Raw genomic sequence first — 56,177 nt, 5'->3', positions numbered from 1 at the left:
GCCGACACCTCGATGGTCTCGCCCACCACGGCCTTCGCCGGCCACCGGCCGCCCCCCACCACCGGGGCCACGTCCAGGATCGGGATCCGCCCGAGCCTCGGAATACCGGTGAGCGTGGAGGTTCCGGACTCGACCTGCATATGGCATCCCCTACCCGTTCGAGACTTCCGAAACGTCCATGCCCGGGAAGCGGCGCCACCTGTCATCGAGTCGCCGATAACTTTGCGCGACCGTCCGGGCGACGCTCCGCCACGGCACGCGACGAGCGTCCGGGATCGCTGGGCCGCCGTTGGGCGGATCTTGACCGCGGACCGCCCCGGGGATGCGAACCCGGCGGCGCGGCGGATCGTTGAACCGGCGTGCCCGATCACGTGCCGATGGAGCTGGTGCGCCCGCTGGTGCTGTGGGCGCTGATCGCGGGGGCGGTGGCCCTGCTGTGGCACCCCGTCGCGCGGCGGACGGGGTGGCCGCCGCTGCCCGCGCGGGCGCTGCTGGCCTGGACGGGCCTCGTGCTGGCGATCACGCTGCCGGCGACCGTCGCGCCGGGCGCGGGCGGGCGGCTGGAGCACTGCGTCGCGACCCCGGTGTCCGACATCGCGTGGTCGCTGCGCATCTTCGGATCGCGCGGCCTGGAGGACGTCATGAATGTTGCCTTATGGGTACCTTTGGGTTTCCTGGGGGTGCTGGTGTCCCGCCGTCCGGTGGCGGCGCCGGCGATGTTCTCGGCGGGGTTCGTTCTGGTCGAATTCCTGCAAACTCTTGATCCGGGTCGCGAGTGCGATCCCGGTGACATGGCGTACAACTCGATCGGCGTGGCCGCGGGAGCCCTTGCGGCGTCGGGGTTCCTGCGCGTCCGCGCGCTCGCCGCCGACCGATCCGCGAAGTGACGAAACCCCTCCCGGCTGTCGCGTCATCGCATCGCATTGCATAGCGTGACGTTGCGTGAAGGCAATCCGACGATTCACGGTCCGCACCGTCCTTCCAGAGCCGCTCCGGCAGCTCGAGGAGCTCGTCCTCAATCTGCGCTGGTCGTGGCACCACGAGACGCTGGACCTGTTCCGCGCCGTGGACCCTGCGCTGTGGGAGGCCGTCCACCACGACCCGGTCCGGCTGCTCGGCGAGGTCGCGCCCGAACGGCTGGCGCAGCTCGCCGAGGACCGGCGCTTCCTGCGCCGGCTCCAGGACACGGCCGAGGACCTGCACGAGTACCTGACCGCACCGCGCTGGTACCAGTCGCTGGCCGGCGCGCCCTCGTCCATCGCCTACTTCTCGCCCGAGTACGGCATCACCGCTGCGCTGCCGCAGTACTCCGGCGGCCTCGGCATCCTGGCCGGCGACCACCTCAAGACCGCCAGCGACCTCGGCGTGCCGATCATCGCGGTCGGGCTGCTGTACCGGCACGGGTACTTCTCCCAGTCGCTGTCGCCGGACGGCTGGCAGCTGGAGCGCTACCCGCCGATCGACCCGAACGGGCTGCCGCTGACCCTGCTGCGCGAGGCCGACGGGACCCCGGTCCGCGTCGCGATCGGCCTGCCCCGGGGCGGGGCGGGGCGCGGCAACGGCGCCGGCGGCGCCGAACCCGGGGCCGGTGGCCACGAACTGCACGCGCAGGTGTGGCTGGCCAAGGTCGGCCGCGTCCCGCAGCTGCTGCTGGACTCCGACGTCGAGGACAACGACCCCGCCGCCCGCGACGTCACCGACCGGCTCTACGGCGGCGGCGGCGACCACCGGCTGCTGCAGGAGATGCTGCTCGGCATCGGCGGCGTCCGCGCCATCCGCGCGTACTGCCGCATCACCGGCCACCCCGCGCCCGAGGTGTTCCACACCAACGAGGGGCACGCCGGGTTCCTCGGCCTGGAACGCATCCGCGAGCTCGTGTCCGAGCACGCGCTGACGTTCGACGAGGCCCTGGAGGCGACCCGCGCGGGCACGGTGTTCACCACGCACACCCCGGTGCCCGCCGGGATCGACCGGTTCCCGCGCGAGCTGGTCGCCCGGTACTTCGGCGGCGCCAACGAGGACCCGCACGTCCCCGTCGAACGCGTCCTCGCGCTCGGCGCCGAGGACTACCCCGGCGGCGACCGCACCGTGTTCAACATGGCCGTCATGGGGATGCGGCTGGCGCAGCGCGTCAACGGCGTCAGCCAGCTGCACGGCGAGGTCAGCCGCGAGATGTTCGGCGGCCTGTGGGGCGGCTTCGACACCGCCGAGGTCCCGATCGGGTCCATCACCAACGGCGTCCACGCCGGCACATGGGTGGCGCGGGAGGTCCTCGACCTCGCCGCCCGCGAGATCCCGGCGCTGATGGCGTCCGGGCGCGGCTGGGAGGAGGTCCGCGACGTCCCGGAGAGCGAGATCTGGCGGATCCGCGGCCTGCTCCGCGAACGGCTCGTGCTCGACGCGCGGCGCCGGCTCCGCGAGTCGTGGAGGCAGCGCGGCGCCAGCGAGGCCGAGACGTCCTGGATCGACGACGCCCTCGACCCGAACGTGCTGACCATCGGGTTCGCGCGGCGCGTCCCGTCCTACAAGCGGCTCACGCTGATGATGAGCGACCCGGACCGGCTGCGCCGCATCCTGCTGGACCCGGACCGGCCGGTGCAGATCGTCATCGCGGGGAAGGCGCACCCCGCCGACGAGGGCGGCAAGCGGCTCATCCAGGAGATCGTCCGGTTCTCCGGCGAGGAGGACGTCCGGCACCGCATCGTGTTCCTGCCCGACTACGACATGGCGCTCGGGCGGCTCATGGTGCAGGGCTGCGACGTGTGGATGAACAACCCGCTGCGCCCGCTGGAGGCGTGCGGCACGTCCGGGATGAAGGCGGCCCTGAACGGCGGGCTGAACCTGTCCATCCGGGACGGCTGGTGGGACGAGTGGTACGACGGGCAGAACGGCTGGGCGATCCCGTCCGCCGACGGCCTCGCGAGCCCCGACCGGCGCGACGAGCTGGAGGCCGGCGCGCTGTACGAGCTGATCGAGGACCACGTCTCGGTCACCTTCTACGACCGCGACTCGGCCGGGCTGCCGCGCCGCTGGCTGGAGATGGTCAAGCACACCATCGCCACCCTCGGCCCGAAGGTGCTGGCCGGCCGGATGCTCCGCGACTACGTCCTGGACCTGTACACCCCGGCGGCCGAGTCCGAGCGGGAGATGGTCGCCGACAAGTACGCCGGTGCGCGCGCGCTGGCCGGCTGGAAGCAGCGGGTCGCCAAGGCGTGGCCGGGCGTCACCGTCGAGCACGTCGAGTCCAACGGCGGGGAGAGCCCGCAGGTCGGGGCGCTGCTGACGGTGAAGGCCGTCGTCGCGCTCGGCGGCCTCGACCCCGACGACGTCGCCGTCGAGGTCGCCTACGGCCGGGTGGACGACTCCGACGCGCTGACCGACCCGTCCTACCTGGAGCTGGGCGGCGCCGAACCGGCGGGCGACGGGCGGCTGCGCTACACCGGCGAGGTCCCGCTCGGCCGCAGCGGCGCGTTCGGGTACGGCGTCCGGGTCGTCCCGAGCCACCCGATGCTGTCCACGCGGGCGGAGATGGGGCTCGTCGCGCTGCCGCCGGCGCCGCACGGCATGACGAACGGCGACCTGCGCTAGCCGGCCGCCTCGTCCTCCTCGTCCGCCTCGTCCTCGTCGTCGGGCGGCGGGTCCGGCATCCGCCACCCGGCGACGAGCACGGGCAGCAGCATGTGCGTCTCGAACAGCGCGACGACGCCGACCACGACGGCCGCCATCGGGACGCGGTCGGTGTCGGCGGCCAGCACCCCGACCACGACGGCGACGAGCACCGCGAGCATGACCCGGTGCGCGACGGTGAAGGCGCGCAGCCGGTCGGCGACCTGCCGCTCGTCCAGCCGGCTCTCCGCCAGCGACGTCGTCCCGCGCGTCGCGATGTTCAGCGCGGCGACCACCGGGATCGTGGTCGCCACCGACACGGCCAGCAGGCCGATCGTCGTCCACATGGCGGTGTCGCTGGGCGCGAGGTTCCACGACACGACCGTCCCGGCCCAGATCATGGCGAGGCCCGCGAGCCCGGCGGCGGCGAGCGCCCGCCGCCGGCGCCGCGTCGCGTGCCAGGACGTCAGCAGGTCGGACTGCAGCACCTCCTCCCGGCGGCGCGTCCACCGTTCCCACATTCCGGGCTTCCCTCCCTCGGGCGTCATCACGTGCTCCCCAGCCGCGGGAACGGCGTCAGCGAGAACACGACCTCGACCGGCACCTCGAAGAACGCGGCGATCCGCAGCGCGAGGTGCAGGCTCGGGCTGTACTCGCCGCGCTCCAGGTAGCCGATCGTCTGGTAGTGGACGCCCAGCGCCGTCGCCAGCTCCCGGCGCGACACGCCGCGCTCGGCGCGCAGCACCGCGATCCGGTTGTGGACGTGCTCCTTGTCCGCCTTGCCGTCCGCCACCGGCCCAGTCTCCCGCACCCGGAGGTCAGAACGCGCCCTGGGCGGCCCGGCGCTCGCGGCGGGCGGCCAGCCGCGCCCCCGACTCCCGGCGCGCCGCCCGCAGCAGCAGCCACGGCGCGACCAGCAGGCCCGCGGCGGCCCACGCGCCGAGCATCCCCGCGGTCTCCAGCGGGCGCCAGCTCCCGCCGATCTCCCCGGCGAGCATCGCGTCCGGCAGGAACGCCGACCGCAGCCCGAGCCCCTCCCAGTACAGCGGGAACGCCTGCGCGACCCACCGCACCGGCTCCGGCAGCGACGTCACCGGGAACAGCACCCCGGAGATGACCATCAGGCCCATCACCGGCAGGGACAGGACGCTCGCGGCGTTGCGCGGCCCCGGCAGCAGCGTGCCGAGCGCGGCGCCGAACGGCACGACCGCGAGGGTGCCGAGCGCCACCACCCACAGCAGCGTCAGCCACCGCCCCGGGTCGGACGGCAGGTCTAGGCCCGCCAGCGCCATGCCCGCGACCAGCATCAGCACCACGTACATGACGATCTGCAGCAGCACCGAGACGGCCCGCCCGACGACGTAGGCGGCGACGCCGCCCGGGACCGTCCGCAGCCGCAGCAGCGTGCCCTCCTCCCGGTCCGCCGCGATCATCATGGCGAGGTTCATCAGCCCGGTCGAGAACACGCAGAACGCGACGAACCCCGCCGCGAGCAGCAGGCCCTCCGACACGTGCGTGCCCTGCGCGTCGTGGCCGCCCTGCCAGCGCACCATCAGCACGAAGACGCCGACGGTCCCGACGACGCCGGTCAGCAGCTCGCGCCGGTTCCTCAGCGAGTGGACGTGCTCGGCCCAGCCGCGCCGGACCCCCATCCGGATCGTCCTGGTGTTCACGCCGCCGTCCTCTCCGCGCCCGCGCCCGCTCCGGTCGCGGCGGTCTCGGCGCCGCCGACCAGGTTCAGGTAGCTCTGCTCCAGCGTCGGCCGCCGGATCTCCAGCCCCGGCACCGGACCGCCGAACCGCTTGTGCAGCTCGTACGCCAGCCGCGACGGGTCCGGCGTCCGCTCGGCGCGGGGCGCGCCGTCCTCCAGCCACCGCACCTCCGACGCCGCCTGCACGACCGACGCCAGCGCGGACGGCGTGCCGCTCACCGTGACCTCGCCCCGCACCAGGATCGCGATGCGGTCCGCGAGCCGCTCGGCCTCCGCCAGGTCGTGCGTGGTCAGCAGGATCGTCATGCCGTCCTCGCGGGCGAGGCGCCCGACCAGCTCGTGGAAGTCGCTGCGCGCCCGCGGGTCGAACCCGGCGGTCGGCTCGTCCAGGAACAGCACCTCCGGCCGGCCGACGATGCCGAGCGCGACGTCCAGGCGGCGGCGCTGCCCGCCCGACAGACGCGCCGCGGGCAGCACGGCCTGCTCCGCCAGCCCCATGGCCTCCAGCAGCTCGTCGGGGTCGCGTGGCCGGTCGTAGAACGCCGCGATGTGCGCCAGCAGCTGCCGGACGCCCCAGCGCGGATGGTCCTGCCAGTCCTGCAGGACGATCCCGAGCCGCGCCCGCCACGCCGCGCCGGCCGTGCCGGGGTCGGCGCCGAGCACCCGCACCTCCCCGGACGAGCGGCGCCTGAACCCCTCCAGGATCTCGATCGTGGTGGTCTTGCCCGCGCCGTTCGGGCCGAGCAGCGCCGCCACCTCGCCCGCCCCGACCTCCAGGTCGACGCCGCGCAGCACCTCGGTGCGGCCGTAGCGCATCCGCAGGTCGCGCGTCCGGATCACCGGACCGGTCATGCCCACCTCCTCCGTACGGGAACTTCGATCGTTCGATGTAATCCTGCATCTTTTGATAGTAGAAGTACTACATCTCGTTGCAAGGTCGCAAGACACCGCACCTGGCAGGATGGGGCCGTGCGCGCACCAGCCCTCGCCCGGTACCGCGCCGCGTCCGCGCTCCGGTGGCCGCGCGGCCGCCGCGCCGACGCGCTGCTGGGCGCCGCCTGCTTCGCCGTCCTCGCCGTGATCGCGCTGATCGCGAACTACGGGCTCCATCGCGGCGCCCTGCCGCTCTACGGGTGGGCGCTGCTGGCGGTCGCCTGCGGCGCGCTGGCCTTCCGCCGCAGCCGCCCCCGCACCGTGGCGGCCGTCACCTTCGTCGCCTGCGCCCTCTACTACCCGCTCACCGCGCCCGACGGCCCGATCATCATGACCTTCGTCATCGCGCTCTACACCGCGGCGGCCGAAGGGCACCTCGCCTCGGCGTCCGCGCTCGCCGCCGTCGCGATGGGCGCCACCCTCTACGGCAACGACGCCGACCAGGTCAACCACCTCGCCGACGCCGCGAGCTTCCTGCTCGCCGGCTGGTTCGTCGCCGTCATCGCCATCGGCGGCTTCGCCCGCAACCGGCGCGCCTACCTGCGCGAGGCCGAACGCCGCCTCGCCGCCGCCGAACGCTCCCGCGAGGCGGAGGCCAGCCGCCGCGCCGTCGAGGAGCGGCTCCGCATCGCCCGCGAGCTGCACGACGCGCTCGGCCACAACATCTCGCTGATCCACGTCCAGGCCACCGCCGCGCTCCACGTCCTGCAACGCGAGCCCGGCCGGGCCGGGGAGGCCCTCACCGCCATCAAGGACGCCAGCAAGGACAGCCTCCGCGAGCTGCGCGCCACGCTCGGCGTGCTGCGCCAGGTCGACGCCCCCCTGCCGGACGCCCCGCCCGGCCTCGCCCGGCTGGACGAGCTCGCCGCCGGCACCACCGCCGCCGGCCTCACCGTCCGCACCGAGACCGAGGGCGCGCCCCGCCCCCTGCCGCCGGACGCCGACCACGCCGCGTACCGGATCGTCCAGGAGGCCCTCACGAACGTCACCCGGCACTCCGGCGCCTCGGCCGCCGTCGTCCGCGTCCGGTACGGCGACGGCGACGTCACCGTCCTCGTCGAGGACGACGGCGGCGGGACCGCCGCAGCAGCCCCCGCCGGCACCGGCTCCGGGATCCGCGGCATGCGCGACCGCGCCGAGGCCCTCGGCGGCACCCTCGACGCCGCGCCCCGCCCCGGCGGCGGGTTCACCGTCCGCGCCACCCTCCCCACCTGACACGATGATCACATGAAGGTCTTCGTCTCGGTCGACATGGAAGGCGTCTCGGGGCTCACCGACCCCGAGGAGATGCGCGCCGGCGGGCGCGGCTACGAGCGCGGCTGCGAGCTGATGACGGGCGACGCGAACGCGGCGGTCCGCGCCGCGTTCGACGCGGGCGCCGACCAGGTCGTCGTCACCGACTCGCACGGCCGCGGCAAGAACCTGCGCGCCGACCTGATCGACGAGCGCTGCACGCTGATCCGGGGCCCGCACATGGCGATGCGGATGGGCGAGGGCCTGGACGCCTCCTTCGACGTCGCCCTGTACGTCGGCTACCACGCCCGCGCCGGCGCCGAACGCGGCGTCCTCAACCACACCTGGATGGGCCGCGAGATCCAGGACGCGCGCCTGAACGGGGAGGTCGCGGGGGAGATCCGGCTGATGGCGGGCTACGCGGGCTCGCTCGGCGTCCCCGTCGGCCTCGTCGCGGGCGACGAGGCGGCCTGCGCCGAGGCCCGCGACGTCCTCGGCGCCGTCCCGACCGTCGCGGTCAAGGCGGGCCGCGACCGCTACGCCGCCGAGCTGATCCCGCCCGCCCGCGCCCAGGAGATGATCTACGAGACGGCCCTGCGCTCCCTGCGCGCCCCGTCCGGCTGGCGCCCGCTGCGGCTCCCGTCCCCCTACACCCTGTCCATCGACTGGAACTCCACGTCGATCGCCCAGTCCTGCGCCCTCATCCCGGGCGTCGCCCTGACCGCCTCCCGCACCACCGAGTTCACCTCGGCCGACTACGCCGAGGTCGTCGGCCTCCTCGGCATCTGCGCCACCCTCGCCGGCGACATCGCCTGCACAGGCCGCCACTACGGCTGACCCCGCCCACGCCGCACCCCCAGCGGGTCAGTCGGTGGGGGTGTCGGCGGCCAGGGCCTCGTAGGCGGAGAGGAGGGCGTCGGTGAGGGGGCGGCGGCGGATCCTTACCGGGGGCGGCGTCGCCACCTGGAGGATGAAGCCGGGCGGGACGGGCGGCGTTGGCGGACGGTCGCGCAGGCGGGCCAGGCCCGACGGGGGCGTCCAGAAGCCGGCGGCCGAGAGCGGCTCGTCCTCCATGGCCAGCGGGTCGGGAGCGGCGGCGGGGCCGCGGCGCAGGGCGGTGAGGAGCTGGTCGCGGCCGCGGCCGTTCCACTCGAGGATGAGGAACGGGTCGTCGTCGAACGCCTCGGCGAGGAGGTACAGGACGGCCGCGGCGTGCTTGCACGGGTCGCCCCAGTCGGGGCAGTCGCACATCAGGTGCAGGTCGGAGGCCGTACTGGGGAACAGGGCGAGGCCGAGTTCGGCGAAGACCCATTCGATCTCCGGCGGCATCTCGCCGGCGAGGAGGCGGGCGCGGAACACGGCGCGGGACGCCAGTTCCTTCTCCGCGGCGCGCCAGTTCGCGGCGCCGATCCCCTCGATGCCGAGGGCCACCTCGTACGGCTCGGGCCGGGAGCCCCTGACCTTCGCGGTCACCTCGTAAGGGGTGACGCGCAGGTCGTACACCTGGCCTTTGCGGGCATAGGTGCGCCCGCGGGAGAGGCGCCCGGTGTCGGCGAACGACTCGACGAGGTCGATGAAGCGGCGCGACCACCATTGCGCGCCGATCGAGCCGCGCTTGGTGCGCGCCCTGATGCCCTCGTCGTCCATCAGTCGCTCACCGCCTCGGGGGACAGCCGCAGCACGTCGCGGAGTTCGGCGACGGACAGCTCGGTCAGCCATTCCTCGCCCGTGCCGACGATGGACTCGGCGAGGGCCTTCTTGCGCTCGATCATCTCGTCGACGCGCTCCTCCATCGTCCCGACGCAGATGAACTTGCGGACCTGCACGTTGCGGGTCTGGCCGATGCGGAACGCCCGGTCGGTGGCCTGGTCCTCGACGGCGGGGTTCCACCACCGGTCGACGTGCACGACGTGGTTGGCGGCGGTCAGCGTGAGGCCGGTGCCGGCCGCCTTGAGGGACAGCAGGAAGATCGCCGGCTCCTCGTCCCGCTGGAAGTGCTGGACGAGGTCGTCGCGGGCCTGCTTGGACGTCCCGCCGTGCAGCCAGAGCACCGGGCGTTCGAGCCGGGCCGCGAGGTAGGGCTGGAGCATCGAGCCGAACTCGGCGTACTGGGTGAAGACGAGCGCCTTCTCGCCCTGGTCGAGGACCTCGGCGCAGATCTCCTCGAGCCGTTCGAGCTTCCCGGACCGGCCCGGCAGCCGCGAGCCGTCCTTCAGCAGGTGCGCGGGATGGTTGCAGACCTGCTTGAGCTTGGCCATCGTCGCCAGGACGAGCCCGCGCCGCTGCTTGTCGTCGGCCTCGGCGATCTGCTCCAGCATGTCGTCGACGGTGGCCTGGTAGAGGGACGCCTGCTCGGTCGTCAGGTTGCAGTAGACCTTGATCTCCTGCTTCTCCGGCAGGTCGGAGATGATCGACCTGTCGGTCTTGAGGCGGCGCAGGATGAACGGCTGCGTCGCCCGCTTGAGCGCGAGCGCCGCCTGCTCGTCGCCCTCGCGCTCGATCGGCACGGCGAACCGCTGCCGGAACACCGCGCGCGGCCCGAGCAGCCCCGGGTTGGCGAACTCCATGATCGACCAGAGCTCGGTGAGGTGGTTCTCGACGGGCGTGCCGGTGAGCGCGATCCGGGTGCGCGCCGGGATGCTCCGCACCGCCCGGGCCTGCCGGGTGCCGCTGTTCTTCAGCGCCTGCGCCTCGTCGCAGACGACCCGCTCCCATCCGACGGGCGCGAGCATCTCCGCGTCCCGCGCCGCCGTCCCGTAGGTCGTCAGCACCAGGTCGGCGGCCGCGGCGGCCTTGAGCAGGTCCTCGCCGCGGTGCCGGCCCGTCCCGTGGTGGACGTACACGCGGAGCTTCGGCGCGAACCGCGCCGCCTCCCGCTGCCAGTTCCCCACCAGCGACATCGGCAGGATCGCCAGCGTGGGGCCGGGGCGGGCGGCGTCCTCCCGTTCGTGGACGAGAAGGGACAGAACGGAGATCGTCTTGCCAAGCCCCATATCGTCCGCGAGAAGGGCGCCCAGCCCCAGATCGTTCATGAAGGTCAGCCAGGCCAGGCCGCGCTCCTGGTACGGCCGCAGGTCGGCGTCCAGGTCGTCGGGTGTGCGCATCGGGGTGAGGCGGTGGTCGGCCTCGCCGGACAGGAGGTCGCCGAAGGTGCCGTCGGCGTCGACGGCGGTCAGCGGGAGCGCGTCGTCGCCCGCGTGGACGATCGCGCGGATCGCCTCGGCGGCGGCCATCCGGCCTTGGCGGGGGTGGCGCAGGAAGTCGAGGGCGGCTTCGAGCTGCTCCTCGTCCAGCTCGACCCACTGGCCGCGCAGCCGGACGAGCGGGGTCTTCAGCCGGGCCAGCTCCTCGAGTTCCGCCTCGTCGATGCTCTCGTCGCCGATGGCGAGGTCCCACCGGAAGTTCACCATGCCCTTGAGGTCGAAGCCGGACGGCGCGGCGGCGCCGGCGGACGCCTCGGGGTCGTCGGTGCGGGTGGTCAGCTTCATGCCGAGCTTCGCCTTGCCCGCCCACTGGGGGAGCAGGACGCCGAACCCGGCGGCGGCCAGCATCGGCGCGGCGCGGCGGAGGAAGCGGAACGCGCCGGCGGTGTCGAGGGTCAGCGCGGCGGGCGCCGGGTCGTCGAGCGCGGGCGCGATGTCGGGGAACAGGCGCAGCGCGCGGCCGAGGCCGGCGAGGAGCGTCTCCTCCGCGTCCGGGATCGAGGTGGCGTCGCCCGCCCACACCATCGCGGCGGGCACGTAGAGGCTGGGGTCGTCGGTGCCCTGGAGCGCGAACTCGACCCTCCAGGCGTCGCCGGGCTCGGTGTCCTCCTCGTCGTCCGGTTCGGGGAACGGGTCGGCGCTGAACTCCTCGGCGCCCGGCTCGGTGAGCCGGAAGCAGACGCGCAGCGGTCCGGACGGGCGGCGCGCGGCGGCGGCCCACGCGTCCAGCTCGGCGATCAGCTCGTCGGGGTCGTCGCCGGGCTCCCGCGCGACCTCGGCGGACGGGCCGGTCAGCGCCTCCGCCCAGCGCTCGGCGAGCGGCAGCCGGTCGGGCACCCGGCCGCGCCGGGCCGGCAGCAGGGGATGCGGGACGGTGCCCCGGACGGCGGTGTCGACCAGCCCGGACAGCGCCTCCCGCAGCACCTCGGCGGCGGGACGGCCTCCGTCGGCGGCGCGGCACGCGGCGGGCATCGCGCGGGCCAGCGCCCGGAACCGGGCCGGGTCGTCGAGGACGGGGCGCCAGCGGGCGACGAGGTCGCCGTCCTCGCGCAGCAGCGCGGGCAGCACCTGGCCGCGCCGGGCGAGGTGCACGGCCTCGTCCGCGAGGACGCACAGGAACCGCAGGTCGGAACCGGGGACGACGTCGCCGCTGTGCTCGGCGGCCTGGAGCAGCGCCATCGCCGGGAACGGCTCCAGCACCAGCGCCGGCACCCGCCACGGCCGCAGCCCTGGCTCCTCGGACACCGGTTCGGGACCGAGCTCGGCGGACGGCAGCGGATGGTCGCCGGCGGTCGGCAGCGTCATCGTCAGCTCGACGCGGAACGCGCCGCGCAGGAGCGGCTCGTAGGACGTCCCGCCGAAGTCGCGGGTCGCGAACGGGTGCTCGTCGCCGCCGGACGGCTCGTGCGGGCCGGTGCGCTCGGCCCACAGGCAGAGCGCTCCGCCATGCCAGGCGGCATGGGCGACCAGCATCCGAGACTCCCGGTGACGTGCGATGTGACTGCCGCGCCCGAAGCTACCAGTGGTGTCCGACAGCCGGGCCGCCGCGACGGGCGGGGCGGTGGTGGCCGGCGGGGCGCCCGGGCTTGTTAGGTTCGGGACGTCGGTCGACCAGAGGATCTTGGAGGCGTTCGTGGGCGAGTTCGTGCGGGTGGAGACGGAGGGCGGCGTCGCGACGATCCGGCTGGACCGTCCGAAGATGAACGCCCTGAACGCGCGGATGCAGCGGGAGCTGATCGAGGCGGCGGGCGAGGTCGCCGCGGACGACGCGGTCGCGGCGGTGGTGCTGTACGGCGGGGAGCGGGTGTTCGCGGCGGGCGCCGACATCAAGGAGATGGCGCCGATGCGGTACGCGGAGATGGCGGCGGGCCACTCCCGGCTGCTGCAGGACTTCACCAAGGCGCTCGCCGCGATCCCGAAGCCGGTCATCGCGGCGATCACCGGATACGCGCTGGGCGGCGGCCTGGAGGTCGCGCTGACCGCGGACTTCCGCGTCGCGGGCGAGGGCGCGAAGGTCGGGCAGCCGGAGATCCAGCTCGGCATCATCCCCGGCGCGGGCGGCACGCAGCGGCTCGCGCGGCTCGTCGGGCCGTCCAAGGCCAAGGACCTGATCTTCTCTGGAAGGCACGTCGCGGCGGACGAGGCGCTCGCGATGGGCCTGGTGGACCGGGTCGTCCCGGACGCCGACGTCTACACGGCGGCCAAGGAGTGGGCGGCGTCGTTCGTGGGCGGGCCCGCGGTCGCGCTGCGCGCCGCGAAGCAGGCCGTCGACGCGGGACTGGAGGTCGACCTGGCGACCGGGCTGGAGATCGAGCGGGTGCAGTTCGCCGCGCTGTTCGCCACCGAGGACCAGAAGGACGGCATGAAGTCCTTCATGGAGGAGGGGCCGGGCAAGGCGACGTTCAAGGGCCGCTGAGCGCGCGCTCCCGCGCCGCCGTGCCGCCCGGTGCCGTGCCGTCCGGTGCCGTGGCTTCCGGTGCCGTCGCTTGGGTGGCCGCGCGCTCCTGCGCGTCGAGGACGTCGGCGGCGTAGCGCTCGGTCCAGCGGCCCAGGGCGGAGAGGGGTTCGAGCATCCCGCGCCCGGCGCCGGTCAGCTCGTACTCCACGCGCGGCGGCGCCTCGGCATAGCGGCGGCGGACGACCAGCCCGTTGTGCTCGAGGCGCCGCAGCGTCTCCGTCAGCACCTTCTGGCTGATGCCGCCGATCCGGTCCTGGAGTTCGCGCGGGCGCAGCGGGCCGTGCTGCAGCGTCCACACCACGACGCCGGTCCAGGTGCCGGACAGCAGGTCGAGGCCGAGCCGCGTCTGGCAGTCGGCGACGAACTCGAGATCGTCCATTCTGCCCCTCCCGATACGCACCGGATGGTGCGGAACGAACCGCTTAGCGTCCCGTCCGACGGTAATCGACACGGGAGGTCGTCATGCGGATCGGTGTGCTGGGCGCAGGCAACATGGCGGACGCGCTCGCCGCGCAGTGGGCGCGCAAGGGGCACGAGGTGCGGATCGGGGCGCGGGAGCCGGAGAAGGCGGTCGCGCTGGCGGGCCGCATCGGCGGCGGCGCTGAAGGCGGGACGCTGCGCGAGGCGGCCGCGTTCGGGGAGGCGGTCCTGCTGGCCGTCACCCATGAGGGCGTCGAGGACGCCCTGCGGCAGGCGGGCCCCCTCGCGGGACGCGTCCTCCTCGACTGCACGAACCCGATGGAGCCGCCGTTCGAGCGGATGAAGACCGAGGGCGGCCCCTCGGCGGCGCGCCGCATCGCCGACCTGACCGGCGCGCGGGTGGTGAAGGCGTTCAACACGTGCCCGGACACGGTGTGGCGGATGGCGCCGCCGGAGTTCGGCGGGCGGCCCCTCGGCGTCCCGCTGTGCGGGGACGACCCGGACGCGCTGGCCGTGGCGCGCCGCCTGGTGGCCGACATCGGCTGCGTCCCGATGGACGGCGGCGGGCTGGCCCGGGCCGGGCTCCTGGAGGCGGCGACGGCGTTCCTCGTCGGCCTCTGGATGGCGGGGGAGGACCCGGTGGCGATGCTGCCGCCGGCCGCCGTTGTGGCGGACGTCGAACCGATGCGGACGTCCGAAACCGCCGCCCGCTGACGGCCTGCGGGACGGCCCCGGCGCGGGGCCGTCCCGCGTCCGGACCGAGTGCGGCCGTGGGCGAGCTGAGGGCGGGCACCGCGCGCGCGTCCGGGGGCGCCGGATCCGGACGCCATGCGATTTCGGCGGGCGGCCCGGTCCGGACGAAGATCGCCGATAGCATCTGCCGCCATGCGACACGCGTACCGAACCGCGCTCGTGACCGGCGCGTCCAGCGGGATCGGCGAGAGCTTCGCCCGCCTCCTCGCCGCCCGCGGCACCGACCTGGTCATCGTGGCCCGCCGCGGCGACCTGCTGGACGGGCTCGCCCGCGAGCTGGTCGAGCGGTACCGGGTCGCGGTCGAGGTGCTGGCCGCCGACCTCACCGACCCCGCGCAGCGCGGCGAGATCGAGCGGCGGCTGCGCGCCGAACCCGTCGAGCTCCTGGTCAACAACGCGGGCCACGGCGCCTTTGGAGCGTTCGCGGACCTGCCCATGGAGGACCACCTGCGGCAGATGGAGCTGAACGTCACCGCGCTGGTGCGGCTCACCCACGCGGCGATCCCCGGGATGATCCTGCGCGGCCGCGGCGGCGTGCTGAACGTCGCGTCCATGGCCGGGTTCACGCCGTCGCCCGGCAGCGCCACCTACGGCGCGACCAAGGCGTACGTCGCGTCCTTCTCCGAGAGCCTGCACGCGGAGGTCGCGTCCAAGGGCGTCCATGTGACCGCGCTGTGCCCCGGGTTCACCCGCACCGAGGACGACGCCCCGACCAACCTGCTGTGGCTGCGCCGCGACGACGTGGCCAGGGCCGGGCTGGACGCGGTGGCGGCCGGCCGCGCGCTCTGCGTTCCCGGCGCGCAGTACAAGGCCGCGCTGCCGGCGCTGAAGCTCGTCCCGCGCCCGCTGCTCCGCGCCGCGGTGAACCGGATGTGGCACCAGGCGGCCGACACGCAGTGACAAAAGGAAGCCGCCGGTTTCGCTCAGGTCTACAAAACACTCCCGTGGTTGATTGTCACGGGGGTGACTTGACGCGGGTCAGGTGGACTGGCGACCATCGAACCTACGCTTGAGTAGGTTGAGGTTCGGCCTGCCGGGCGCCCCAGAACGTGCCGCGGGCGCGGCGGCACCGTCCGGCACTCCAACTCGTCCAGCGAAGGAAACGCATGTCCGTGACCCCCGAAGAGAAGTTCCAGACCGGCCTCCTGCTCGACCTCGAGCCGGTGGTCGAGACGGAGCTCAACCGGCACCTGTCCATGGCCAAGGAATGGTTCCCGCACCAGTACGTGCCGTGGAGCGAGGGCCGCGACTTCGACGGGCCGCTCGACGGCGAGCCCTGGTCGATCGAGCAGTCGAAGGTGACCCCGGAGGCGCGCGAGTCCCTCATCGTCAACCTCCTGACCGAGGACAACCTGCCCGGCTACCACCGCGCCATCGCGACCGTGTTCGGCCGCGAGGGCGCCTGGGGCACCTGGGTCAACCGGTGGACGGCCGAGGAGAACCGGCACGGCATCGTCATCCGCGACTACCTCACCGTCACCCGCGCCGTCGACCCCGTCGCGCTCGAGCGGGCCCGGATGCACCACATGGAGGCCGGCTACGAGGCCGACCACGGCGAATCGTTCCTGCACGGCACCGCCTACGTGTCGTTCCAGGAGCTGGCCACCCGCGTGTCGCACCGCAACACCGGCAAGGCGTCCGGCGACCCGCTCTGCGAGCAGATGATGGCGCGCGTCGCGGCCGACGAGAACCTGCACATGATCTTCTACCGGAACCTGATGGGCGCCGCGCTGGAGGCCGCCCCGAACGAGACGATGCGGGCCATCACCGACGTCGTCAAGGCGTTCCAGATGCCCGGCCACAGCATCGACGGGTTCCTGCGCAAGTCCGTCGTCATCGCCAACGCCGGCATCTACGACCTGCGCCTGCACCACGACGACGTCCTCAGCCCCGTGCTGCGCAAGTGGGGGGTCTTCGACCGCACGGACCTGACCGGCGACGGGGAGAAGGCCCGCGAGGAGCTCGCCGAGTTCATGGAGCAGCTCGACGCCGCCGCGACCAAGTTCGAGACCCGCCGCGAGGAGCGCCGCGCCCGCCAGGCCGCCCGCAAGGGCTGAGCCCCGCACCGAGCCGCGCCCGCCCGCGCCGGGACCGCACCGCCCCGCGCCGGGAGCGCACCGCCTCGCGCCGCGTCGCGGCCGTTTCGTGATCTTCTCGCGGGAACGGCCGCGCCGCCGCCGGCGTCCGATCGGGTTTTGCCGGAACGTGATCGCGGTTTCCGGCGTCTCAGTGTTCATGGGGACCCAACGGCGCCTGGGTGAGTATCGGCTGCTGGACGAGATCGGCCGGGGGAGCACCGCGATCGTGCACCTGGCCCTGGACGCGCAGGGCCGCGAGGTCGCGGTCAAGGAGCTGTGCCCGCAGGTCGCGGGCGAGCCGGAGGCGCTCGCGCGGCTGGCCCGCGAGCTGGCCGTGCAGGCGCGGGTGAACAGCCGGTACGTCGCGCGGCTGCTGGACGGCCGGGTGTCGGCGGAGCGGCCGTACGTCGTCATGCAGTACGTGCCGGGCTGCCCGCTGAACGCGCTGGTCGACGCGTACGGGCCGCTCGCGGGGGACCGGCTCGTCCGGTTCGCGCGGCGGCTGGCGCTGGCCGTCGCCGACGTGCACGACGCGGGCGTGCTGCACCGGGACGTCTCGCCCGGCAACGTGATCGTGCTGGGCGACCGGCCGACGCTGATCGACTTCGGCATCTCCCACCACGAGGGGATGGAGCAGATCACCCGGCGCGGGATGGTCGTGGGGACGCCCGCCTACCTGGCCCCGGAGCTGATCGAGGGGGAGCGCGCCACGACCGCGTCGGACGCGTTCTCCTGGGGGGCGACCGCGGCGTTCGCGGCGACGGGCCGCCCGCCGTTCGGGCGGGGCTCGCTGCACGGGGTGTGCTTCCGGATCCTGCGCGGCCAGGCGGATCTGGACGGGGTGCCGGAGCCGCTGCTCGGGGTGGTGCGCCGCGCGCTGGCGCGGGACCCGGCGGACCGGCCGACCGCCCGCTGGATCGCGGGGGCGCTCGCGCAAAGTGACGACCCTATCACGGTTCGCGGCCGGTTTGCGGCGGCCTGAGATGACCGTTGAATCCTTCTCGCCGGGGCGGCGAAGGTAGGGTTTCGGAAACGATGGAGGGAGCAGTCACGTCCGGGGACCGTATCGGCCACTACAGCGTGCTCCAGACCCTCGGGGAAGGGGGCATGGGCGTCGTCTACCTCGGCGCCGACCCCGAGGGGCGCAACGTGGCCATCAAGGTGCTGCGGCCGGCGGTGGCGGGCGACGCCACGGCGCGCCGCAGGCTGGCCCGCGAGGTCGACTCGATGCGGCGCGTGCACAGCCCCCACGTCGCGGAGATCCTCGACGCCGACGTCACCGCCGACCAGCCCTATATCGTCACCCAGTACGTGCCCGGCCGCACGCTGGAGGAGGTCGTCGAGGAGGGCGGCCCGATCTACGGGCCGGGCCTGCAGCGGCTGACGGTCGGCCTGGCGTCGGCGCTGTCGGCCATCCACGGCGCGGGGATCGTGCACCGCGACCTCAAGCCGGGCAACGTCATGATCGTGGACGGCGAGCCGGTCGTGATCGACTTCGGCATCGCGCAGGGCGCGGACGCGACCCGGCTGACCGCCACCGGCATGGTCATCGGCACCCCCGGCTACCTCGCCCCGGAGATCATCGAGGGCGAGGACGCGGGGCCGCCGTCGGACGTGCACGCGCTCGCCGGCACGGTCGCCTACGCCGCGACCGGCCGCCCGCCGTTCGGCTCCGGCACCTTCGAGTCGATCTTCTACAAGATCATGCAGGGCACGCCCGACCTGGACGGCGTGCCGGAGGCGCTGCTGCCGCTGCTGCGCTCGGCGATGTCCCGCAACCCGGCCGAGCGGCCCACCGCGGTGAACCTCGTCCAGCTCGCCCGGCGCATCCACCTCGAAGCGACGATCACCGACCAGACGCGGATCGACCAGCACTACACCCGCCCGGACGCGACGTCCCAGCCGGTCGGGCGGCCCGCGCCCGACCACGCCCGGCAGTTCGCCATGCCGCCGGACGAGACGCCCGGCCGCACGGACGGGCTCGCCGGCGGGCCGACCCCCGCGCCCGCGCCGCTCCCGGCGCCCGCGCCCGTCCCGGCGCAGCCGAAGGACTTCGTCGGGCAGCTCCCGCCGGCCGCGCCGCCGCCCGTCCCACCGCCCGCGCCCGGCCCCTACGACGCCGCGCCCCGGTACGGGCCGCAGAACTACGGCACGCAGGGGACGTACCAGCCGACGAACTACGGCCCCTACAACCAGCCGCCGACCCAGCCGCCCCCCAACCAGCCGCCGCCGAACGCGCTGCAGCGCGGCCCGCAGCAGGGCGGCCCCTACGACCCGCAGCAGCAGGACACGCAGCACCGCCGTCCCGAACCCGCCCGCGACGACCGCGACAAGGACGCCCGCAAGCCCTACGGGTGGTACCGGGTGCTCGGCTTCCTCGTCCTGGTGGCGCTCCTCGGCTTCGCCAACATCGCGCCGCTGCTCGCGGTCGGCGTGACGATCGTGGGCGTGCTCGTGCTGCGCAGCGCCGACAAGGCCGCCCAGGGCATGGAGGGCAAGCGGACCCGGCGCGGCCCCCGCTCAGGCGACGCGGTCGCCGCCGCGTTCCGGACGCCGCTGCACCTGCCCGGCGCCGTGATGGTCACCGCGCTGCTGGCGGCGCTCAGCGTGTTCGCCGGGCTCGTCCTGCTCGGCGTGCTGATCTTCACCAAGTCCGACATGACGGCGTCCCGGGCGATCGCGTACTCGGCGATGGCGGTGATCGGGCTGCTCTGCCTGGCGCCGGGCAGCGGCGCGCCGCGCCGCCAGCTCGCCCGGATCTGGGGGGCGCTGCTCCCGCGCACCGAGGCCGCCCTCGCCGCCGCCCTCATCCTGGGGATCTTCGCGGCGGTGCTGGTCGGCCTCTCCCAGAAGCAGCCCCCCGACACCACCCCGCTGGACGGCATGAGCCAGAACCTGGAGAGCCTGCGCAGCGATGTCCACGACCTCGTCACCGGGTTCCCGTTCGTCTGACGGGGCCTGGCTCCCCCCGCCGCCGCGCGGGGCTCCGGGCGGTCCGCCGCCGTTCTCCGCCCCGGTCCCCGCACCGCCGCTCCCGCAGGACGCGCTCCCCGCCGAACCGCCCGCCACCGGCCCCGCCGCAGCCCCGCCCCCGGAGTCGCCCCCCGCCGAACCGTCGGACGCGGGCGGGGAGATGATCGGCCCGTACCGCCCGGTGGAGCTGATCGGCTCCGGCGGCATGGGGCAGGTGTTCCGCGCCCGCGACCCGCGCGGCGGCACGTTCGCCGTCAAGACCCTGCACCCCCACCTGGTCGACGCCCCCGACTCGCGCGCCCGGCTGCGCCGCGAGGTCGAGACGATGGGCCGGGTCACCAGCCCCCGCGTCGCCGAGATCGTCGAGTTCGACGTGGACGCCCGCGTCCCCTACATCGTCACCCGGTACGTCGAGGGGCGGCCGCTGCTGGACGAGGTCCGCGGCGGCGGCGCGATCACCGGCGCGGCGCTGTGGCGGATCGCCGTCGGCACGGCCGAGGCGCTGGAGGCGGTGCACCGCGCCGGCGTCGTCCACCGCGACATCAAGCCCGGCAACGTGCTGCTGGAGGCCGGCGAGCCGGTCGTGATCGACTTCGGCATCTCCCAGGGCGTCGACGACACCCGGCTCACCCACACCGGCGGCGGCCGGTCCGGCACCTGGCGCTACCTCGCGCCCGAACTGCTGGAGGGCGCCGACGCCGGCCCGTCCGCGGACGTGTTCGCGTGGGCCGCGACCGTGGCGTTCGCCGCGACCGGCGCCGACCTCTACGACGCCCCGAACGACGCGGCGGTCTGCGTCCGGATCATCCGCGGCGACCACGACCTGAGCGGCGTCCCCGACGAGCTGCGCCCGCTGCTCGCCGACGCGCTCGCCGCCGACCCGTCCGCCCGCCCGTCCGCGGAGGCGCTGGTGAAGCGGCTGCGGGCGCTGCGCCCCGACTCCGCCGGGCTGCGGGTGTCCACCGGCGGCGGCCCGGCCGTGTCCACCGGGGCCCGCGAGATCGGCGAACGGCCCCGCCCGCTGGCGCCGATCGGCCCGTACCGGCCGCTGCAGCGGCTCGGCCGCGGCGGCATGGGCGACGTCTTCCTCGCCCGCGCCGACGACGGCCGGATGATCGCGATCAAGACGCTGCACCCGTTCCTGCCCGCCGAGTTCCAGGCGAAGGACCGGCTGCGCCGCGAGGTCGAGGCGATGCGCCGGATCCGCAGCCGCAACGTCGTCGAGCTCGTCGACCACGACGTGGACGCCGACCCGCCCTACATCGTCACCCGCTACGTCGAGGGCACCTCCCTGCTGGAGACGGTCAAGCGCCGCGGCCCGCTGCCCCGCGACGGCCTGCTCCGGCTCGCCGGCGGCCTGGCCGGCGCGCTCGCCGCCGTCCACGAGGCCGAGAGCGTCCACCGCGACGTCAACCCGGGCAACGTGATGATGGTGTCCGGCGACCCGATCCTGATCGACTTCGGCATCGCGTCCCTGTCCGGGGCGTCGCGGCTGACCCAGGGGCCCGTCGGCACGCCCGGCTACGTCTCGCCCGAGGTGCTGGAGGGCAGGCCCGCCGGGCCGCCCACCGACGTGTTCGGCTGGGCCGCGACGATCGCCTACGCCGCGACCGGGCGCCGCACCTACGAGGCGACGAGCCCGGCGGCGTTCGTCCGCCGCGTCCTGACCGGGTGGCCGGACCTCGCCGGCATCGACCCCGACCTGCGCGAGGTGCTGGAGGACGCGCTGGCCCGCGACCCCGGGCAGCGGCCCGACGCGGCGGAGCTGGCCGCGCGGTTCGCCAACCCCGGCTCGATCGCGCCCCGGCTGCGGCTCAAGCCCGCCCCGAAACCGGAGCCGCCCCCGCCGCCCGAGCCGGCGCCGCCGGCAGACCGGGTCGTCGCGGGCCGCGCCGCGTTCGCGCAGGCCGGCTTCGCGCTGACGGTCTCGGTGATCGAGGTGTCGCTCGCCGAGGCCAAGCGGGAGCTCGTCGCCGCCGAGCGCAGCCACGCCATCGGCGGCACCTGGTCCGAGCACGCCGCCGGCCACGCCCGCAAGTCCCTCGACGCCGCGACCCGCGCCGCCCGCGACGCCCGCACCGGCACCGGCGTCCCCGCCAACGCCCCCCGCCTCGCCGAGATCTACCAGGCCGCGAGCCTCTACGCGAGGCACGCGCAGGGCCTCCTCCAGGGCCGCCCGGTGATGCCAGGGCGGCTCGCCGACGTCCGCCGCGCCATCGCGCTGCTCGGCACCGCCCGCTTCACCCGCGCCCGCTTCAAGGAGGGGTACGACCCCGCCGAGGTCGACGGGTTCCTCGCCCGCGTCCGCGACTGGCTGGAGGGCGACCGCCGCGGCCTCGCCGAGGTCATCGGCGCCGACGACGTCCGCGCCCGCTCGTTCACCCTCCGGCGCCTCCGCGAGACCTACGACAAGGACGAGGTCGACGCCTTCCTCGCCGCCCTGGAAACCGAACTCCGCCGCACCGGTTACGTGTAGCCCAGGGGGACGACCCCCTGGAACCCCCGTCACGGTTGGCAGGCTGTTTCCCGCTCCGCTAGCGCTCCGCGCGAAACAGCCTGCCAACCGTCGGGCAGGCCCGCTGCGCTCGCTGCACTCGCTCCGCGTGCCTGCCCGCGCGGTGGCTGAGGTTCAAACCCCCGGGGCGGGAGTTCAACCGCCGTGCTCGCATGTGCCGGCCGGCTATGCCACATCGCGTGCCTGCATGTGGGGGTGGTGGCGGATCGCTGCGGGGGCGGTGGGGCGGTGGGTAGGGTGGCGGGCCATATGAGCGGCGAGACGAGCCACCAGGAGCACATCGGGCCGTACCGGCTGCTGGCGCGGCCGGCCGGTGCGTCCGGCGTGCACCGGGCCACCGGGCCGGACGGGCGCGATGTGGCGATCAGGCTGCTCCCGCCGGGCGCCGCGCCGGACATCGAGCGGATGCGCGCGGTGGCCAGCCCCTATGCGGCGGACGTCCTGGACGGGGAGTCCGGAGGGCGGCGGCCGTACGTGGTGTCGCGGTTCGTGCCGGGCCGTCCGCTGGCGGAGGTCGTCGCGGAGCAGGGGCCGATGGCGGGCGACGCGCTGCGGCGCATGGCGGCCGGGCTGGCGAAGGCGCTCGCCGCCGTGCACCGGGCGGGGCTGGCGCACGGCGAGCTGGGGCCTGGGACGGTGCTGGTGGTGGACGGCGCGCCGGTCGTGGTGGACTTCGGGCTGGCGGCGGGGGCGCACGGGCCCGGCGACGTGCACGCCTGGGCGGCGACGGTGGCGTTCGCGGCGACCGGGCGGCACGAGGCGCCGCCGGACGCGCTGCCCGCCGACCTGCGCCCGCTGGTGGAGGCGGCCGCGGACCCGGATCCGGCGGCCCGGCCGGACGCGGAGCGGCTGGCGGAGGAGGCGTCCCGGCTGGTGGTGCGCCCGGCGCGGCCCGTCCCGGCGCCCGCGCCGGCGGTGGAGGAGACCGCGCCGCCGGTGGCGCCGGTGCCCGCCGCGGAGCCGGCCGGGAGGCCGGAGGGGCCGGCGGTGGCGCAGGCGTGGGCGCGGCTGCTCGCGGCGATGGTGGTGGTGATCGGGGTCGGCGTCGCGGTGATGATGCCGATCATGGGCCTGCTGCTGACCCTGGTCGCGGTGACGGCGCTGCGGGCGGCGACGTCCGACACGGTCGCCGGGTGGGCGTCGGCCTTCGGACGGACGGCGCTGACCGTCCCGTACGCGGCGGTGCTGGCGGCGGCGGTGCCGCTCGGGCTGGCGGCGGCGTCGGTGATCGGCGGGGAGATCGACTCGCTGGGCGCCTGCGCGCTCGGCGCGGGGGCGGGGGCGGCGGTGCTGTGGACGGCGCCGGGTGTCAGCGCGCCGCGCCGGCAGTTGGAGCGGATGTTCATGGCGGTCGCGGGCAGCCCGCGGCGGATCGCGGTCGCGGGGGTGGCGCTGGGCGTGCTCGCGCTGGTCGCGGTGGTCGGGGCGATGTCGCTGATGCCGAGCTTCGCGCCGATGTACGGGCTGCAGAGCACGCTGGAGCGGTCGATGGACCGGCTGCAGAACGCCCTGGACCGCGGGTGAGCGGTGCCCGCGTCACGCCGTCCGCTGGACGGGACGGGCCCGGCAAACCCGGTGGGCACGTGGGTAAGGTCTCACGAACTGGGATTTGCCAGTAGGCTACCGATGAGTAACATTTGTCGTGCACGGCCGAACCGGGGACCCGGCTCCGAAGCACGTTCGGGTGTTTGGCAGGCTGTGACAGCGAAACGCATGTCCGCGTCGACCCGTCATGGGCGGCGCCCCTCTGTCCGCTTACCCCAGCGGCCAACTGAGTGCAGGGAGGTCGGCCACCGGCCATGAACATCGTCGTCCTGGTGAAGCAGGTTCCCGATACGGAGAGCCCGCGCAAGCTGAAGTCCGATGACAGCACGCTCGACCGCGCTGCCGCGGACGGTGTCATCAACGAGCTCGATGAGTACGCCATCGAAGAGGCGCTGCGCATCAAGGAGGCCCAGGGCGGCGAGGTGACCGTTCTGACCATGGGCCCGGACAAGGCCACCGACTCCATCCGCAAGTCGCTGGCGATGGGCGCCGACAAGGCCGTCCACCTCGTGGACGACGCCCTCGCCGGCTCCGACGCGCTGCAGACCTCCTACGCGATCCAGCAGGCCCTCGGCCGCACCGGCTTCGACCTGGTGATCCTCGGCTCGGAGTCGACGGACGCGCGCACCGGCGTGCTCGCCGCGATGCTCGCCGAGCGGCTCGGCGTGCCGCAGGTGTCGCTGGCCAACAAGGTCGAGATCGACGGCTCGTCCATCAAGGCGCAGCGCGTCACCGACTACGGCTTCGACCGCGTCGAGGCGACCCTGCCCGCGGTGGTCTCCGTGGTCGAGAAGATCAACGAGCCGCGCTACCCCTCGTTCAAGGGGATCATGGCGGCCAAGAAGAAGCCGGTCGAGACGCTCGGCATCGCCGACGCCGGCATCGACGCCGCGCAGGTCGGCCTGGCGAACGCGGCCACCGAGGTGGTCGACTTCGCCGAGGCCCCGCCGCGCGCGCAGGGTCAGATCGTCACCGACGAGGGCGACGGCGGCGTGAAGATCGCCGAGTTCCTCGCGTCGAAGAAGTTCGTCTGACCGAGGAAGGGGATTAGAACAATGGCTGAGATTCTCGTCCTCGTCGACCACGTCGACGGTGAGGTCAAGAAGGTCGCCCTCGAGCTGCTGACGCTGGCGAACAAGCTGGGCGAGGCCTCCGCGGTATGGATCGGCCCGGGCGCCGACGGTGCCAAGGACAAGCTCGGCGAGTACGGCGCCGCGAAGGTCTACGTCGCCGCCGACGAGGAGCTGACCTCCTACGTCGTCGCGCCGAAGGCCGCGCTGCTGGCGCAGCTCGTGGCCGACAAGTCGCCGGCCGCGGTGCTGGTCTCCGCGACCGCGGAGGGCAAGGAGATCGCGGGCCGCCTGGCGGTCAAGACCGGCTCCGGCGTGCTCACCGACGTGGTGGACGTCGCCGACGGCCTCGTCGCCGAGCACTCCATCTTCGGCGGCGGGATCATCGCGCACGCCAAGGTGAAGACCGGCACGCCGATCATCGCCGTGCGCCCGAACTCCGTCGCCCCCGAGGCGTCCCCGGCCACCCCGGCCGAGGAGGCGGTGTCGGTGACCCTGTCGGACGCCGACAAGGCCACGAAGATCGTGGAGAAGGTCGTCCAGGAGAAGGGCGAGCGCCCGGACCTGACCGAGGCCGCGATCGTGGTCTCCGGCGGCCGCGGCGTCGGCGGCGCCGAGAACTTCAAGATCATCGAGGGCCTGGCCGACTCGCTCGGCGCGGCCGTCGGCGCGTCCCGCGCCGCGACCGACGCCGGCTGGTACCCGCACTCGTTCCAGGTCGGCCAGACCGGCAAGACCGTGTCGCCGCAGCTGTACGTCGCGGTCGGCATCTCCGGCGCCATCCAGCACCGGGCCGGCATGCAGACCTCGAAGACCATCGTCGCCATCAACAAGGACCCCGAGGCGCCGATCTTCGAGCTCGTCGACTACGGCGTCGTGGGCGACCTGTTCCAGGTCGCGCCGCAGCTCACCGAAGAGATCAACAAGCGCAAGTGACCTCTCCCGGACGCCCCGTCCCCGGAACGCTCCGGGGGCGGGGCGTCCGGCGTGTCAGGAGCGCGCCGGCCGCGGGTACGGGACGGCCGCCAGCAACTCCGGCTTGATCATGTCCTTGACCTCGGCGTAGGGGACGGTCGTGTCCTCCTCGCCGCACGCGGACGCGTAGCCGAGCAGCGCGCCGTAGAAGGCCACGCGCAGGCCGATCGGCGTGAGCGCCATGCTGACGTCGCCCGTCCCGACGAACGCCGACGGGTTGTCGGTGCCGTGCGGCTGGATCGGCCCGGTCCCGGCGTCGACGTCGCTGTAGCAGTAGGTGCCGTGGGGCAGGTGCGCCTTGATCTTCCGGTCCAGCGGCGCGAGGCCCTGCCGCGTCGGGACGCGGAACAGGTCGAGCGGGCGGTAGGCGGCACCGGTCCGCAGGTCGACGGTCACGGCGGGCGAGTGGTCCCAGCCGGTTCCGCGCTCGCCCTGCAGGGAGACGGTGTACCAGACCGACAGCAGCCGGTCGCCGCGCATCAGGATCGCCGCCTTCACGACGTCGGTGTAGCCGCCCCTGCCGATCCCGGCGAGCCCCTTGCGGGTCTTGGCCCACCGCTCCTCGAGCGGCGCCCGCAGCGCCGCGTTGATCTTCCGGACGAGCGCTGGCCGCCCGCCCGAGACCGTGACGACCTGCCCCCGCGCCTGGAACGTCATCCCGCGGCCGAGGTCCTGCGGCGGTTCGTTCAGCGCGGCGAGCGCGGCCACGATCGGCTTCGGCTCCGGCTTGTCCTTCGCCTCCGCGACGTAGACGGCCGCGCCGGCGCCCGCCGCGACGACGGCGGCGCCGCCCGCGACCGCCGCGGCGCCCTTCGCGCCGAGCGCGCCGAGGACGCCCTTGCCGGCCGTGGCGGTCCCGGCCGTCCCGGCGCTCGCGCCGGATCCGCCCGCGGCGCTCGCGGCGCCCGCCGTGCCGGCCGCGCCCGCTCCGCCCGCGGCGGCGCCCGCTCCGGCGCCGCCCGAGCCGAGGCCCAGCGCGGTGAGGGGGAACAGCAGGGACAGCGCGGCGGTGGCGCCGGCGAGCGTGCGGACGCCGCGCGTCTCCCAGTCGGGGCCGTAGGCGCCGGACGCCGCGGACTCCAGCTCGGTCACGAACGCGGCGGCGCCGAGCGGGCGGTCCCAGGCGCTCTTGGCCAGGCCCCGCTCGATGAGCGGCCGCAGCGGCTCGGGGACGTCGGCGACCGGGATGGGCGCGGTGAGGTGGCGGCCCATGAGCCCGGCCTGGTCCTCGGCGGTGTAGGGGCGGCGCCCGGTCACGCACTCGAAGAACACGCACGCCGCGGCGTAGACGTCGGTGGCGGGGGAGGCGGGCTCGCCGCGCCACTGCTCGGGCGCCATGTAGACGGGCGTGCCGGACCGTCCGCCCTCCCCGGCCTCCACCGCGATGCCGAAGTCGATCAGCTTGCTGCACCCGTCGCCGCGGACGATCACGTTGGCGGGCTTGTAGTCGCGGTGGACGATGCCGAGGTCGTGCGCGGCGGCCAGGCCGAGCAGCGAGCCCTTCAGCACCGCGAGCGCGGCCTCGGGCGCCAGCGGCCCGCTCTGGGCCAGCACCGCCTTCAGCGACGCCCCGTCCACCGCCTCCATCACGATCGCCGCGCCGTCGGCCGTCTCGACCAGCCCGTACAGGCGGGCGACGAACGGGTGGCGCAGCCGCCGCAGCAGGTCCGCCTCGCCGCGGAAGCGCTCGCGGAACTCCGCGTCGCCCGCGAGCGCCCCGGCGAGGTATTTGATCGCGGCGGGCCGTCCCGTGCCGTCGTGCCGCGCCAGGACGACCCGGCCCTGCGCCCCCTCGCCGAGGACCCGCAGCTCGCTGTACCCCGGAACCCGCCAGTCGCCCATATGCCGCCCCGTCTCTGGATTAGAGGGCGTTTATACCGGATCAGCGCCTCGGTGGGGGAGGGAGCCTCCGGTGAGGGGCGGCGTGAACGGCGTCAGGCGGCGACGGGCTCCGGGTGGGTGCCGTTCGGGTCGTCGCCGGACGCGCCGGAGGCGACCCCGGCGGTCTGCGGCGCCTCGGTGTCGGCGATCCCGGCCGGCACCTCCGCCGCGGCGACCGCCGATGGCGCCTCCGCCGCGGCGACCGCCGCCTCCGGGGAGTGCGCCGAGACGTCGGCCAGCGACCGGAGCGGGAGCAGGCGGGCGCCGGCCGCGATCAGCAGCGCCAGCAGGACGACCACGCCGACGCCGACGCGCAGCGACGTCGCGTCCGACAGGAACCCGACCACGACCGGGCCGAGCAGCAGGCCGCCGTAGCCCATCGCGCCGACCTGCGCGACCGCGGCGGCCGGGCGGCCCGGCGCGGCGGTCCCGGCCAGCGAGATCGTCGTCGGGACGACCGTGCAGACCACCAGCCCGGTCGCGAAGAACCCGGCGATCGCGACGGGCGCGGACGGCGCCAGCACGACGGCCGTCATGCCGAGCGCGGTCCCGATCCCGGCGCCGGTCAGCAGCCGGCGGGTGCCGAGCCGCATCCGGACCCGATCCCCGACCAGCCGGCCGAAGAGCATCGCCAGCTCGAACATCGGGTAGCCGAGCGCGGCGAGGGCCTGGGATGCGTGCATCTCGTCGTGCAGCAGCAGCCCGCTCCAGTCGGCGATGGACCCCTCCGTCATGAACGCGATGAACGCGAGCACGCCGATGAGGTAGACGGCGCCGGGCAGCCGCCGGGCCGCCCGGCCCGTCCCGGACGCGGCGGGCAGCGCGGTGGCGGGCACCGCGCCGCTGTCGACCGGGTAGCCGTCGGGGAGGTAGGTGCGGCCGAGCGCCAGGCCGAGCGGCACCGCCGCCAGCGCGGCGACCAGCACGGTGGCGGTGAAGCCGAGCCCGGCCGCCGCGGTCGCGACGCCGTACAGGCCGCCGCTCATCGCGCCGACGCACCAGCCCGCGTGCATCCCGCTCATGATCGACCGGCGGTACGCCTGCTCGACCACGCTGCCCTGGGCGTTCATCGCGATGTCGGTGATCCCGAAGGTCATGCCGAACAGCGCGACGGCCCCGAGCAGCAGCCCGTAGGTGGGGGCGAGCGCGACGCCCGCGTACGACAGCGCGGTCAGCGGCAGCGCGACCCGCAGCACGTTGCGGCTCCCGGCCCGCGCCATGACGCCGCGCAGGGCCTGCATCGCGACGATCGCGCCGAGGCCCCAGATGAGGACCACGATGCCGATCTCGCCCTCGGACGTCCCGAACTTCCCGGCCAGCGCCGGCATCCTGGCCACCCACACTCCGGTGAGCAGGCCCGCCAGTGCGAAGGTCAGGAACGTCCCCGAACGGGCACGGAACAGCATGGTTCACCTCTTTCTCGGCTCGTCGCGCATGCGATGCGTGCGCACGCGTGTGCGCGCTGGTTCCTCTGTGGCGGGGATCCGGGCGTCATGGAACGCTCCAGACCCCGATGGGGCCGGGAGCGTCTCGGACGGTGCCGGGTGGGCGCCGGGGGCGGCGCCCTGCCTCAGGTCATCGGCGTGCTACGGCAGGAGCGCCAGCAGCCGCCGTTTCAGTGCCGCGAGCTGTTCCCCGTCGTACAGCTCGGGCGCGTGGCTCACCACTTCCCACAGGCCCTCGGCCGCCAGCCGGACCACCTGCGCGGCGCCCGGGTCCGGGTCGTCGGCGGGATCGCGGCCGTGCCAGCGCCGCATCGCCTCGTTCAGCGGCTCGGCCTGCTCCGGATCCGCCGCGGCGGCCGTGATGGCCGACCATCGTCGGTACGCGCGGGCCTCCCCGCCGAGGATCTCGAAGGTCGCCTCGACGTAGGCCCGGGTGTAGGACCCCGGCGTGCCGTCGTCGTAGGAGGCGATCAGGCCGTCGAACTCCTCGATGACCCGCGCCACCATGGCCTTGACCAGAGCTTCCTTGGTGGGGAAGTGGTAGAGCAGCCCGCCCTTGCTGACCCCCGCGCGGTCCGCGACCGCGGCGAGCGTCAGCGCCTGCGTGCCGTGCTCGAACAGCACGGACTCCGCGGCGTCCAGGAGGGCTTCACGTTTCATGACCATTCCACTGTACCGGCCGGACGGTATACACGCCAACCGCGCCCTGCGCAGCGTTATTCCCCAGGTCACGGCACCCCACCCAGCGCCGCTCCCGCAGGCTCCCGGGCGCCCGCGGGGAACAGCGGCCGCGCGGATACTGTTGAGCGCGTGGTGACCTACCTCGACCATGCGGCGACGACCCCGATGCTGCCCGAGGCCATCGAGGCGATGACCGCGGAGCTGCGCGAGCTCGGCAACCCCTCCTCGCTGCACGCGGCCGGCCGCCGCGCCCGCCGGGTCGTCGAGGAGTCCCGCGAGATCATCGCCGAGGCGTTCGACGCCCGGCCGAGCGAGGTCGTGTTCACCTCCGGCGGCACCGAGGCCGACAACCTCGCCGTCAAGGGCCTCTACTGGGCCCGCCGCGCCGCCGACCCGGCCCGCGTCCGCGTCCTCGCGGGCGCCGTCGAGCACCACGCCGTCCTCGACGCCGTCGCCTGGCTCGGCGACCACGAGGGCGCCACCGTCGAGTGGGTCCCGGTGGACGGCCTCGGCCGCGTCCTCCCCGAGGCGCTCGGCGAGGCCCTCGGCAGCGGCGACGACGTCGCCCTCGCCACCGTGATGTGGGCCAACAACGAGGTCGGCACCGTCCAGCCCGTCCCGGAACTGGCCGCCGTCGCCCGCGAGCACGGCGTCCCGCTGCACACCGACGCCGTCCAGGCCGCCGGGCACCTGCCCGTCCGGTTCGCCGCCAGCGGCGCGCAGGCGCTGACCATCACCGGCCACAAGCTCGGCGGCCCCGTCGGCGTCGGCGCGCTCCTGCTCGCCAAGCCGAAGGAACCGCTGTTCCTCGACCCGGTGCCGCTGCTGCACGGCGGCGGCCAGGAGCGCGACGTCCGGTCCGGGACGCTCGACACCCCCGCGATCGCCGGGTTCGCCGCCGCCGTCCAGGCGTCCGCGGCCCGCCGCGACGCCGAGGCCCGCCGCCTCGCCGACCTGCGCGACCGGCTCATCGAGGCCGTCCGCGCCGCCGTCCCCGACGCGATCCTCAACGGCGACCCCGCCGACCGGCTCCCCGGGAACGCCCACTTCTCCTTCCCCGGCTGCGAGGGCGACGCGCTGCTCATGCTGCTCGACGCCCGCGGCATCGCCTGCTCCACCGGCTCGGCCTGCTCCGCCGGCGTGTCCCAGCCCAGCCACGTCCTGATGGCGATGGGCACCGGCCCCGAGCGGGCCCGCGGCTCGCTGCGCTTCACCCTCGGCCACACCTCCACCGAGGCCGACGTCAAGGCCCTCGCCGACGCCATCGGCCCCGCCGTCGAACGGGCGCGGCGCGCCGGACTGTCCTGACCGAGGCGGCCCGCCCCTCCCTCGGCGGCCGGGTTTGACCGATCCTTGAACGGGGACGGCGTTCGCCGTTCAAGGAAGGTGAGATGGCGGCGAAGGACACGGCCCGCGAGGTCGGGCGGCGCGCGGCCGGGCACCCCTGGTTCCACCTCCTCTCGCGCGCCGGCCTCGCCGCGCGCGGCGTCCTCTACCTGCTGATCGGCTGGCTGGCCCTGCTGATCGCCGCCGGGCACGGCGGCACGGAGGCCGACAAGCAGGGCGCGCTGCGCGCCATCGCGGACAGGCCGGGCGGCTGGGCCGTCCTCTGCCTGCTCGCCGCGGGGTTCGCCGGGCTGGCCCTGTGGCAGTTCGCCGAGGCGCTGTACGGGCGCCCCCTTCCCCAGGGACGGCGCAAGCGGATGCGGCTCCCGGCCGCCTTCCGCGGGCTCACCTACGTCGCGGGGTGCGCCGGCACGATCGGCTTCCTCTTCGGGCTGGGGCACACGTCGAGCGACCAGCAGTCACGCGCCCTCTCCGCGCGGGCCATGGCCGAGCCCGGCGGCCGCTGGGCGGTGCTCGCGGTCGGCGCGGGCTTCGTCGTCTGGGGCGTCGTCACGCTGGTCAACGCCGGGCGGCGCGCCTTCCGCGACGAGCTGGCGACGGACGAGATGGGCACGGTGGCGCACTGGATCGTCCAGCCCCTCGGGATGGTCGGGAACGTCGCGCGCGGCCTGATCGGCGGCGCCGTCGGCGCCTTCCTGGCCTACGCGGCGATCTCCTTCGAGCCGGACCGGGCCCAGGGGCTGGACGGCGTGCTGCGCGAGTTCGCCGCCACCCCGGCCGGCGGCTGGGGGATGGCCGTGATCGCCCTGGGCGTCGTGACCTTCGGCCTCTACTCCTTCTGCGAGGTCCGGTGGCGCAAGGTCGAGGCCGTCGAACCGCAGGACGACCGCCCTCCCGGCGCCTGAGCTGCACTTTGCCGGAGTTTGACCGACTCGTCATCGGGCACAGCTCTGCCGTTCGCGACGGGAAGGGACGGGGACGATGACCACGAATGCGGCCGACGGCGTGGAGCGGGCCGGTCGGCAGGTTGCGGGACACAAGGCGTTCCACGCCTTCTGCCGGTCGGGTCTGGTGGCGCGGGGCGTGCTGTACCTGCTGATCGGCTGGCTCGCCGTCCAGATAGGGCTGGGCGACGGCGGCCAGGAGGCCGACAAGCAGGGAGCGCTCCAGACGGTCGCGGACAAGCCGGGCGGCACCGTGATGCTGTGGCTGCTGACCGCCGGGTTCGCCGGGCTCGCCCTCTGGCGCTTCTCCGAGGCGGCCTTCGGGCAGCCCACCGCGGACGGCAGGAAGGCGACCAAGCGGCTGGCGTCCTTCGGCCGCGGCGTCTTCTACTCCGCCGGTTTCGTCACCATGCTGAACTTCGTGCTCGGGCAGGGCGGGAACTCCAGCAACGAGCAGTCCAAGACGTACACGGCGCGCGCGATGGAGCACACCGGCGGACGGTGGCTCGTCCTGGCCGTCGGCATCGGCTTCTTCGCCTGGGGCGTCGGGAGCGTCGTCGGCGCCGTCCGGCGCAAGTTCCTCGAACGCCTCAACACCGGGCGGATGAGCCCCCGCACCCGGACCGTGGTCAAGACGCTCGGCGTCGTCGGCCGCGCCTCCCGCGGCGTCGTCTTCGGCGGCGTCGGGGTCTTCCTCGGGTACGCGGCCGTCACCTTCGACCCCGGCAAGGCCAAGGGGCTCGACGGCACGCTGCGCCAGTTCGCTGGCACCCCGGCGGGACCGTGGCTGCTGGTCGTCGTCGCCGTGGGGCTGCTGGTCTTCGGGGCCTACTCGTTCTGCGAGGCGCGCTGGCGCAAGGTGGAGGCCGTCCGGAACGGCTCCCGGGGCCGGGGCCGGACGGGCCGCGGAGGCGCCCGCCGGCTGCTGCCCCAGGTCCGCTAGAGGCGGCTCACGGCTGGTAGGGCGCCAGGGCCTTCCAGCCGGGGTCGGCGGTCGAGGCGACCTTCGCCTTGCCCTCGCCCCACCCGGCGGCGAGCTGGTCCAGCTCGGCGATCACCCCGGAGTCGGGGTCGGCGTACAGGTGGAACACCCGCAGGCCGTCCCCCGTCTCGCGGACGGCGAGGACCGCCCGGTCGCCGAGCTTGGTCAGCTTCTTCTCGAACGCGCGCAGCGCCCCCGACGACGGCTCCACGGGGAGCCGGTCGGGGTTGGCGTTGGCGTACGGGACGGTGATCGCCACGTGCAGGTCGCAGAGCGGGTAGTCCTGCCGGTGCAGCGGGAACCGGGCGCCGAGCCGGGCCGGGTGGCCCCGGGGCGTGCGGCCCTCGCCGGTGAGCCAGGCGGGCTCGCTGAACGGCTCGGCGATCTGCTCGACGACCGCGGACAGCATCGACGGCGGGAGCGAGTCGATCGGCGCCTCCGTCGCGATGGAGACCTCGCCGATCCAGCGGGCCACGTCGTCCTCGCCGAGCGCCCAGTCCAGCACGTGCAGGGCGACCGCCACCTGCTGCTCCTCCGACACGAACAGGAAGTCGGGGTGGTAGGCGGTGATGTGCACCCGGGCCCGGTCGGGGTCGGCGCGCATGCCGAGCCGGACGTACTCCAGGTCGAACTCGTGGTCGCCGAGGACCAGGTCCTGCGACAGCATCTCCAGGTCGGGACGGCGGGCGGGATGGAACGTCCAGTCGCCGGCCGCCGCGCCGGCCGGGGCGGCGCGGAACCAGCGCTCGGCGAGCCCGCGCAGCTCGGGGTCGCCGCCGCCGGTGACCGTCAGGGACGGCGTGCGGTCGTCCGCGCCGCCGATCTCCCACTGCAGGTCCGGGTGGATCCGGTGGACGCGGCGGGACAGCTCCTCGATCGCCTCCGCCGACAGGCCCTCGCCGGGCGCGGGGCCGCCGGCGTCCTCCGGGCCGGTGCCCGAGGCCGCCAGCGACGCCTCGATCGTCGGGCGGGCCTGCGCCCACCACTCCCAGAACTCGCTGATCGCGGGCGGTGTCGCGGCGGAGGACTCGCGCGGGCGGCGGAAGATTCCCATAACCCGGCTCATCGTACGCGGAAACGGCGGCGACCGACCCTCCGACGCCGCGTACGCTCGGATGCACTATGACTCTGCGCGTACTCGCCGCCATGTCGGGCGGCGTCGACTCCGCGGTGGCCGCGGCCCGCGCCGCCGAGGCGGGGCACGACGTCACCGGCGTCCACATGGCCCTGTCCAGCAACCCCCAGTCGTACCGGACGGGGGCGCGCGGCTGCTGCACCCTGGAGGACTCCCGGGACGCGCGCCGCGCCGCCGACGTGATCGGCATCCCGTTCTACGTGTGGGACCTCGCCGAGCGGTTCCACCAGGACGTCGTGGAGGACTTCGTCAGCGAGTACGCGGCGGGCCGCACCCCGAACCCGTGCCTGCGCTGCAACGAGAAGATCAAGTTCGCGGCGCTGCTGGACCGGGCGATGGCGCTCGGCTTCGACGCGGTCTGCACCGGCCACTACGCGCGGCTGGACGGCGGCGTCCTGCGCCGCGGCGTGGACGAGGGCAAGGACCAGTCGTACGTGCTGGCGGTCTGCACGCCGGAGCAGCTCGCGCACGCGATGTTCCCGCTCGGCGACACCACCAAGGCCGACATCCGGCGCGAGGCGGAGCGGCGCGGCCTCCAGGTGGCCGACAAGCCGGACAGCCACGACATCTGCTTCATCGCCGACGGCGACACCCGCGGGTTCCTCACCGAGCGGCTCGGCTCGGCGCCCGGCCCGATCGTCGACACCGACGGGACGCGGGTCGGCGAGCACGACGGCGCGTACGCGTACACGATCGGGCAGCGCAAGGGGCTGCGGCTCGGCGTTCCCGCCCCGGACGGCAAGCCCCGCTACGTCCTGGACATCTCGCCGGTCACCAACACCGTGACCGTGGGGCCGCGCGAGGAGCTGGACGTCCACGAGATCCTCGGGGAGCGGCCGGTGTGGCTGGCCGAGGCGCCCGCCGGGCCGTTCGCCTGCCACGTCCAGCTCCGCGCGCACGGCGAGGTGTACGCCTGCACCGCCGAGCGGGACGGCGACGGCCTGCGCATCCGCCTGGACGCCCCGGCGCGCGGCGTCGCGACCGGCCAGGCCGCCGTCCTCTACGAGGGCGACCGCGTCCTCGGCTCCGCCACGATCGCCGAGACGGCCCGCGTCCCCGCTTGACGGGCACCCCATGACCATGCGTTGACTTGCCGCGAGTCAATGAGCCGGTGCGCGCTTGGAGGGCGTTGTGAAATTCGGTGTGTCGACGTTCGTGACGGACGACGGGATCGGGCCCGCCGCGCTGGGGCGGGCGCTGGAGGAGCGGGGGTTCGGGTCGCTGTTCGTGGCCGAGCACACGCACATCCCGGTGAAGCGGGAGACGCCGTGGCCGGGCGGGGACGAGCTGCCCCGGCGCTACTACCGGACGCTCGACCCGTTCGTGACGCTGACCGCGGCCGCGACGGCGACCGAGCGGCTGCGGGTCGGCACGGGCATCGCGCTGATCGTCCAGCGGGACCCGATCGTGCTGGCCAACGAGGTCGCCTCGCTCGACCTGGTCTCCGGCGGGCGGGCCGTGCTGGGCGTCGGCGCGGGCTGGAACCGGGAGGAGATGCGCAACCACGGCACCGACCCGACGACCCGGATGCGGCTGCTGCGCGAGCGCGTCCTCGCGGTCAAGGAGCTGTGGACGAAGGACGAGGCGGAGTTCCACGGCGAGTTCGTCGACTTCGACCCGGTGTTCTCCTACCCCAAGCCGGTGCAGGACCCGCACCCGCCGGTGCTGATCGGGGGGTCGGGGCCGACGACGTTCGACCGGGTGGTCGAGTTCGGCGACGGCTGGATGCCGATCTTCGGGCGGGGCACCGACGCGCTCGCCGCGCAGATCGCCGAGCTGCGGGAGCGGGCCGGGCGGCGCGTCCCGGTGACGCTGTTCGCGGTCCCGCCGAAGCCCGAGGTGATCGCGAGCCTGGAGGGCGCGGGCGTCGACGAGGCCCTGTTCGACCTGCCGACCGAGCCGGCGGACGACACGCTGCGCCGCCTGGACCGGCTGGCGGAACTGCTCTGATCGTCCGCCGGTAGGGTTCCGTCCGTGACGAGCGACTTCCCGTGGCAGGCGGGCACGGCGACCGGGGTCGGGTCGTATCCGGGGGACGACCCGGCCGAGGCGCTGCGGATCGTGCTGGGGGAGCTCCCCGAGCTGCCGCACCTGCCGGAGCTCCCCGCCCGCGGGCCGGGCGCCGACCTGACCGGGCGGACGGCCGGGCTGCTGGTGGACATGCCGGTGCGGGTGGAGCCGTCCGGCTGGCGGTTCTCCGACCGGCCGGGCCGCGACACGGTGCGCTCCCTCGACCACCTCGCGCGGGACCTGGACGTCCTGGAGGAGGTCGCGGGCGGCCACGACGGCCCGTTCAAGATCCAGGTGTGCGGGCCGTGGACGCTGGCGTCGACGATCGAGCTGCGGAACGGCGACCGCGCGCTGAAGGACCCGGGCGCCGTCCGCGATCTCGTCGCGTCGCTGGCCGAGGGCGTCGCGGCGCACGTGGCCGACGTCCGGCGGCGCCTGCCGGCCGCCCAGGTCATCGTGCAGCTGGACGAGCCGGGCCTGCCCGCCGCGCTCGCCGGGACGGTCCCGACGGCCAGCGGGTTCGCGCGGCTGCGGGCCGTCGAGGCGCCCGTCGCCGAGGACGCGCTGCGGCAGGTGATCGACGCGGCGGGCGCGTACCCGGTCGTGCACTGCTGCGCCCGGAACGTCCCGTACGCGCTGCTGCGCGGTGCGGGCGCGAAGGCGATCTCGGTCGATCTGGGCCTCGTGCCGAGGCGCGACGACGACGCGGTGGGCGAGACGATCGACGCGGGCGTCGGCCTGTTCCTCGGCGCGGTGCCCGGAACGGACGCCGCGCTGCCGTCCCTCCAGGCGACCGCCGCGCCGGTGAAGGAGCTGTGGCGCCGGCTCGGTTTCCCGGCCGCGCAGCTGGGCCGGCAGGTCGTGATCACGCCGGCGTGCGGGATGGCGGGCGCGTCGCCGCGCTACGTCCGCGCCGCCCTCGAACGCTGCCGCGAAACGGCGCGGATGCTGTACGAAGGCGCAGAGTAGGGGGCGCGCCGCTGGTCATATTGTCGGTGGTAGCGGCGAGAATAGGCGCATGACCACCAGCAGCGAGGGCGTTCCGACGGAGGCGGCTCAGCGGCACCTGGAGCTGAGCGAGCGCATCGACGAGGCCAACTACCGCTACTACGTGCTCGACCAGCCGACGGTCACCGACGCCGAGTACGACCGGCTGATGCGCGAGCTCCAGGCGCTGGAGGCCGAGCATCCGGAGCTGGTCACGCCGAGCTCGCCGACGCAGCGGGTCGGCGCGCCGATCACCACGGACTTCGCGACGGTCGAGCATCTGGAGCGGATGCAGAGCCTCGACAACGCGATGAGCGCCGACGAGCTGCTGGCCTGGGACGAGCGGGTGGTCAAGGAGGTCGGCGAGGTCGCCGGCTACCTGTGCGAGCTGAAGATCGACGGCCTGGCGATCGCGGTGACCTACGAGAAGGGCCGGCTGGTGCGCGGGGTGACCCGCGGCGACGGCCGCACCGGCGAGGACGTCACCAACAACGTCCGCACCATCGACGCGCTGCCGGACCGGCTGGCCGGCGAGGGCTGGCCGGACCTGCTGGAGGTGCGCGGCGAGGTCTTCCTGCCGGTCGAGGGGTTCGAGCAGGTCAACGCGGTGCAGGTGGAGGCGGGCAGGGAGCCGTTCGCCAACCCGCGGAACGCGGCGGCGGGGTCGCTGCGGCAGAAGGACCCGCGCGTCACGGCGCACCGTCCGCTGAGCATGCTCGTCCACGGGTTCGGCGCGTGGGAGGGCGGCACGCGGCCGGAGAGCCAGTCCGGGGCGTACGAGCTGATGCGCGGCTGGGGGCTGCCGGTCAGCGACCGGTACAAGGTCGTCGGCGGGCTGGACGCGGTCCGCGAGTACATCGACTTCTACGGCGAGAACCGGCACGACCCGGCGTACGAGATCGACGGCGTGGTGGTGAAGGTCGACCAGTTCTCGCTGCAGCGGCGGCTGGGGTCGACGAGCCGGGCGCCGCGCTGGGCGATCGCGTGGAAGTACCCGCCGGAGGAGGTCAACACCAAGCTCCTCGACATCAAGGTCGGCGTCGGCCGGACCGGGCGGGTCACGCCGTACGGCGTGATGGAGCCGATCAAGGTGGCCGGGTCGACGGTCGAGCGGGCGACGCTGCACAACGCGGGCGAGGTCAAGCGCAAGGGCGTGCTGATCGGCGACACGGTGGTGCTGCGCAAGGCCGGCGACGTGATCCCGGAGATCGTCGCGCCGGTGACCGCGCTGCGGGACGGCTCCGAGCGCGAGTTCGAGATGCCCACCGAGTGCCCGGAGTGCGGGACGGAGCTGGCGTACGAGAAGGAGGGCGACGCCGACATCCGCTGCCCGAACGCGCGGTACTGCCCGGGGCAGCTGCGGGAGCGGCTGTTCTTCGTGGCCAGCCGGAACGCCCTCGACATCGAGGCGCTCGGGTACGTGGCGGCGACGGCGCTGACGCAGCCGCTGGAGCCGAGCGAGCCGCCGGTGAGGAACGAGGGCGACCTGTTCCACCTGACGGTCGAGCAGCTGCTGCCGATCCGGAGCCTCGTGCTGGACCAGCGCACGGGGACGACGAAGACCGACCCGAAGACCGGCGAGCCGAAGGTCGTGTCGTTCTTCGCGAACAAGGAGGGCGAGCCGAAGAAGACCGTCGAGATCCTCTTCGACGAGCTGGAGAAGGCGAAGCGGCAGCCGCTGTGGCGGGTGCTGGTGGCGCTGTCGATCCGGCACGTGGGGCCGTCGGCGTCGCGCGACCTGGCCCGCGAGATGGGGTCGATGGACGCGATCGCGAACGCGACGGAGGAGGAGCTGGCGGCGGTGGACGGCGTCGGCCCGACGATCGCCGCGTCGATCAAGCGCTGGTTCGAGGTCGACTGGCACCGCGAGATCGTGGACAAGTGGCGGGCGGCCGGCGTCCGGATGGAGGACGAGGGCGCGGCGGGCCCGCGGCCGCTGGAGGGCGTCACGGTGGTGATCACCGGGTCGCTGGAGGGGTTCAGCCGCGACTCGGCGACGGAGGCGGTGCAGCGGCTCGGCGGGAAGGTGTCCGGGTCGGTGTCGAAGAAAACGGGCTTCGTGGTCGTGGGCGACAGCCCGGGGTCGAAGTACGACAAAGCCGTCAAACTTGGCGTACCGGTCCTGGAGGAGGACGGCTTCCGGGTGCTCCTCGCCGATGGGCCAGATGCGGCCAAAAATGTAACTATGCGCGCGGACGCATGACCCGGCGTGGTTAAGCGGCCCCTCACCAGTGTCGCGTTACTCAGGGGTACACTTCAGCTACCGACAGGTGAGGGGCCGGTACGGAAGGGGCATAACGGAACGTACGCAATCGGTTTCGCGAAGTTGAGCAAAGGCCGTACTCTCCCTCACATCACGACCCACCTGAATCTTCGGACGCACCATCCGGGGGGAGTCGCCCCGGAGTCCGGTGCGCCCGGTGCCGGGGACGGCCCCCCGAACCCCCCGAGGATGTGATGAAGGACCCGAACAACACGCGGAACACGGCCCCGCGCCGCGGCTCCCCGTTGTGGATCTACTTCGTCGTCGTCATCCTGCTCGGCGTCGCCGTGTGCGCCGCCGCGTTCGCCGGTCTGACCGGCGCCGACCTCGACGCGCTCGCCGGGAACCCGGTGTTCTGGATCCTCGGCTGCTTCATCGTCTTCGGCGAGCTGCGCCCGATCATCACGCCGGGATCCACCGAGACCAACGGCGCCACCACCTCGACCACGTTCGCGTTCGCCGCGCTGCTGTACGCCGGGCTGCCCGTCGCCGCCGCGCTCCAGGCGATCGCCGTCGTGACCTGCGGCGTCTTCCGCGGCCGCACCCCCCACCGGATCGCGTTCAACGCCGCCCAGTACACCCTCAGCCTCGGCGCCGCCCAGCTCGTCCTCGCCCTCGCCGGCGACCTCGCCACCCCGTCCAGCACCTGGGTCCCCGACGGCGCCGACCTGCCCGCCATCGCGCTCGCCGGCACCGTCTACTTCCTCTGCAACGACACCCTCGTCGGCTCGGCCGTCGCGCTGCACGAGCGGGTCTCGCTGATCAAGGCGCTGCGCTGGGACCTCGCCTACCAGATCCTCGTGCACCTGGCGCTGCTCGGCCTCGCCCCGCTCATGGTCATCGCGATGGACCGGTCCGCGCTGTTCGTCCCGCTGATCCTGCTGCCGTTCATCGCCGTCTACCTGAACGCCTCCGTCGCCGTCCGGCGCGAGCACCAGGCCCTGCACGACGGCCTCACCGGCCTGCCGAACCGCAAGCTGCTGATCGTCCGGACCGAGGAGGCCCTCGCCGAGGCCCGCGGCGCCGAGAAGCGCAGCGCGGCCGGGCGCGCCGCCAAACGCGGGCCGGTCGCGCTCAGGCCCTCGCGGCGCCGCGCCGTCCCGGAGGAGCGCGACCAGCGCGCCGGGCTGTTCCTCCTCGACCTCGACCGGTTCAAGGAGGTCAACGACACCCTCGGGCACCCCACCGGGGACCGGCTGCTGCAGCTCGTCGCGCACCGGCTCACCCACAGCGTCCGGCCCGGCGACCTCGTCGCCCGGCTCGGCGGCGACGAGTTCGCGGTGCTGCTGCCGTCCGTCCGGGACGAGGCCGCCGCCCGCGAGGTCGCGGCGCGGCTGCGCGCAGCGCTCGGCGAACCCGTCCGGCTCGACGGCATGTCGTTCGACCTGGAGGCCAGCGTCGGGATCGCGCTGTTCCCCGACCACGCCCCCGACTTCGAGCTGCTCCTGCAGCGCGCCGATGTCGCGATGTACAACGCCAAGGAGGGCCGCACCGGCGTCGAGGTCTACTCGCCCGCCAACGACCGCAACTCCCCGGCCCGGCTCAGCATGCTCGGCGACCTGCGCCGCGCCATCGACCGGTCCGAGCTCGAGCTGTTCTACCAGCCGAAGGTGTCGCTGCGGGACGGCCAGCTCGTCGGCATGGAGGCGCTGCTGCGCTGGCGCCACCCCGACAAGGGGCTCCTCGAACCCGAGGCGTTCCTGTCGATCGCCGAGCAGACCTACCTGATGCGCTCCATCACGCACCACGTCGTCGAGGCCGCCCTCGCCCAGACCGCCGCGTGGTGGCGCGAGGACCTCGCCGTCCAGGTCGCGGTGAACGCCTCCGGACGCGACCTCCTCGACATGGGCCTCACCGAGACCATCGAGGAGGGCCTGCTCGCCCGCGGCCTGCCGGCCGCCGCGCTGCAGCTGGAGATCACCGAGCGGATCCTGATGAGCGAGCCCGCCTACGCCTCCGACACCGTCGCCAGGCTCGCCGAGCTCGGCATCCCGCTCAGCCTCGACGACTTCGGGACCGGCTACTCCTCGCTCGTCCGGCTGAAGCGCCTCCCGGTCGAGGAGATCAAGATCGACTCCTCGTTCGTCGGGCGGCTCGCGGAGTCCGGCGACGACGCGGTGATCGTCCGCTCGATCGTCGACCTCGTCCGCACCCTCGGCCTGCGCTCGGTCGCCGAGGGCGTCGAGGACCCGCAGACCGCGCGCCTGCTCCGCGAGATGGGCTGCGACGCCGCGCAGGGCTGGCACTTCGGCCGCCCCATGGACGCCGACACCGCCACCGACTGGCTGCGCCGCAACGTCCAGCGGGCCCCCGAACCCGCGGCGTAGAAGACCCGGGTAACGCGCTGGCCTCAGTAGCGGCGGCGGGTCTCGTAGGGGTCGTCCTCGTAGTAGTGCTCCTCGCGGATCGCGGGCGGCGGACGGCGCTCCACGGTGCGGCGCGCGGAGGCGATCCGGACGATCCCGACGACCAGCCCGATCAGGCCGCCGATCATCAGGATCACCCCGACCAGGCGGATGTCGATGCCGCTGAACTGGTAGTTGACCGCATAGGCCAGGATCGCGCCGATGATGATCAGGGCGATGCTGCCGCCGATGGTCACGGCGGACTCCTCTCGTCGTCCCGGGGTGGACGTGAGGAGCGTTCCCCGCCTGAGGATCTGAAACGGCCCGTACCGCGCCGCGACGGCGGCGCGCGGGCGCGCGGCGGTGTAAAGCGTTCGGGCGGCGGGGCCCCGGCCAATAGGATGGCGGGTATCCCAATCGATCGCAGGAACGGTTTCTCATCATGTCCGCCATCACCCGTGACGAGGTCTCGCACCTCGCCCGGCTGTCCCGGCTGGCGCTCGGCGACGATGAGCTCGACCATCTCGCCGCCCAGCTCGACCAGATCATTTCCGCGGTCGCGCGGGTGCAGGAGGTCGCCGCGGAGGACATCCCGCCCACCTCGCACGCGCTGCCGCTGACCAACGTGTACCGGCCCGACGAGGTCCGGCCGTGCCTCACGCCGGAGCAGGCGCTCGCCGGCGCTCCCGCCAGCGAGCAGCAGCGTTTCCGCGTCCCGCGGATTTTGGACGAGGAGGCCTGATGGCGGAGCTGTTCCGGAAGGGCGCCGCGGAGCTCGGCGCGCTGATGGCGGCGGGCGAGGTGTCGGCGGTCGAGGTCGCGCAGGCGCACCTGGACCGGATCGCCGCCGTGGACGGGAGCGTCGAGGCGTTCCTGCACGTGGACGCGGAGACCACGCTGGCGCAGGCGCGCCGGGTGGACGAGCGGCGCGCGGCGGGGGAGGAGCTCGGCCCGCTGGCCGGCGTCCCCATCGCCCACAAGGACGTGTTCACCACCACCGACATGCCGACCACGGCCGGATCGAAGATCCTCGAGGGCTGGCGGCCGCCGTACGACGCGACGGTGACGAGCCGGCTGCGCGAGGCCGGCCTGGTGATCCTCGGCAAGACGAACATGGACGAGTTCGCGATGGGCTCGTCCACGGAGAACAGCGCGTACAAGACGACGCGCAACCCGTGGGACCTGTCGCGCATCCCCGGCGGGTCGTCGGGCGGGTCGTCGGCGGCGGTCGCGGCGTACGAGGCGCCGCTGTCCACCGGCACCGACACCGGCGGGTCGATCCGCCAGCCCGCGGCGGTCACCGGCATCGTCGGGACGAAGCCGACCTATGGCGGCTCGTCCCGGTACGGGATCATCGCGTTCGCGTCGTCGCTGGACACGCCGGGCCCGTTCGCCCGCAACGTGCTGGACGCGGCGCTGCTGCACGAGGCGTTCAGCGGCCACGACGTCATGGACTCGACCTCGATCGACCGGCCCGTCCCGAACGTGGTGGAGGCGGCTCGCAGCGGCGACGTGGACGGCCTGCGGGTCGGCGTCGTCCGCGAGTTCTCCGGCGAGGGGTACGAGCCGGGCGTGTCTGCGCGGTTCACCGAGGCCGTGGAGCTGCTGGAGTCGCTCGGCGCGAAGGTCGTCGAGGTGTCCTGCCCGCACTTCCAGTACGCGCTGCCCGCCTACTACCTGATCGCGCCGTCGGAGGCGTCGTCGAACCTGGCGCGGTTCGACGCGATGCGGTACGGGCTGCGCGTCGGCGACGACGGCACCCGCAGCGCCGAGGAGGTCATGGCGCTGACCCGCGCGGAGGGCTTCGGGCCCGAGGTGAAGCGGCGGATCATGCTCGGCACCTACGCGCTGTCGTCGGGCTACTACGACGCCTACTACGGCAAGGCGCAGCAGGTCCGCACGCTGGTCAAGCATGACTTCGACGCGGCGTTCGAGCAGGTGGACGTGCTGGTCTCGCCGACCACGCCGACCACCGCGTTCCCGATCGGGGAGCGCGCGGACGACCCGATGGCGATGTACCTGGCCGACCTGTGCACGATCCCGGCGAACCTCACCGGCAACGCCGCGATCTCCGTGCCGTGCGGCCTCGCCGAGGGCCTGCCGGTGGGCCTGCAGGTGATGGCGCCCGTCCTCGGCGACGACCGCGTCTACCGGGTGGGCGCCGCCGTCGAGCGGGCCCTGGAAGAGCGCTGGGGCGGCCCGCTGCTGGCCAAGGCCCCCGAACTGGCGGAGGCGAAGTGAGCACCCCGACACTCATGCCGTACGACGAGGCGCTCGCGAAGTACGAGCCCGTCCTCGGCCTGGAGACGCACATCGAGCTCGGCACCGCGTCGAAGATGTTCTGCGGCTGCCCGACGACGTTCGGCGCGGACCCGAACACCCAGGTCTGCCCGGTCTGCCTGGGCCTGCCCGGGTCGCTGCCGGTGACCAACCACGCCGCGATCGAGGGCATCATCAAGATCGGCCTGGCGCTGAACTGCACGATCGTCGAGTGGTGCCGGTTCGCCCGGAAGAACTACTTCTACCCGGACATGCCGAAGGACTTCCAGATCTCGCAGTACGACGAGCCGCTGTGCGTCGACGGCCACCTGGACGTCGAGGTCGACGGCGAGACGTACCGGATCGAGATCGAGCGCGTCCACATGGAGGAGGACACCGGCAAGTCGCTGCACGTCGGCGGCAGCACGGGCCGCATCCACGGCGCCGACCACTCGCTGGTGGACTACAACCGGGCCGGCATCCCGCTGGTGGAGATCGTCACCAAGCCGATCGCCGCGACGGGCGACAAGGCGCCGCTGGTGGCCCGCGCGTACGCGACGGAGCTGCGCGAGCTGGTGCGGTCGCTCGGGGTTTCGGACGTCCGCATGGAGGAGGGCTCCATGCGCTGCGACGTGAACGTGTCGCTGATGCCGCGCGGCGCGTCGGAGTGGGGCACCCGCACCGAGACCAAGAACGTGAACTCGCTGCGCTCGGTGGAGCGCGCCGTCCGGTCGGAGATCGAGCGGCAGGCGGGCGTGCTGGACGCGGGCGGGCGGGTGATCCAGGAGACCCGCCACTTCCACGAGGACACCGGCCGCAGCACGAGCGGGCGCAGCAAGGAGGAGGCGCAGGACTACCGCTACTTCCCCGAGCCCGACCTGGTGCCGATGGCGCCGTCGCGGGAGTGGGTGGAGGAGCTGCGGGCGTCGCTGCCGGAGCTGCCCGCCGCGCGGCGCCGCCGCGTCCAGGGGGAGTGGGGCCTGTCGGACCTGGAGCTGCGGGACGTCGTCAACGCCGGCGCCGTCGACCTGATCGAGGCGACGATCGCGGCGGGCGCGGACGCCGGCGCGGCCCGCAAGTGGTGGATGAACGAGCTGTCGCGGCGCGCGACCGAGCAGGGCGTGGAGCTGGCCGAGCTGCCGATCACGCCGGAGCAGGTCGCGCGGATCCAGGCGATGGTGTCCGCCGGCGAGCTGAACGACAAGCTGGCCCGGCAGGTGTTCGAGGGCGTCCTCGCCGGCGAGGGCGGCCCGGACGAGGTCGTCGCGGCCCGCGGCCTGAAGGTCGTCAGCGACGAGGGCGAGCTCGCCTCGATCATCGACCAGGTGATCGCGGACAACGCCGCCGTGGCCGACAAGGTCCGGTCGGGCAAGGTCGCCGCCGCCGGCGCCCTCGTCGGCGCCGTGATGAAGGCCACCCGCGGGCAGGCCGACGCCGGCCGCGCCCGCGAGCTGATCCTCGAGAAGCTCGGCGCGTCCTGACGGTTCCCGCCGCCTCGCGGGCACGCCCGCGGGGCGGCGGAAATCCGGTCGCCACCCCATGGCCGCCATGATCCCTGAAGCGGCGGGTGCTGCGAACGCCGCCGTTCCCGCCATGCTCGTCTGGCATTTCCAGCACGTACGACCGGACTGAGCCGGGGTCCCGCTCCCTGTCGTAGGCGTCCGCTAGCTTTCGCGGGCATGGTGGAGAGTGCGTTTCCGGCCTTGCCCGCCGGGTTGCCGTCCGGCCGGTTGGTCGCGCCCGAGGAGGGCCCTGAGGGCGTCATGGCGCTGTGGGTGTCGGACGAGCCGAGGGCCGGGTTGGGCGGGCTCTGGTGCCGGTTGTACGACGAGCGCGCGGACACGGGCCTGTATCCGCTGCTGCTGGACACGCTCGGAGGGCAGCCGACCCGGCCCTGGCACGACGGGGAGCTGTTCGTCGGCGAGTCGGTGGCCGACATCGACGCCCTTGACGCCGAGGTCCTGCTGAGCGGCGACCGGGGCGGCGGCAAGTCCGGCGTGGAGGACCGGCCCGTCCCGTGGCCCGGGCTCGCCTCGCCGGGCGAAGGGGTGGAGGACGCCGACGAATGCGCCAGAGTGTCCGCCGAGGCGGGCGCGGAGGACGCGGAGTTCCTGCTCGGGCTCGCGCCGGCCGCGCGGGGAGCCGACACCCTGACGGTCATGGGGTGGTCCGGGCCGGTCAATCACTGCCGGACGGCGGAGATATCCGCGGTGCTGCGGTCCTGGGAGGAGCGGTTCGGGGCGCGTGTGGTGATGGTGGGCTTCGACGTGCTGGGGCTGTCGGTGGCCGCACCGCCGCGGACGATGGAGCACGCCCGTGCGGTGGCCGCCGAGCACGAGGCGTTCTGCCCGGACAACATCTGGCAGGGCGTCGGCGACATGGAGGAGTACGCCGCCGGGCTGGTGGGTCGGGCGAGCTGGTCGTTCTGGTGGGACTAGCGGGGCGGGACGGTGATGATGCGGTCGTCGGTCCTGGCCGGGGTGCCGCGGCCGTCGCGGTTGCTGGTGGTGAGCCACAGCGAGCCGTCCGGGGCGCGGACCACGGCGCGGAGCCGGCCGTAGGAGCCGGTGAACCGGGCGACGGGGCGGCCCACCTCGCCGCTCGCGGACAGCGGGACCTGCCAGAGCCGCTCGCCGCGCAGCGCGGCGGCCCACAGGGAGCCGTTGGCGTAGGCGAGCCCGGACGGGGACGCCTCCGACGTCCGCCACGTCAGCAGCGGGTTCGTGAAGCCCTTGCGGTTCCCGGAGCCCTCGACGGCCGGCCAGCCGTAGTCGCGGCCCTTCTCGATGAGGTTGATCTCGTCGAAGCGGTCCTGGCCGAACTCGGTGGCGTAGAGGCGGCCCTTGGGATCCCAGGCGAGGCCCTGGACGTTGCGGTGGCCGTACGTCCACACGCGGGTGCCGAACGGGTTGCCGGGGGCGGGCCTCCCGTCGGGCGCGACGCGGAGGATCTTCCCGGCGAGGGAGTTCCGGTCCTGCGCCTTCTCGCCCTGGCCGGTCTCTCCGGTGGTGATGTACAGCATCCGGTCGGGGCCGAACGCGAGGCGCCCGCCGTTGTGGATCTCGCCCTTGGGGATGCCGGTGACGACCGGGCGCGGGGCGCCGAGCCGGCCGCCGTCGTAGGAGGCGCGGACGACGCGGTTGTCGGTCGCGGACGTGGTGTACAGGAAGATCTGGTGGTCCCGCGCGTAGCCGGGGGAGACGGCGACGCCGAGCAGCCCGCCCTCGCCCGCCGCGTCGACGCCGGGAACGGTCCCGACCGGGGTCACCGCGCCCGCCGGGGTGACTCGCAGCAGCCGCGCCGAATCACGTTCGGTCACAAGTGCGTCACCGCCGGGGAGGAAGGCGATGGCCCACGGGATCTTCAGGCCCGTGACCAGAACGCGGGGCGCCCCCGGCGCGGCGGTGCCCCCGGACGGCAGGGGCGGCGGGGTCCGCGCACTCCCCGTGTCCTTCGGCGGGGACGACGAGCACCCCGCGAGGACCAGCGCGGCAAGGACGATCAGGTGCTTGCGCATGAGAACGCCTCCCGTCCCAGCATGACACTTCGCTGTCGCGTGCATCACACCGTCCCGCTCCGCACCCCACAGCGGACGGTGCGGGACAAGAGGGGCGCGGGGCGCTCGGGGTCCCGAATGCGCTCACCCAGCGTGATGCCGGGCAAGGCGCCGATTCGGTGACGATCACGTTTCGGCCATCCCAAACGGATCGCCGACGAGGCGGTTCGTCGCCATGAGGACGCCCAGCCTCAATCGGTCCGTGACCTACGGAACGTACTCTGAGCATCACGGTGATCCCGCAGTGCAGCAACGTCGCTGATCTCCGGCAGGCGCATCCGATGCGCCGCCGTCCCGCGCCGACCCTGCGCGGGGCACGATCCACGACCCTCCGGCCGTTATCCCTGCGACCGGATGAGGTCTCCGGACCCAAGTCCCCTCTGGCGCACCGCCGCGACCGCGAGGGACGGACAGCTCCCCGCGGGGCAGGAAGGGACACGGCGCGATGAGCGGCGAGAACGCCAGGCGGATGCCGCCGCGGGCGGTGCCGGTCGCCATGGCCGCGATCGTCGGCGTCCTGTACGCCACCGGGTCGCTGCTGGGCTGGGGCGGCACGGCCTTCCTCGCCTGGACCGAGGCGGTCGCCGCGGGCGCCGCGGCGATCTCGCTGCTGATGTCGGCCGGGCGGCCGAAGCGCGCCGCCGCCGACTCCGGCGACGTCGGGATCTTCCGGCGGGTGTCGTCCGGCGGGATCTGGCGGGCGTCGTGGCGCTGGTACGGGGTCGCGGCCGCGGGCTGGTTCGCGGGCGCGGTCGGCAGCGCGCTGGACGGCCACGTCTCGCGCAGCGCCCTGTCGCTCTCGGTGCCGGACCTGTTCTACCTGCTGGCCGCGGTGGCGCTGGTCACCGGCCTGATCGTGCCGGTGCGGCTGGCCCGCGACGTGGGCATGTGGCTGCGGTACCTGGCCGACACCTACGTGTGCGCGTGCGCGATCTTCGTGCTGGGCTGGGTCGCGCTCTTCAGCTCGCTGTACCACCAGTCGGGGGAGTCGGCGTCGGAGTTCCTGCTGGAGCTGCTGTACCCGCTGATCGACGTGGTGCTGCTGTGGGGGCGCTGCCGTTCGCGCTGGGCGCGGCGCGCGGGCGCCGGCGGCTGGCGTGGATGGGGTTCGGGGCGCTGGCGGCGTTCGCGACCGCCGACGTGGTGACGACGTTCGTCCGGCTGGACGGCGGCGGCCCGTCCGACGACCCGTCCGACATCCTGCGGCTCGCCGGGCTGCTGCTGCTCCTGCTGGTGCCGTGGACGGGCCCGGTGCCGGAGGCGGAGCCGGACGGCCCGTCCGACGACGTCCCGGCGGACGCCCTGCCGCAGGACGCGGCGCCGGAGCCCGACGAGCGCGGCCGGCTGATCGGCCCCGGGCTGGCGCCGGCGGCGGTCGCCGCGGCGGCCTCCCTGTTCGTCGCCGGGCACTCGCTGACCGGCCGCAACGGGCTGGAGCCGGTGGTGTCGATCGTGGCGGGCTCGGCGGCGCTGGTGCTGCTGGCGCGGCTCGCGGGGCTGCTGCGGGAGAACGAGCGGCTGCGCCGCGCCGTGGACGCGAGCGAGGAGCACTTCCGGGCGCTGTCGGAGAGCAGCAACGACGCCGTGCTGATCTGCGACCTCGACGCGACCGTCCAGTACGCGAGCGCGGGCGCGCTGCGCACCTACCACTACACGCCCGAGGAACTGCTCGGGCGACCGCTGCACGAGATCATCCACCCGGAGGACCTGCCGCGCGTCCAGGAGGCGTTCACCGAGTTCCTCGACGAGGAGGACGCGGCCGGCGGGGACCGGCCGGGCGCCACCGGGTCGCTGCGGGTGTCGTGCCGGGTCCGCGCCGCGGACGGCACGTGGCTGCCGACCGAGTCGACGATCTCCCGGTACGCGGGGACGGGCGAGGCGCCGGGACGGCTGCTGGTCACCACCCGCGACCTGAGCGAGCAGGCGGCGCTGCAGCGGCAGGTCGCGCACCTGACCTTCCACGACGGGCTGACGGGCCTGCCGAACCGGTCGTACTTCGAGGAGCGGACCCGGGAGGTGCTGGCGCAGCAGCGTCCGGGCGGCCGGGTCGCGGTGGTGTTCGTCGACATGGACGGGTTCACCGACGTCAACGACTCGGCCGGGCACGCGGCCGGCGACCAGGTGCTGGCGCAGGCGGCGCGGCGGCTGCGCGCCAACGTGCAGGCCGACGACACGGTGGCGCGGTGGGGCGGCGACGAGTTCGCGGTCCTCGTGCAGCTGCCGTCGGACGACCGGGAGACCCGCGCGGCGGTGGAGCTGGCGGGGCGGCTGCTGCGGGTGCTGTCGGTGGACCCGTACCAGGTCGGCAGCAAGCAGATCGTGCTGACCGCGAGCGTCGGGATCGCGTTCGCGGGGGACGAGGAGGCGCCGGCGGTCCCGGCGAAGGACCGGGGCGGCGACGCGGGCCGGCGGCTGCGCCGGACCGCCGCGGACCTGATCCGCAACGGCGACCTGGCGATGGCGCGGGCGAAGGAGCTGGGCGGCGGGCGCGTCGAGGTGTTCGCGCCGCACATGCACGCCGACGTGGTGCGGCGGCTGGAGCTCGGCAGCGACCTGCAGCGGGCCCTCGCCGAGGAGCAGTTCGCGGTGGAGTTCCAGCCGGTGGTGGACCTCGCGACGTCCCGGGTGACCGGGGTGGAGGCGCTGCTGCGCTGGTGGCGGGGGAGTGAGTCGGTGCCGCCGGAGGAGTTCATCGGGCCGGCGGAGGAGTCCGGGCTGATGATCCCGCTCGGCGACTGGGTGCTGCGGGAGGCGTGCCGGGAGGTGGCGCGGTGGCGCCGCGACTCCTGGGACGTGGGCCTGTCGGTGAACTTCACCGCCCGGCAGATCGCCGCGCCCCGGTTCGTGGAGTCGGTGGCGGCGGCGCTGGAGGAGACGGGGCTGCCGCCGCAGGCGCTGACGCTGGAGGTCCGCGAGGAGGTGCTCGTCGAGGACGGCGGGCAGAACGTGGCGCGGCTGTCGGAGCTGCGCGACCTCGGCGTCCGGCTGGCGATCGACGACTTCGGCACCGGGTACGCGTCGCTGGCCTACCTCGGCCAGCTCCCGGTGGACATCATCAAGATCGACCCGTCGTTCGTGGCGGGGCTCGGCTCGGACGAGACGCTGTCGCTGCTGACCCGGACGATCGTCCGGCTGGGCCGCGACCTGGGGCTGACCGTGGTGGCGGAGGGCATCGAGCGGCCGGAGCAGCTGGAGCTGCTGCGCGCGATGGACTGCCCGCGCGGCCAGGGCTTCCTGGTGGCGCGCCCGATGGCCGCCGGACGGGTGGAGTCGCTGGTCCGGACGAACCTCGCGGCACAGGATCTACCAGGCGATCTGCCGCTTCCGCTGCCGGGCTGAGGCGGCCGGCTCCGCTGGGAATTCGTCTCAGATGCCGAGATTTCCTGTCCACGGATTTGACCGGGGGCCGGATCTCGGCGAAAGTGGCTCCGTGCAGAACACCACCATCATCCTCGTAGTACTTGGTCGGCGCGCAGGCTGACCAAGCTCACCGACCTGCGCGCCTCCCCTCGACCGCTTCCGGCGGCGGGGGTTTTTTGTTGCCCGGCGAGCCCCAGACTTCTCTCCCAAGGAAACAGGATCATGACGACCGAACAGATGACGGGAGCCCAGGCGCTGGTCCGCGCCCTGGAGAACGTCGGCGTCGACACCGTGTTCGGCATCCCGGGGGGCGCGATCCTCCCGGCCTACGACCCGCTGTTCGACTCGAACAAGCTGCGCCACATCCTCGTCCGGCACGAGCAGGGCGCCGGCCACGCCGCGCAGGGCTACGCGATGGTCACCGGCAAGGTCGGGGTGTGCATGGCCACCTCCGGGCCGGGCGCGACGAACCTGGTCACCGCGATCTCCGACGCCTACATGGACTCGGTGCCGATGGTGGCCATCACGGGCCAGGTCGCGACCTCCCTCATCGGGACCGACGGCTTCCAGGAGGCCGACATCGCCGGCATCACGATGCCGATCACCAAGCACAACTTCCTGGTCACCAAGGCCGAGGACATCGCCCGCACCATCGCCGAGGCGTTCCACATCGCCGGCACCGGCCGTCCCGGCCCCGTCCTGGTCGACATCGCCAAGGACGCGATGCAGGCCACGGTCGAGTTCCAGTGGCCCGTCCAGCTCCAGCTCCCCGGGTACCGCCCCGTCACCCGGCCGCACTCCAAGCAGGTCCGCGAGGCGGCACGGCTGATCGTCGAGGCGGAGCGCCCGGTGCTGTACGTCGGCGGCGGCGTGCTGAAGGCCGGCGCGGCCGCCGAGCTGAAGGTGCTCGCCGAGCTGACCGGCGCCCCCGTCGTCACCACGCTGATGGCCAAGGGCGCGCTGCCCGACAGCCACCCGCTGCACATGGGCATGCCGGGCATGCACGGCGCGGTCGGCGCGGTCGGCGCGCTGCAGCGCTCGGACCTGCTGATCGCGCTCGGCGCCCGGTTCGACGACCGGGTCACCGGCAAGCTCGACGGGTTCGCCCCGCACGCCAAGGTCGTGCACGCCGACATCGACCCGGCGGAGATCTCCAAGAACCGGCACGCGGACGTCCCGATCGTCGGCGACGCCCGCGAGGTCATCGCCGACCTGATCGTCGCGGTGCAGAACGAGCACGAGGCGGGCCGCAAGGGGAACTACGAGGACTGGTGGCGCCAGCTCAACGCGTGGCGCGAGACCTACCCGCTGGGCTACGACACCCCCGAGGACGGCACGCTGTCCCCGCAGTACGTCATCGAGCGGATCGGGCAGCTCGCCGGCCCGGAGGCGTACTACGTCGCGGGCGTCGGCCAGCACCAGATGTGGGCGGCGCAGTTCATCAAGTACGAGCGGCCGGGCGCGTTCCTGAACTCCGGCGGCGCCGGGACGATGGGGTACTCGGTCCCGGCGGCGATGGGCGCCAAGGTCGGCGCGCCGGACGCGACGGTCTGGGCGATCGACGGCGACGGCTGCTTCCAGATGACCAACCAGGAGCTGGCCACCTGCGCGATCGAGGGCATCCCGGTCAAGGTCGCCGTGATCAACAACGGTAACCTCGGCATGGTCCGGCAGTGGCAGACGCTGTTCTACGACGGCCGCTACTCCAACACGAACCTGCACACCGCCAAGCGGATCCCCGACTTCGTCAAGCTCGCCGAGGCCTACGGCTGCGTGGGGCTGCGCTGCGAGAAGGCCGAGGACGTGGACGACGTCATCGCCAAGGCGATGGAGATCAACGACGCCCCCGTCGTGATCGACTTCGTGGTGCACAAGGACGCGATGGTCTGGCCCATGGTCGCCGCCGGCACCACCAACGACGACATCAAGATCGCGCGGGACATGGCGCCCGAGTGGGAGAACGGAGACTGACCGCGATGAGCTCGCACACCCTCTCGGTCCTGGTGGAGAACAAGCCGGGCATCCTGGCGCGGGTCGCGGCCCTGTTCTCGCGCCGCGGCTTCAACATCGAGTCCCTCGCGGTCGGCACCACCGAGCACCCGGACATCTCCCGGATGACGATCGTGGTGAACGTCGCCGAGCTGCCGCTGGAGCAGGTCACCAAGCAGCTGAACAAGCTGATCAACGTGCTGAAGATCGTCGAGCTGGAGCCGTCGGCGTCGGTCCAGCGCGAGCTGGTGCTGGTCAAGGTCCGGGCGGACGCGGAGACGCGCTCGCAGGTCCTCGAGACCGTCACGCTGTTCCGTGCCAAGGTGGTGGACGTCGCGCCCGACGCGGTCACGATCGAGGCCACCGGCAACCGCGACAAGCTGGACGCGTTCATCAAGGTCCTCGAGCCGTTCGGGATCAAGGAGCTGGTCCAGTCCGGCATGGTGGCCATCGGACGCGGCGCCCGGTCCATCACCGACCGCTCGCTGCGCGCGATCGAGCGCAGCGCCTGAAACCGGACGCCCGACCGGGCGCGGCCCGGCCCGAGACGTACAACCACATCGAAGAAAGGCAACAGCACTGTGGCTGAGATGTTCTACGACGACGCCGCCGACCTGAGCGTGATCCAGGGCCGGCACGTCGCGATCATCGGTTACGGCAGCCAGGGGCACGCGCACGCCCTGTCGCTGCGCGACTCCGGCGTCGACGTGCGGGTCGGGCTCCGCGAGGGGTCGGCCAGCCGGGAGAAGGCCGAGGCCGAGGGCCTGCGCGTGGTCACCCCCGCCGAGGCGGCCGAGGAGGCCGACCTCGTCATGCTGCTGGCCCCCGACCACCACCACCGCGAGATCTTCGAGAAGGACATCAAGCCGGCCCTCGTCGAGGGCGACGCGCTGTTCTTCGGGCACGGCTTCAGCATCCGGTACGGCCTCGTCCAGCCGCCGGAGGGCGTGGACGTGGCGATGGTCGCGCCGAAGGGCCCGGGCCACCTCGTCCGCCGCCAGTTCGTCGCGGGCCGCGGCGTCCCGGTGATCGTGGCGGTGGAGAAGGACGCCTCCGGGAACGCGTGGCCGCTGGCGCTGTCCTACGCCAAGGGCATCGGCGGCCTGCGCGCGGGCGGCATCAAGACCACCTTCACCGAGGAGACCGAGACCGACCTGTTCGGCGAGCAGGCCGTGCTGTGCGGCGGTGCGTCCGAGCTGGTCAAGGCCGGTTTCGAGGTGCTGACCGAGGCCGGCTACCAGCCGGAGGTCGCCTACTTCGAGGTGCTGCACGAGCTGAAGCTGATCGTCGACCTCATGTACGAGGGCGGCATCTCCAAGATGTACTGGTCGGTCTCCGACAACGCCGAGTACGGCGGCTACAGCCGCGGCCCGCGCGTGATCACGCCGGAGACGAAGGCCGCGATGAAGAAGATCCTCGGCGAGATCCAGTCCGGCGAGTACGCCAAGGAGCTGGTGGAGGAGTTCGAGGGCGGCCAGGCCCAGTTCGGCAAGTACCGCGAGCAGCTCGCCGAGCACCCGATCGAGAAGACCGGTGCGGAGTTGCGCCCGATGATGAGCTGGCTGAACGACTAGTCGTTCCGGTCGACCGGGGGCGGGCGCGCGGCGCCCGCCCCCGGTCGCGTTCCCGGGCGCCGCTCGTTCCCGGCGCGGCGCGTCTCGCGCGTCGCTCGTACTCGGGCGCCGCTCGCGGTCCCGCGCGCGGTTCAGCGGGGCGCGGAGGCGCGGGAGAGGCGGCGGCGGATGCGGGCGCGCAGGGACGTGGCGCCGGCGTCCTCGCGGACCACCAGCGCCAGGTGGCCGCCCTTGGTGAAGTACACCGAGACGTGGTGCGCGCCGACGGGGCGCCGCTGCGGCGCGGTCTTCAGGCCGTCCGCGCGGCGGGAGCCGAAGCGGGCCTCGCGGGTCACGCCGTGCGCGGTCGCGGCGACGTGCACGTCCCAGCGGCCGGGCGCGACGCCGGACGGGTCGGCGAACGCCTCGAACCCGCCGGTGCCGGTGTCCGGCGCGGAGCGCGGGCCTGCGGGGAAGACGTGCTCCTTGCCGGTGGTCCGCTCGCGCAGGATCACGTCCACGACCGTGCGGTTCGTCTCGACCCGTTCGAGCGCGGCGGTGCCGCGGATCCGCACCCGCCGGCCCTGCCAGCACACCGCGTCGAGGCGGTGCTCGACGCCGACCTCGGTGGTGATGTCGGCGTCCTGCCGGGGGACGCCGCGCAGGTAGGGGTACATCGCGTAGATCCGGCCGCCGACCACGACGGCGCCCGCGGGGCTGCCCTCCACCTCGTCGCGGATCAGCCGCTCCAGCTCCTCGCGCAGGCCGTACTGGATGCAGAACGCGCGCAGCCGGTCGGCGGCGGGCAGCGCGGCGCGGGCCGCGTCGCTGAGGCCCTCGTCGCCGATGACCCGGCGGGTGCCGTCGACGAGCCGCTCCCGCTGCCGGCGGTCGAGATCGAGGTACCGGTGGTCGTACACGCGCAGGACGTCGCGCAGGACGCTGATCGTGCTGTCGGAGGTCACGCTTCTCTCCTGATCGTCCGGGGACATGGTCACGGTAAGGCGTGAGATGGTCGCGCACAGTGAAATTCCGGTAGCGTGTCCTTCGGGATGCATACGCGGTATTGCGCCAGGGATACCGCGTATGCATACTCGGTGTTCATGTCCATACGACACGGCCTGCTGGCACTGCTGTCCCAGGGGCCCCGCTACGGCTACCAGCTGCGCGCCGAGTTCGAGGCGTCCACCGGATCGTCCTGGCCGCTCAACATCGGGCAGGTGTACTCCACGCTGTCCCGGCTCGAACGCGACGAACTGGTCACCCGCGTCGGGGCCGACGACGAGGGGCGGTTCGTCTACCGGATCACCCCGGCGGGCGAGGCGGACGTGCGGGAGTGGTTCGCCACCCCGGTGGCCCGCGCCGACCGGCCCCGCGACGAGCTGGCGATCAAGCTGGCGATGGCCGTCACCGCGCCCGGCGTCGACGTCCGCCAGGTCGTCCAGGCGCAGCGCACCGCCACCCTGCGCACCCTCCAGGACCTCACCCGGGTGAAGGCCGCCGCGCCCGCCGACCCGTCCGACCGGGGCGACCGCGCCTGGCGCCTCGTCCTGGAGTCGATGATCTTCCAGGCGGAGGCCGAGGTCCGCTGGCTGGACCACTGCGAGGCGTTCGTCGTCCGGACAGCGCCTGCCGCCCCGTCCGCGAGCCCGCCCGCGGGCCCGCCCGCCGCCGCGCCGCAGGACGCGCCGATCGAGGAGACGAGCCGGTGAGCGTGCTCGCGATGCGGGACGTGTCCCGCGACCACGGGACGGGCGCCGGGCTCGTGCACGCCCTGCGTGACGTGAGCCTCGACGTCGCGGAGGGCGAGTTCGTCGCGGTGATGGGCCCGTCCGGCTCCGGCAAGTCGACGCTGCTGACGCTCGCCGGCGGGCTGGACGCGCCGACCTCCGGCCGGGTCGCCGTCGCGGGCGCCGACCTCGGCGCGCTCGGGGCGGGCGCGCGGGCGGGGGTGCGGCGCGGCGCCA

General features: G+C 74.0%; 48 protein-coding genes. 33 read left to right on the top strand and 15 right to left on the bottom strand.

The features are described 5' to 3' along the window. Window positions 1–140 (bottom strand): maltotransferase domain-containing protein (locus ABT299_RS37290; RefSeq protein WP_500253611.1); only part of this gene is annotated, 140 nt, incomplete at its 3' end. A gap of 219 nt (window positions 141–359) precedes the next feature. On the opposite strand from ABT299_RS37290, the gene ABT299_RS37285 reads away from it, so the two are divergent. Next, window positions 360–887 (top strand): VanZ family protein, encoded by a 528-nt coding sequence (locus tag ABT299_RS37285; protein WP_500253609.1) that lies wholly within the window; start codon window positions 360–362, stop codon window positions 885–887. A gap of 55 nt (window positions 888–942) precedes the next feature. Beyond that, a complete protein-coding gene (gene glgP / locus ABT299_RS37280) occupies window positions 943–3,588 on the top strand; it encodes an alpha-glucan family phosphorylase (RefSeq protein ID WP_500253608.1) in 2,646 nt (881 codons plus the stop codon). Here the strand turns inward: glgP and ABT299_RS37275 are convergent. The 4 genes from ABT299_RS37275 to ABT299_RS37260 are packed head-to-tail and all read right to left on the bottom strand — an operon-like array spanning window position 3,585 to window position 6,169. Further along, window positions 3,585–4,154 carry a hypothetical protein gene (locus ABT299_RS37275; protein WP_500253607.1) on the bottom strand — a complete coding sequence of 190 codons (570 nt, stop codon included), beginning with the start codon at window positions 4,152–4,154 and terminating at the stop codon, window positions 3,585–3,587. The two genes, glgP and ABT299_RS37275, sit on opposite strands and share 4 nt — an antisense overlap. Then, window positions 4,154–4,399 carry a helix-turn-helix transcriptional regulator gene (locus ABT299_RS37270; RefSeq protein ID WP_151600480.1) on the bottom strand — a complete coding sequence of 82 codons (246 nt, stop codon included), beginning with the start codon at window positions 4,397–4,399 and terminating at the stop codon, window positions 4,154–4,156. The genes ABT299_RS37275 and ABT299_RS37270 overlap by 1 nt, the downstream gene beginning before the upstream one ends. 25 nt (window positions 4,400–4,424) lie before the next feature. Further along, on the bottom strand, window positions 4,425–5,279 hold the full coding sequence (locus ABT299_RS37265) for an ABC transporter permease (RefSeq protein WP_500253606.1): 855 nt from the start codon (window positions 5,277–5,279) through the stop codon (window positions 4,425–4,427). Next, window positions 5,276–6,169, bottom strand: coding sequence for an ABC transporter ATP-binding protein (locus ABT299_RS37260; RefSeq protein WP_500253605.1), 894 nt, complete (start codon window positions 6,167–6,169; stop codon window positions 5,276–5,278). Before ABT299_RS37260 ends, ABT299_RS37265 begins: the two co-directional genes overlap by 4 nt. Window positions 6,170–6,286: 117 nt before the next feature. On the opposite strand from ABT299_RS37260, the gene ABT299_RS37255 reads away from it, so the two are divergent. After that, window positions 6,287–7,465 (top strand): sensor histidine kinase, encoded by a 1,179-nt coding sequence (locus ABT299_RS37255; RefSeq protein WP_500253604.1) that lies wholly within the window; start codon window positions 6,287–6,289, stop codon window positions 7,463–7,465. A gap of 12 nt (window positions 7,466–7,477) precedes the next feature. Beyond that, entirely contained in the window at window positions 7,478–8,320 is an 843-nt protein-coding gene (locus ABT299_RS37250) for a M55 family metallopeptidase (protein ID WP_500253603.1), read from the top strand. A gap of 27 nt (window positions 8,321–8,347) precedes the next feature. Here ABT299_RS37250 and ABT299_RS37245 read toward each other — a convergent pair whose 3' ends face one another. Further along, entirely contained in the window at window positions 8,348–9,130 is a 783-nt protein-coding gene (locus tag ABT299_RS37245) for an SWIM zinc finger family protein (protein WP_500253602.1), read from the bottom strand. Next, window positions 9,130–12,159, bottom strand: coding sequence for a DEAD/DEAH box helicase (locus ABT299_RS37240; protein WP_500253601.1), 3,030 nt, complete (start codon window positions 12,157–12,159; stop codon window positions 9,130–9,132). The genes ABT299_RS37245 and ABT299_RS37240 overlap by 1 nt, the downstream gene beginning before the upstream one ends. A gap of 160 nt (window positions 12,160–12,319) precedes the next feature. On the opposite strand from ABT299_RS37240, the gene ABT299_RS37235 reads away from it, so the two are divergent. Next, on the top strand, window positions 12,320–13,102 hold the full coding sequence (locus ABT299_RS37235) for an enoyl-CoA hydratase/isomerase family protein (protein WP_433139938.1): 783 nt from the start codon (window positions 12,320–12,322) through the stop codon (window positions 13,100–13,102). Here ABT299_RS37235 and ABT299_RS37230 read toward each other — a convergent pair. After that, window positions 13,089–13,523, bottom strand: a complete 435-nt coding sequence (locus tag ABT299_RS37230; RefSeq protein WP_500253600.1) for a winged helix-turn-helix transcriptional regulator — start codon at window positions 13,521–13,523, stop codon at window positions 13,089–13,091. The two genes, ABT299_RS37235 and ABT299_RS37230, sit on opposite strands and share 14 nt — an antisense overlap. 83 nt (window positions 13,524–13,606) lie before the next feature. On the opposite strand from ABT299_RS37230, the gene ABT299_RS37225 reads away from it, so the two are divergent. The 9 genes from ABT299_RS37225 (at window position 13,607) to ABT299_RS37185 (ending at window position 25,434) form a co-directional block, all read left to right on the top strand. Further along, entirely contained in the window at window positions 13,607–14,278 is a 672-nt protein-coding gene (locus tag ABT299_RS37225) for an NADPH-dependent F420 reductase (protein WP_500253599.1), read from the top strand. A 171-nt stretch (window positions 14,279–14,449) separates the two neighbouring features. Further along, a complete protein-coding gene (locus tag ABT299_RS37220) occupies window positions 14,450–15,217 on the top strand; it encodes an SDR family NAD(P)-dependent oxidoreductase (RefSeq protein ID WP_500253598.1) in 768 nt (255 codons plus the stop codon). Window positions 15,218–15,423: 206 nt separating this feature from the next. Then, window positions 15,424–16,374, top strand: coding sequence for an acyl-ACP desaturase (locus ABT299_RS37215; RefSeq protein WP_190852210.1), 951 nt, complete (start codon window positions 15,424–15,426; stop codon window positions 16,372–16,374). 178 nt (window positions 16,375–16,552) lie between these two features. Next, window positions 16,553–17,377, top strand: coding sequence for a serine/threonine-protein kinase (locus tag ABT299_RS37210; RefSeq protein ID WP_500253597.1), 825 nt, complete (start codon window positions 16,553–16,555; stop codon window positions 17,375–17,377). Between the two features lie 53 nt (window positions 17,378–17,430). Further along, window positions 17,431–19,347 (top strand): serine/threonine-protein kinase, encoded by a 1,917-nt coding sequence (locus tag ABT299_RS37205; RefSeq protein ID WP_500253596.1) that lies wholly within the window; start codon window positions 17,431–17,433, stop codon window positions 19,345–19,347. A gap of 181 nt (window positions 19,348–19,528) precedes the next feature. Further along, window positions 19,529–21,844 carry a protein kinase domain-containing protein gene (locus tag ABT299_RS37200; protein WP_500253595.1) on the top strand — a complete coding sequence of 772 codons (2,316 nt, stop codon included), beginning with the start codon at window positions 19,529–19,531 and terminating at the stop codon, window positions 21,842–21,844. Between the two features lie 288 nt (window positions 21,845–22,132). Then, the gene (locus ABT299_RS37195; protein WP_500253594.1) at window positions 22,133–23,407 is read left to right on the top strand and encodes a protein kinase family protein; all 1,275 of its coding nucleotides are present in this window, start codon (window positions 22,133–22,135) and stop codon (window positions 23,405–23,407) included. Window positions 23,408–23,682: 275 nt separating this feature from the next. Further along, entirely contained in the window at window positions 23,683–24,462 is a 780-nt protein-coding gene (locus ABT299_RS37190; RefSeq protein WP_151591051.1) for an electron transfer flavoprotein subunit beta/FixA family protein, read from the top strand. 21 nt (window positions 24,463–24,483) lie between these two features. After that, window positions 24,484–25,434, top strand: coding sequence for an electron transfer flavoprotein subunit alpha/FixB family protein (locus ABT299_RS37185; protein WP_500253593.1), 951 nt, complete (start codon window positions 24,484–24,486; stop codon window positions 25,432–25,434). A gap of 54 nt (window positions 25,435–25,488) precedes the next feature. Here ABT299_RS37185 and ABT299_RS37180 read toward each other — a convergent pair whose 3' ends face one another. The 3 genes from ABT299_RS37180 to ABT299_RS37170 all read right to left on the bottom strand — a co-directional run bounded on the left by ABT299_RS37180 (window position 25,489) and on the right by ABT299_RS37170 (window position 29,459). Then, window positions 25,489–27,315 carry a serine/threonine-protein kinase gene (locus tag ABT299_RS37180; RefSeq protein WP_500253592.1) on the bottom strand — a complete coding sequence of 609 codons (1,827 nt, stop codon included), beginning with the start codon at window positions 27,313–27,315 and terminating at the stop codon, window positions 25,489–25,491. A gap of 92 nt (window positions 27,316–27,407) precedes the next feature. Continuing rightward, the gene (locus ABT299_RS37175) at window positions 27,408–28,760 is read right to left on the bottom strand and encodes an MFS transporter (protein ID WP_500253591.1); all 1,353 of its coding nucleotides are present in this window, start codon (window positions 28,758–28,760) and stop codon (window positions 27,408–27,410) included. 180 nt (window positions 28,761–28,940) lie between these two features. Then, complete coding sequence (locus tag ABT299_RS37170) at window positions 28,941–29,459, bottom strand: TetR/AcrR family transcriptional regulator (RefSeq protein WP_387027184.1); 519 nt, start codon at window positions 29,457–29,459, stop codon at window positions 28,941–28,943. Between the two features lie 153 nt (window positions 29,460–29,612). Here ABT299_RS37170 and ABT299_RS37165 point away from each other — a divergent pair, with 153 nt between their 5' ends. The 3 genes from ABT299_RS37165 (at window position 29,613) to ABT299_RS37155 (ending at window position 32,714) form a co-directional block, all read left to right on the top strand. After that, window positions 29,613–30,788, top strand: a complete 1,176-nt coding sequence (locus tag ABT299_RS37165) for a cysteine desulfurase family protein (RefSeq protein WP_500253610.1) — start codon at window positions 29,613–29,615, stop codon at window positions 30,786–30,788. A gap of 83 nt (window positions 30,789–30,871) precedes the next feature. Continuing rightward, window positions 30,872–31,732, top strand: a complete 861-nt coding sequence (locus ABT299_RS37160) for a DUF1206 domain-containing protein (protein ID WP_500253590.1) — start codon at window positions 30,872–30,874, stop codon at window positions 31,730–31,732. A gap of 76 nt (window positions 31,733–31,808) precedes the next feature. After that, entirely contained in the window at window positions 31,809–32,714 is a 906-nt protein-coding gene (locus ABT299_RS37155) for a DUF1206 domain-containing protein (RefSeq protein ID WP_500253589.1), read from the top strand. Window positions 32,715–32,721: 7 nt separating this feature from the next. Here the strand turns inward: ABT299_RS37155 and ABT299_RS37150 are convergent, their stop codons facing one another. Further along, window positions 32,722–33,807, bottom strand: a complete 1,086-nt coding sequence (locus ABT299_RS37150) for a DUF695 domain-containing protein (RefSeq protein ID WP_190865123.1) — start codon at window positions 33,805–33,807, stop codon at window positions 32,722–32,724. A gap of 68 nt (window positions 33,808–33,875) precedes the next feature. Between ABT299_RS37150 and mnmA the strand changes: the two genes are divergently transcribed. From mnmA to ABT299_RS37125, 5 genes are all read left to right on the top strand, one after another. Then, window positions 33,876–34,952: a tRNA 2-thiouridine(34) synthase MnmA gene (gene mnmA / locus ABT299_RS37145; protein ID WP_500253588.1), complete on the top strand. Its 1,077-nt coding sequence runs from the start codon at window positions 33,876–33,878 to the stop codon at window positions 34,950–34,952. 67 nt (window positions 34,953–35,019) lie between these two features. Continuing rightward, window positions 35,020–35,838: a TIGR03619 family F420-dependent LLM class oxidoreductase gene (locus tag ABT299_RS37140; protein ID WP_190865119.1), complete on the top strand. Its 819-nt coding sequence runs from the start codon at window positions 35,020–35,022 to the stop codon at window positions 35,836–35,838. 24 nt (window positions 35,839–35,862) lie between these two features. Then, window positions 35,863–36,867 (top strand): uroporphyrinogen decarboxylase/cobalamine-independent methonine synthase family protein, encoded by a 1,005-nt coding sequence (locus ABT299_RS37135; RefSeq protein WP_190865117.1) that lies wholly within the window; start codon window positions 35,863–35,865, stop codon window positions 36,865–36,867. 49 nt (window positions 36,868–36,916) lie between these two features. Next, complete coding sequence (gene ligA, locus ABT299_RS37130; protein ID WP_500253587.1) at window positions 36,917–39,088, top strand: NAD-dependent DNA ligase LigA; 2,172 nt, start codon at window positions 36,917–36,919, stop codon at window positions 39,086–39,088. A 254-nt stretch (window positions 39,089–39,342) separates the two neighbouring features. After that, on the top strand, window positions 39,343–41,475 hold the full coding sequence (locus ABT299_RS37125; protein ID WP_190865114.1) for a putative bifunctional diguanylate cyclase/phosphodiesterase: 2,133 nt from the start codon (window positions 39,343–39,345) through the stop codon (window positions 41,473–41,475). Between the two features lie 23 nt (window positions 41,476–41,498). On the opposite strand, the gene ABT299_RS37120 is transcribed toward ABT299_RS37125, so the two are convergent. Further along, window positions 41,499–41,750 carry a DUF6458 family protein gene (locus tag ABT299_RS37120; RefSeq protein ID WP_190865112.1) on the bottom strand — a complete coding sequence of 84 codons (252 nt, stop codon included), beginning with the start codon at window positions 41,748–41,750 and terminating at the stop codon, window positions 41,499–41,501. A 185-nt stretch (window positions 41,751–41,935) separates the two neighbouring features. Here ABT299_RS37120 and gatC point away from each other — a divergent pair, with 185 nt between their 5' ends. The 4 genes from gatC to ABT299_RS37100 all read left to right on the top strand — a co-directional run bounded on the left by gatC (window position 41,936) and on the right by ABT299_RS37100 (window position 46,190). Beyond that, complete coding sequence (gene gatC / locus ABT299_RS37115; protein ID WP_151543432.1) at window positions 41,936–42,235, top strand: Asp-tRNA(Asn)/Glu-tRNA(Gln) amidotransferase subunit GatC; 300 nt, start codon at window positions 41,936–41,938, stop codon at window positions 42,233–42,235. Further along, entirely contained in the window at window positions 42,235–43,734 is a 1,500-nt protein-coding gene (gatA, locus tag ABT299_RS37110; RefSeq protein ID WP_500253586.1) for an Asp-tRNA(Asn)/Glu-tRNA(Gln) amidotransferase subunit GatA, read from the top strand. The genes gatC and gatA overlap by 1 nt, the downstream gene beginning before the upstream one ends. A 14-nt stretch (window positions 43,735–43,748) precedes the next feature. Then, window positions 43,749–45,233: an Asp-tRNA(Asn)/Glu-tRNA(Gln) amidotransferase subunit GatB gene (gene gatB / locus ABT299_RS37105; protein WP_190865142.1), complete on the top strand. Its 1,485-nt coding sequence runs from the start codon at window positions 43,749–43,751 to the stop codon at window positions 45,231–45,233. Between the two features lie 198 nt (window positions 45,234–45,431). After that, window positions 45,432–46,190, top strand: coding sequence for a DUF4253 domain-containing protein (locus tag ABT299_RS37100; RefSeq protein WP_500253585.1), 759 nt, complete (start codon window positions 45,432–45,434; stop codon window positions 46,188–46,190). Here ABT299_RS37100 and ABT299_RS37095 read toward each other — a convergent pair. Next, window positions 46,187–47,269, bottom strand: coding sequence for a PQQ-dependent sugar dehydrogenase (locus tag ABT299_RS37095; protein WP_190865105.1), 1,083 nt, complete (start codon window positions 47,267–47,269; stop codon window positions 46,187–46,189). The two genes, ABT299_RS37100 and ABT299_RS37095, sit on opposite strands and share 4 nt — an antisense overlap. Before the next feature lie 484 nt (window positions 47,270–47,753). Here ABT299_RS37095 and ABT299_RS37090 point away from each other — a divergent pair, with 484 nt between their 5' ends. The 5 genes from ABT299_RS37090 (at window position 47,754) to ilvC (ending at window position 54,231) form a co-directional block, all read left to right on the top strand. Then, window positions 47,754–48,455, top strand: a complete 702-nt coding sequence (locus ABT299_RS37090; RefSeq protein ID WP_500253584.1) for a hypothetical protein — start codon at window positions 47,754–47,756, stop codon at window positions 48,453–48,455. Beyond that, window positions 48,353–50,647 (top strand): putative bifunctional diguanylate cyclase/phosphodiesterase, encoded by a 2,295-nt coding sequence (locus ABT299_RS37085; protein ID WP_500253583.1) that lies wholly within the window; start codon window positions 48,353–48,355, stop codon window positions 50,645–50,647. Before ABT299_RS37090 ends, ABT299_RS37085 begins: the two co-directional genes overlap by 103 nt. Before the next feature lie 240 nt (window positions 50,648–50,887). Continuing rightward, the gene (locus tag ABT299_RS37080) at window positions 50,888–52,639 is read left to right on the top strand and encodes an acetolactate synthase large subunit (RefSeq protein WP_347257013.1); all 1,752 of its coding nucleotides are present in this window, start codon (window positions 50,888–50,890) and stop codon (window positions 52,637–52,639) included. 5 nt (window positions 52,640–52,644) lie between these two features. Next, the gene (ilvN, locus tag ABT299_RS37075; protein WP_190865099.1) at window positions 52,645–53,169 is read left to right on the top strand and encodes an acetolactate synthase small subunit; all 525 of its coding nucleotides are present in this window, start codon (window positions 52,645–52,647) and stop codon (window positions 53,167–53,169) included. A 78-nt stretch (window positions 53,170–53,247) separates the two neighbouring features. Beyond that, on the top strand, window positions 53,248–54,231 hold the full coding sequence (gene ilvC / locus ABT299_RS37070) for a ketol-acid reductoisomerase (protein ID WP_190865092.1): 984 nt from the start codon (window positions 53,248–53,250) through the stop codon (window positions 54,229–54,231). 131 nt (window positions 54,232–54,362) lie between these two features. Here the strand turns inward: ilvC and ABT299_RS37065 are convergent, their stop codons facing one another. Further along, complete coding sequence (locus ABT299_RS37065) at window positions 54,363–55,175, bottom strand: hypothetical protein (RefSeq protein WP_190865090.1); 813 nt, start codon at window positions 55,173–55,175, stop codon at window positions 54,363–54,365. A gap of 138 nt (window positions 55,176–55,313) precedes the next feature. Here ABT299_RS37065 and ABT299_RS37060 point away from each other — a divergent pair, with 138 nt between their 5' ends. Both ABT299_RS37060 and ABT299_RS37055 read left to right on the top strand, forming a co-directional pair. Beyond that, entirely contained in the window at window positions 55,314–55,922 is a 609-nt protein-coding gene (locus ABT299_RS37060) for a PadR family transcriptional regulator (RefSeq protein ID WP_433139882.1), read from the top strand. Continuing rightward, window positions 55,919–56,177: ATP-binding cassette domain-containing protein (locus ABT299_RS37055; RefSeq protein WP_500253582.1), on the top strand; the 259-nt coding region annotated here is incomplete at its 3' end. The genes ABT299_RS37060 and ABT299_RS37055, both read left to right, overlap by 4 nt.

Source organism: Spirillospora sp. NPDC000708 (assembly GCF_040299565.1).
In the GTDB taxonomy this organism is placed as follows: Bacteria; Actinomycetota; Actinomycetes; order Streptosporangiales; family Streptosporangiaceae; genus Spirillospora.
The sequence above is the reverse complement of the archived record's forward strand: the minus strand, read 5'-3'. Positions and strand labels throughout refer to the sequence as shown.

Coding starts and splice junctions, on each gene's coding strand:
- ABT299_RS37275 (WP_500253607.1), bottom strand. CDS start 4,154: ATGACGCCCGAGGGAGGGAAGCCCGGAATGTGGGAACGGTGGACGCGC.
- ABT299_RS37260 (WP_500253605.1), bottom strand. CDS start 6,169: ATGACCGGTCCGGTGATCCGGACGCGCGACCTGCGGATGCGCTACGGC.
- ABT299_RS37250 (WP_500253603.1), top strand. CDS start 7,478: ATGAAGGTCTTCGTCTCGGTCGACATGGAAGGCGTCTCGGGGCTCACC.
- ABT299_RS37245 (WP_500253602.1), bottom strand. CDS start 9,130: ATGGACGACGAGGGCATCAGGGCGCGCACCAAGCGCGGCTCGATCGGC.
- ABT299_RS37240 (WP_500253601.1), bottom strand. CDS start 12,159: ATGCTGGTCGCCCATGCCGCCTGGCATGGCGGAGCGCTCTGCCTGTGG.
- ABT299_RS37230 (WP_500253600.1), bottom strand. CDS start 13,523: ATGGACGATCTCGAGTTCGTCGCCGACTGCCAGACGCGGCTCGGCCTC.
- ABT299_RS37225 (WP_500253599.1), top strand. CDS start 13,607: ATGCGGATCGGTGTGCTGGGCGCAGGCAACATGGCGGACGCGCTCGCC.
- ABT299_RS37220 (WP_500253598.1), top strand. CDS start 14,450: ATGCGACACGCGTACCGAACCGCGCTCGTGACCGGCGCGTCCAGCGGG.
- ABT299_RS37215 (WP_190852210.1), top strand. CDS start 15,424: ATGTCCGTGACCCCCGAAGAGAAGTTCCAGACCGGCCTCCTGCTCGAC.
- ABT299_RS37210 (WP_500253597.1), top strand. CDS start 16,553: ATGGGGACCCAACGGCGCCTGGGTGAGTATCGGCTGCTGGACGAGATC.
- ABT299_RS37205 (WP_500253596.1), top strand. CDS start 17,431: ATGGAGGGAGCAGTCACGTCCGGGGACCGTATCGGCCACTACAGCGTG.
- ABT299_RS37200 (WP_500253595.1), top strand. CDS start 19,529: ATGATCGGCCCGTACCGCCCGGTGGAGCTGATCGGCTCCGGCGGCATG.
- ABT299_RS37195 (WP_500253594.1), top strand. CDS start 22,133: ATGAGCGGCGAGACGAGCCACCAGGAGCACATCGGGCCGTACCGGCTG.
- ABT299_RS37190 (WP_151591051.1), top strand. CDS start 23,683: ATGAACATCGTCGTCCTGGTGAAGCAGGTTCCCGATACGGAGAGCCCG.
- ABT299_RS37185 (WP_500253593.1), top strand. CDS start 24,484: ATGGCTGAGATTCTCGTCCTCGTCGACCACGTCGACGGTGAGGTCAAG.
- ABT299_RS37180 (WP_500253592.1), bottom strand. CDS start 27,315: ATGGGCGACTGGCGGGTTCCGGGGTACAGCGAGCTGCGGGTCCTCGGC.
- ABT299_RS37175 (WP_500253591.1), bottom strand. CDS start 28,760: ATGCTGTTCCGTGCCCGTTCGGGGACGTTCCTGACCTTCGCACTGGCG.
- ABT299_RS37170 (WP_387027184.1), bottom strand. CDS start 29,459: ATGAAACGTGAAGCCCTCCTGGACGCCGCGGAGTCCGTGCTGTTCGAG.
- ABT299_RS37160 (WP_500253590.1), top strand. CDS start 30,872: ATGGCGGCGAAGGACACGGCCCGCGAGGTCGGGCGGCGCGCGGCCGGG.
- ABT299_RS37155 (WP_500253589.1), top strand. CDS start 31,809: ATGACCACGAATGCGGCCGACGGCGTGGAGCGGGCCGGTCGGCAGGTT.
- ABT299_RS37150 (WP_190865123.1), bottom strand. CDS start 33,807: ATGGGAATCTTCCGCCGCCCGCGCGAGTCCTCCGCCGCGACACCGCCC.
- mnmA (WP_500253588.1), top strand. CDS start 33,876: ATGACTCTGCGCGTACTCGCCGCCATGTCGGGCGGCGTCGACTCCGCG.
- ligA (WP_500253587.1), top strand. CDS start 36,917: ATGACCACCAGCAGCGAGGGCGTTCCGACGGAGGCGGCTCAGCGGCAC.
- ABT299_RS37125 (WP_190865114.1), top strand. CDS start 39,343: ATGAAGGACCCGAACAACACGCGGAACACGGCCCCGCGCCGCGGCTCC.
- gatC (WP_151543432.1), top strand. CDS start 41,936: ATGTCCGCCATCACCCGTGACGAGGTCTCGCACCTCGCCCGGCTGTCC.
- gatA (WP_500253586.1), top strand. CDS start 42,235: ATGGCGGAGCTGTTCCGGAAGGGCGCCGCGGAGCTCGGCGCGCTGATG.
- gatB (WP_190865142.1), top strand. CDS start 43,749: ATGCCGTACGACGAGGCGCTCGCGAAGTACGAGCCCGTCCTCGGCCTG.
- ABT299_RS37100 (WP_500253585.1), top strand. CDS start 45,432: ATGGTGGAGAGTGCGTTTCCGGCCTTGCCCGCCGGGTTGCCGTCCGGC.
- ABT299_RS37095 (WP_190865105.1), bottom strand. CDS start 47,269: ATGCGCAAGCACCTGATCGTCCTTGCCGCGCTGGTCCTCGCGGGGTGC.
- ABT299_RS37090 (WP_500253584.1), top strand. CDS start 47,754: ATGAGCGGCGAGAACGCCAGGCGGATGCCGCCGCGGGCGGTGCCGGTC.
- ilvN (WP_190865099.1), top strand. CDS start 52,645: ATGAGCTCGCACACCCTCTCGGTCCTGGTGGAGAACAAGCCGGGCATC.
- ilvC (WP_190865092.1), top strand. CDS start 53,248: ATGTTCTACGACGACGCCGCCGACCTGAGCGTGATCCAGGGCCGGCAC.
- ABT299_RS37060 (WP_433139882.1), top strand. CDS start 55,314: ATGTCCATACGACACGGCCTGCTGGCACTGCTGTCCCAGGGGCCCCGC.